The following is a 57671-nucleotide window of genomic DNA, read 5'->3' as shown; positions in this document are numbered from 1 at the left end:
GCCATGCTGATGCCGGCCGGCATCCTGGCCGTGTATGAGAGCCCGCGCCAGTACACGGACGACGTGTTCAAGTCCTTCAAGGTCACGCCCGCGCGCAACGAAGCCGCGCCGCTGGTCCCGCTGGCGCCGCTGGTGGAGCAGGCCCAGCAGCATTGGCAAGGCAGGGTGGGGCGCGTCACCGTCAACCATCCCGGCGACGCTGGCGCGACCGTGACCCTGGTGCGCGATGCCGCCGACGGCGTGTCGTACGGCAAGCTGGCGCCATACATGCGCTTTGACGGCGCCACGGGCGCGCTGCAGGAAAGCGAGGACGAGATGAGCGCCACCGCGCGCACCGCCGGCGTCATCGTCGGCCTGCACCTGGGGCTGTTCGCCGAGCCGCTGCTGCGCTGGCTCTATTTCCTGGTCAGCCTGGCGGGCACGGGCATGGTGGGCTCGGGCCTGGTGTTGTGGATCGCCAAGCGGCGCCAGAAGGCGCGGCCGGGCGCGCGCGAGGCGTTTTCGTTGCGCCTGGTGGACGGGCTCAATGCCGGCACCGTGGCGGGGCTGTTCATCGCGGTGGCCGCCTTCTTCTGGGCCAACCGCCTCTTGCCCATCGACCTGGACGGCAGGCAGTTCTGGGAATCGCGCGCTTTCTTCGCCGCCTGGGGCCTGTCGCTGGTCTACGCCTTTGTCTTCCAGCACCGCAAGTGGCGCGACCTGCTGGCCGCAGCCGCAGCCTCCCTGGCCTTGGTTCCGGTGGTCAATGCGCTGACGACCTCGCGCCATCTGGGCGTGTCGCTGCCGGCGGGCGACTGGGTCATGGCCGGCTTCGACCTGACCTGCCTGGCCGGGGCGCTGCTGCTGGCCTGGATGGCCCGCAAGGCGGCCCGCGCTGGCAAGAAGTCGGCCAAGGCGCCAATCAAGGCGCCAGCCCAGGGCCGCGCCGCAGCCAAGCCCGCGGCCCCGCCACCGACCGCGCCGGTCCAGCCCGTCTACGAATCCAGAGGGAATACGCCATGACGCTAGCCGCCTTCTGCCTTGCCTACGCCGGCTTTTCCGCCTTGTGCCTGGGCATGGACCGCCACTACGAAGACCTGTTCGATCGCGCCTTGCCCCGGCGCCACCGCTTGCCGTTGCGCCTGTTCGGCTGGGCCGCGCTGGCCTTGTCGCTGTGCGCCTCGGCGGCGGTCTGGGGCTGGAGCTACGGCACGGTCGAATGGATAGGCATACTCAGCATCGCCGGATTGCTGCTGATCTGGTTCCTGACGTTCCGGCCCCGCGCCGCGCTGACCGCCGGCGGCCTGTGCGCGTTGGCGGCGCCGGTGCTGGCCGTCCTGTAGCGGCGCGCCCGGCACGTTACACTGGGCGTTTCCCTAGCAAACGCCTCTTCGCCTCATGAATACCCGCGTCCTCACCGGCATCACCACCTCTGGAACTCCCCACCTCGGCAACTACGCGGGCGCTATCCGTCCCGCCGTCCAGGCCAGCGCGCAGCCCGGCGTGGACGCATTCTTCTTCATGGCGGATTACCACGCGTTGATCAAGTGCGACGATCCGGCGCGCGTGGCGCGGTCGCGCCTTGAAATCGCCGCGACCTGGCTGGCGGTGGGCCTGGACCACGAGCGCGTGACCTTCTACCGCCAGTCGGACATCCCCGAGATTCCCGAGCTGACCTGGCTGCTGAACTGCGTCACGGCCAAGGGCCTGATGAACCGCGCGCATGCGTACAAGGCGTCGGTGGACCAGAACACCGAGAAGGGCCTGGAGCCGGACGACGGCGTCACGATGGGCCTGTTCTCGTATCCGGTGCTGATGGCCGCGGACATCGTCATGTTCAACGCCAACAAGGTGCCGGTGGGCCGCGACCAGATCCAGCATCTGGAAATGGCGCGCGACATCGCCCAGCGCTTCAACCACCTGTATGGCCGCGACTACTTCACGCTGCCGGAAGTCGTGATCGAGGAAGACGTGGCGACCCTGCCGGGCCTGGACGGGCGCAAGATGTCCAAGAGCTACAACAACACGATTCCGCTGTTCGAGGGCGGCGCCAGCGCGCTGCGCGCGGCGGTGATGCGCATCGTGACCGATTCGCGCGCGCCGGGCGAAGCCAAGGACGCCGAGAACTCGCACCTGTACACGATCTACCGCGCCTTCGCCACGCACGAGCAGGCCGCCGCGCTGCGCAAGCAGCTCGAAGAAGGCATGGGCTGGGGCGACGCCAAGCAGGCGCTGTACGACCACCTGGAGAACCTGCTGGCGCCCATGCGCGAAAAGTACTTCGACCTGATGGCCAACCCCGGCCGCATCGAAGACATCCTGCAGGCCGGCGCCGCCAAGGCGCGCAAGCTGGCCACGCCGTTCATGCAGGAACTGCGCCAGGCCGTGGGCCTGCGCAACCTGGACACCTCCGCTGCCGGCGGCAAGGCCGCGCAGCCCAAGAAGGAAAAAGGCAAGGGCGCGCGCTTCGTCAGTTTCCGCGACGAGGACGGCGGCTTCCGCTTCCGCCTGCTGGCCGCCGATGGCGAGGAACTGCTGCTGTCGCAGCGCTTTGCCGATCCCAAGGAGGCCGGCGCCCTGATGCGGCGCTTGCAGTCGGAGCCGGCGGATACGCTGCTGCAGGCCGATGGCCAGGGCTATGCCGCGATGATCGACGGCGTGGCCGTGGCGACGGCGCCTGCGGGCGCGCAGGACGAATCCGGCGCCTTGCTGGCGCGCGTGCGCGCAGCGCTGGCCTCGCTGTCGCAGGAGTAAGCGGAGGGCCGGTTAGGTACGGCCGGTCAGGTATGACCGGCCGCAAGAGTCAGGCCGCCCGGGCGCTCGCCACGATGCGCCCCTCGCGCACCTGGAAGCGCTGGGCGCTGCCCTGGCCGGCGATTTCGAGTATGTCGCCTTCCGTGTAGCCCGTGACGTTGGGGCAGTCCAGCCATTCCGGGTTGATGAACGGAAAGTACTTCAGGGCGCCGCTGCCCTGGCTGGCGAAATCGAAGGTCGTGCTGGCGACTACTTCCGGATCCCATTGGCTGGCGTCGAAGACCAGCGCGCAACCCGCGCCGATGCGGTAGACGATGCTGGCGCCCATGCTGGCGAAGCCCAGCGCGCCGACATGCAGCTGCGCGCCGTTGCGCAGTTCGATGATGCGGCTGCCCAGCCGTTCCAGCGTGATGTGCTTGAAGGTCACTTCGGCGCCGTCGACGATCAGGTGGGAATACTGGCCCAGGGTGACTTCGCTGTAGACGCCGCTGGCGTTGGCTTCCTTGGCCGTGATGGACGCCGTTTCGTTGGCGGCAAGCGTGATGGTGTTGGGCATGGCGGGGCGGATCTCCGGTCGTTCGGGGCGGGGCGCAGTGGTTCTTGTGCTGCTCCCCTGACAGGCGTCGGGCGCCGTGGCGGGCCTGCTCAGGAGGGCTTGTGCCACCTTGCGAGCTGGTGCCGCCGGTTTTATTATTTGGACACAATTAGATATTTTCTATTATTTTTGTGCGCCCCGGATTGAGAGATCGCAAGGAAGCGTACTTTTTACGGGAAAGCCCTAGGCAAAAAAAAGCCCGGCACACCAGGTGTGCCGGGTTTTTTTTACAGCGGGCGGGACGCGCTCAGCGCTTGAGCTTGGCGAAAGCGTCCGCCATGGCGCTGTTCATGCCGGAGCCGCCGTTGCCGCGGCCGGCATCGCCTTGCGGACGGCGGTTGCGGTCGCCGCCCTTGGGCGCGTCGCCGCTGCGGCGGGCGGGGGCCGCGGTGTCGTTCAGGCGCATGGTCAGGGCGACGCGCTTGCGCGCGACGTCCACTTCCAGCACCTTCACGCTGACCGTCTGGCCCACGCGCACGACGTCGCGCGGATCCTTCACGAACTTCTCGGCCAGGGCCGAAATGTGGACCAGGCCGTCCTGGTGCACGCCGATGTCCACGAACGCGCCGAAGTTGGCGACGTTGGTCACCACGCCTTCCAGCACCATGCCGGGGTACAGGTCGTTGAGGGTCTCGACGCCTTCCTTGAACTGCGCCGTCTTGAATTCCGGGCGCGGGTCGCGGCCGGGCTTTTCCAGTTCGGCGAAGATGTCGCGCACCGTCGGCAGGCCGAAGCGCTCGTCGGTGAAGTCGGACGGCGACACGCCCTTGAGGGCTTCGCGCTGGCCGATGATCTGCTTCACTTCGGCCTTGATCTTGGCGACGATGCGCTCGACCACCGGATAGGCTTCGGGGTGGACCGAGGACGCGTCCAGCGGGTTGTCGCCGTTGGGGATGCGCAGGAAGCCGGCGGCCTGCTCGAAGGCCTTGTCGCCGAAGCGCGGCACCTTGCGCAGGAACTCGCGGGTCGGGAAGGCGCCGTTCTCGTCGCGCCAGGAAACGATGTTCTTGGCCAGCAGCGAGTTCAGGCCGGACACGCGGGCCAGCAGGGCGGCGGACGCGGTGTTCACGTCCACGCCCACGGCGTTCACGCAATCCTCGACCACGGCGTCCAGCGAACGCGCCAGCTCGCGCTGGTTGACGTCGTGCTGGTACTGGCCCACGCCGATGGCCTTGGGATCGATCTTGACCAGTTCGGCCAGCGGGTCCTGCAGGCGGCGGGCAATGGACACGGCGCCGCGCAGCGTCACGTCCAGGTCGGGGAATTCCTGCGCCGCGGCTTCGGAAGCCGAATAGACGGAAGCGCCGGCTTCGGAGACCACCACGCGGGTGACCTTGAGGTCCGGGAAGCGTTCCATCATGTCGCCCACCAGCTTTTCGCTTTCGCGCGAGGCGGTGCCGTTGCCGATGGCGATCAGGTCGACCTTGTGGCGCGCCACCAGGGCGGCCAGCGTGTTGATGGTGCCGTCGCGGTCGCGGCGCGGCTCGAACGGGTAGACCGTGGTGGTGTCCACGACCTTGCCGGTCTGGTCGATCACGGCGACCTTGCAGCCGGTGCGGATGCCGGGGTCCAGGCCCAGCACGGCCTTGGGGCCGGCGGGCGCGGCCAGCAGCAGGTCCTTGAGGTTGGCGGCGAACACGCGGATGGCTTCGGCTTCGCCGCTTTCGCGCAGGCGGCCGATCAGTTCGCTTTCGAACGCCGTCAGCAGCTTGACGCGCCAGGTCCAGCGGCAGACTTCGCCAAGCCAGCGCGCGCGCGGCGTGGCGTCCAGCGCGAACAGGCCGTTGCCCAGCTTCAGGAAGCTTGCGATGCGGGCCACGCAGGGATGCGGCGTCTGCGCTTCGAGTTCGGCTTCCAGGCCCAGGCGCAGTTCCAGCACGCCTTGCTGGCGGCCGCGCAGCAGCGCCAGGATGCGGTGCGAGGGCAGGGTGCGCAGCGGCTCGTTGAAGTCGAACCAGTCGCGGAAATTCGCGCCCTCGGTTTCCTTGCCGTCGACCATCTTGGAATAGATCAGGCCGGTGGACCACAGGTGCTCGCGCATGTCGGCCAGCAGGTCCGCGTTTTCCGCGTAGCGCTCGGCCAGGATGTCGCGCGCGCCGTCGAGCGCGGCCTTGGCGTCGTTGATGGACGCTTCGGGATTCAGGTATTGCGCGGCCAGCGCGGCCGGGTCGCAGGCGGGATCGGCCAGGATGCCGTCGGCCAGCGGCTCCAGGCCCGCTTCGCGGGCGATCTGGGCGCGGGTGCGGCGCTTGGGCTTGTACGGCGCGTACAAGTCTTCCAGGCGCTGCTTGGTGTCGGCGGAGCCGATTTCCTGCTGCAGTTCCGGCGTGAGCTTGCCCTGCTGCGAGATGGATTCAAGAATGGCTCCGCGCCGCTCTTCGAGCTCGCGCAGATAGCCCAGGCGCACTTCGAGATTGCGCAGCACGGTATCGTCCAGGCCGCCGGTGGCTTCCTTGCGATAGCGGGCGATGAAGGGCACGGTGGCGCCATCGTCCAGCAGTTCCACCGCCGAGGCGATCTGGGAGGCGCGCGTGCCCAGCTCGGTGGCGAGCTGCGCGACGATGCGGGCGTTGTCGACGCCGGCGGCGACGTACGTGATAGCGGAAGTTTCAGACATCTCGATACGACGACAAAAAGGAAAAACAAGGGGCGGATTGTGCCATAAGCCGTTGTTACCAAACGTGCCAGGGTGGGCGGATACGTCCCTCATGAGACGTAATCGCGCACTGTCCGACGCGGGGGCGGGGGCCGGCAGCGGGTATCATTTGGTCCTTTCCCACACAAGTGTCTGGCGCCCGAACCGTTACCGGCACCGGTTCACCGTTGACTCGCTATGCTGGACCTGGATATCTCCGAATTCTTCGACGCCGATGGGCCTTTGGCCACGGCCATGCCTGGCTACAAGCCGCGCCCCTCGCAGGTGGAACTGTCGCAGGCCATAGGGCAGGCCATCCAGGACCGCGCCACCTTGGTGGCCGAGGCGGGCACCGGCATCGGCAAGACCTGGGCCTATCTTGTACCCGCCTTCATCCAGGGCGGCAAGGTGCTGATCTCGACCGGCACCCGCACCCTGCAGGACCAGCTTTACGCCCGCGATCTGCCGCGCGTGCGCGCGGCGCTGGCGGCGCCGGTGACGGCCGCGCTGCTCAAGGGCCGCGGCAACTATGTCTGCCATTACCACCTGGACCGCCTGCAGGGCGACGAGCGCGCCCTGAAGTCGCGCACCGAGATCCAGCAGTTGCGCCAGATCCAGGTGTTCGCCGGCATCTCCAAGACGGGCGACCGCGGCGATCTGGCGCAGGTGCCGGAAGACGCCGACATCTGGCAGCGCGTGACGTCCACGCGCGAAAACTGCCTGGGCCAGGAATGCCCGCGCATCCGCGACTGCTTCGTGGTGAAGGCCCGCCGCCAGGCCCAGGAGGCCGACGTGGTGGTGGTCAACCACGCCCTGTTCATGGCCGACCTGATGCTGCGCGAAGAAGGCGTGACCGATCTGCTGCCGGAAGCGGACACGGTGATCTTCGACGAAGCGCACCAGCTGCCGGACACCGCCACCCGCTTCCTGGGCAGCAGCGTGTCCACCCATCAGTTGCTGGACTTCGGCCGCGCCATGGAAGCGGCCGGCCTGGCCTACGCCCGCGAGGCCGCCAAATGGAGCGACGTCAGCCGCCACGTGGAAACCGCCGCGCGCGAACTGCGCCTGGTGTGCGCGCCGCTGGAGCGGATGCCGGGCCGCAAGGCCACCTTCGAGGCCATACCCAATCCCGAGGAATTCGACGCGGCGCTGCTGGCGCTGCGCGAGGCCGTGGACAGCGCGGCCAAGGCGCTGGGCGCGGTGGCCGAAAAACATCCGGACCTGATGGCGGCGGCGCGCAGCGGCGCCGAGATTTCGGTGCGGCTCAAGCGCTGGGCCACGCCGGGACGCTCGGGCGCGGACTACGCCGATGAAGGCTGGGGCCGCGATGACCAGGCGGCCGAGCCCGCGCTGCAAGCGGCGCTGGGCGATGGCCTGTCTACGCCCGCCGCCATCCTGGAAGGCGCCGCCGCCGCGGAGCAATGGACCGGCCCGGCGGTGCGCTGGGTCGAGCACGGCCAGCATCATGTGCGCCTGCATTCGGCGCCGCTATCCGTGGCCCAGGCCTTTTCCAAGTACCGCAAGCCGGGACAGGCCTGGATCATGACGTCGGCCACGCTGTCCGTGAACGGCGAGTTCACGCACTTCACCAGCCAGCTGGGGCTGGAGAAGGCGCGCACGGGCAAATGGGAGTCGCCCTTCGACTATCCCGAACAGGCCTTGCTGTTCGTGCCCCGCGGCATGCCCGAGCCGCAATCGCCGCAGTTCCTCGACCGCTTCGTGGAGACGCTGTTGCCGCTGCTGGAAGCCAGCCCGGGCGGCACGCTGGTGCTGTGCACGACCTTGCGCGCCGTGGACAAGGTGGCCAATTTGCTGGCCGATGCCTTCGACGACGCCGGACACGAGTGGCCCTTGCTCAAGCAGGGCGAAGGCACGCGCCGCGACCTGCTGGACCGCTTCTGCAAACTTGAACATCCGGTGCTGGTGGGCAGCGCCAGCTTCTGGGAAGGCATCGACCTGCCCGGCGACGTGCTGACGCTGGTGGCGATCGACAAGTTGCCGTTCGCGCCGCCCGATGATCCCGTCATCGAGGCGCGCTTGCGCGCCTGTCGCGCGCAGGGCGGCAATCCCTTCGCGGAGTACCAGCTGCCGGAAGCCGCGATCTCGCTCAAGCAGGGCGCGGGCCGGCTGATCCGCACCGAATCGGACTGGGGCGTGCTGATGGTGGGCGACGCGCGCCTGGTCGAAAAGCCTTATGGCAAGCGCCTGTGGCGCGGGCTGCCGCCGTTCGCGCGGACCCGGGAACTGGAAGAGGTGCTGGCGTTCTACCGGCGCAAACAGGAACCGCAGGACTGACAGCCGCCAGTGCTAGGCGGCGACCTGTCCGGTCCTGCGCGACAGCGCCCACCATCCCGTCATGACCGCGGCCAGGCCCACGATCGGCAGCATGGCCGTATTCAGGGTTTCCCAACCCATCCGCTGCAAGGCGGGACCCGCGGCCAGCGTGGCCAGCGCCGTGGTGGCGTAGCGCAGCATTTCGGCCGCCCCTTGCACCCGCGCCCGTTCGGCGGGCCGATAGGACTGGGCCAGCAGCGTGGTGCCGCCGACGAACATGAAGTTCCAGCCCACGCCCAGGCAGAACAGCGCCGCATGGAACGCGGCCAGCGAAGTCGATTGCATGGCGATCAGCGAGCAAGCCGCGTTCAGCGCCATGCCCATGCCCAGCACGCGGGGCAGGCCGAGGCGGTTGATCAGCGCGCCGGCGAAGAAGGCCGGGGCGTACATGCCGACCAGATGCCACTGCATGATGCTGGCGCCATCGGCGATGCTGTGCTGGCACGCCACGGCGGCCAGCGGCGCGGCCGTCATGACGAACATCATCGAGACCGAGCCCACCACGTTGTTGGCCAGCGCCGCCACGAAAATGGGCTGGCGCATCACGATGCCCAGGGGGCGGGCCGGCAGGCCGCTGGCCTGGGCTTCGGCCGCCGGGGCGCCGTCCTGGTCGCGGTAGGCAATGAGCAGCAGCGCGCTGGCCACGCCCAGCAAGGCCACCATGAGATAGGCGCCGGCGAAGGTCGCGGCGGGAAACAGGTCCTTGGCCCAGGCCGCCAGCGCCGGTCCCGCGATCGCGGCAATGACGCCGCCGGTCAGGACCACGGAGATGGCGCGGCTCTTGGCCTCGGCCGGCACCGCATCCGCGGCCGCCAGCCGGTAGTACTGCGCGAATGCCTGGAACACGCCGACCAGCGCCGTGCCCAGGCAGAACAGCCAGAAGTCGCTGGTGTACACCGCGGCCACCGATATCAATCCGCCGGCCGCGCCGGCCAGCGAACCGAGCACGAAGCCCGCGCGGCGGCCGATGCGCTGCATCAGCAGCGAGGCATACCAGGTGACCGCGGCGCCGGCCACCGTGATCAGGGCGAAGGGCAGGGTCGCCAGCGCCGGATACGGCGCCAGCATCTGGCCGGTCAGCGCGGTCAGGGTGAGATCGATCGAGATTGCCGCGATGTACAGGCCTTGGCAGATGGCGAGGATGCGGGCGTTGCGCAGGCCGGGCGAGATAGGGGGCATGGTGGCGAAAGGTCCGAAGATTGACGGTGGTTGACAGGCCTCACTCTAGCGTCGGAAACTGTGGCAAGAATGACTAATTTCCCTCGTTTTCAGCCATGACTCACCGGGTCTGCATCCTGCCCGTGCCCGCCTTCCAGTTGCTGGACATGGCCGGGCCGCTGTCGGTCTTCCAGATCGCCGCCGAGCAGGTGCCCGGCGCCTACGAGGTGGTGGTGGCTTCGGCCGAGGGCGGGCTGGTGCGCTGTTCGGCCGGCGTGCCCGTGATGACCCGTTCCTGGCGCGGCCTGCGCGCCGACACCGTGCTGGTGCCGGGAGGGCAGGGCGCGCGCGTGCCCGATGCGGCGCCGGCGCTGCTGGCGTATCTGCGCGCAGCGCACGCGCGCGGGCGGCGCATGGCCAGCGTCTGCACCGGCGCCTTTGTGCTGGCGCAAGCCGGCATCCTGCAGGGGCGCCGCGTCACGACGCATTGGCGCCATGCCGCCGAGCTGCAGCAGCGCCATCCGGCGCTGGCGGTGGAGGCGGACCGCATCTATGTCGAGGATGGCGCCGTCTGGACCTCGGCGGGCATCACGGCGGGCATAGACCTGGCGCTGGCCATGGTGCAGGCCGACCATGGCGAGGCCGTTGCCCGCGCCACGGCGCGCGAGATGGTCGTCTACCACCGGCGCACGGGCGGGCAATCGCAGTTTTCCGCCCTGCAGGACCTGGCGCCGGCCAGCGGCCGCATGCGCGAGGTGCTGGCCCACGTGGGCGAACACCTGGACGAAGTCCTCGACATCGAACGCCTGGCCGGCGTGGCTTGCCTGAGCCCGCGCCAGTTCTGCCGCCAGTTCAAGCTGGAAACCGGCCAGACCCCGGCCAAGGCGGTGGAACGCGTGCGCGCCGAGGCCGCGCGCGAACTGGTGGAGGCGGGCGAGGCCGGCATGGAGGCCATCGCGCGCCGGGTGGGTTTTGGCGACACGGAACGCATGCGCCGCGCCTTCATCCGCATCTACGGGCAGCCGCCGCAGTCCCTGCGACGCGGCGCGCCGGCATGAAAAAAGCCCCTATGAAGGGGCTTTTTTCGGTGCGGCCAATGGCGTGTATCAGTCGAACGGATTCCACCAGCTGCGATCAGCCTTCAGGCCCTTGCTCTTGAAATCGCTGTTGGGGTAGTTCTTGTCGTACACGCGCTGCGAGTCGTTCTTCAGTTCGGTCATGCCGAGCTTGTCGTAGGACTGGATCATCAGGTAGAGCGCTTCTTCGGTGGCGGGGGCGCCCTCGAAGTCGGTGATGACGGTCTGCGCGCGGTTGGCGGCGGCCACGTAGGCGCCACGCTCGTAGTAGTAGCGGGCGACGTGAACCTCGTTCATGGCGATGGTGTTGACCAGCCATGCGACGCGCTTTTCAGCATCCGGCGTGTACTTGCTGTCCGGGTAGCGCTTGATCAGCTCGTTGAATGCATCGTAGGACGCGCGCAGGCCCTTGGGATCGCGTTCGGCGGGATCCTGGCCGGTGATGCTGCTCATGAAGGCGCTGGCCGGCGTGAAGTTGATCAGGCCCTTGAGGTACAGGGCGTAATCAGTGCCGGGGTGGTTGGGGTAGAGCTGCTGGAAGCGGTCGATCGCGGCCAGGGCCTGTTCGTTTTCGCCGTCCTTCCAGTTGACGTAGGCCAGTTCCAGCAGGGCTTGCTGGGCGTAGACGCCGAAGGGGTAGCGGCTTTCGATGGCGGTCAGACGCTCGCGCGCTTCCTTCCAGCCGCCCGACGACATTTCGGCCTTGGCGTCCGCGTAGAGCTGCTCGGCGCTCCAGTTGGTGGTCTTGTCATACTTGCTGTTGGTCGAGCCGCAACCGGCGATGACCATGACGGCAAATAGCGCGATAACCACGCGCAAAACCGCCCCGCTCCGGGAGGCGGGGTTCGAGGGAGCTGCGGAGTGGTGAATCACGAGAATCGTATCCTTGGTGTTAGCATGGCAGGCTGATTATATGATTTGTCTCCATGTCTGATACAGCCTCCGGCGCAGATCTCGTTTCCGACGACGAACTCCTGGGTATTTCCGAAGAAGCCCCCCGGGGGGAGCCACAACTTGTAACCGTGCCCTCCGGCACGCGCGCGGACCGGCTGGACAAGGTATTGGCAGGCCTGTTGACCGAGCATTCCCGCGGCCGGCTGCAGGGCTGGATCGAGGCCGGCAACGTCCACGTCAATGGCAAACCCGGCAAAGTCCGCCAGACGGTCGGCCCCGGCGACGAACTCACCGTCTGGCCCCAGCCCGCGCCCGAGACCCTGGCCTTTGCGCCCGAACCGGTTGAATTCACCGTCGTCGACGAAAGCCCCGATTGGATCGTGGTGAACAAGCCTGCGGGTCTGGTCACGCATCCCGGCGCGGGCAACTGGAGCGGCACCTTGCTCAACGGCCTGCTGTACCGCTATCCCGAACTGACCCAGGTGGCGCGCGCCGGCATCGTGCACCGGCTGGACAAGGACACCTCCGGCCTGATGGTCGTGGCGCGCAACGAGACCGCCCAGACCCATCTGGTGCGCCAGTTGCAGGCGCGCAGCATGGGCCGCGAATACGTGGCGCTGACGCATGGCTGGCTGGCCGCGGCCGGCAAGGTCGACCGGCCCATCGGCCGCGATTCGCGGGTGCCGGTGCGCATGAGCGTGGAGCGCCCGGTGGCGCCCAAGCCGGCCGTCACCCATTACGCGCCCGCCCGCCGCGGCGAGGCGGATCCCGGCGGTCGCGTCACCGAAGTGGTGTGCCGCCTGGAAACCGGCCGCACCCACCAGATCCGGGTGCACATGGCCAGCCTCGGCCATCCGCTGCTGGCCGATACCATCTATGGCGGCAAGAACATCGCGGGCGCGCAGCGGCAGATGCTGCACGCCCGCGCGCTGCATTTCGAAGATCCGGGCGGCCGCGGCGAAGTCGAGTTCGTCGCGGCCGTGCCTCCCGACATGAGCTTGGTCCAGGAACAGATTGCATGGAACGCGTGATGGCAGGCCTGCCGGTCGTGACCGGCCCCGCATGGGCGGGCGTGAACTATTTCTGCACCACCCGGGCAGGGGGCGCGGGCGTTGCCCCGCATGACACCCTGAACCTGGGCCGCCGCGCCGGGGACGATCCTGACACCGTCACGGAAAACCGCCGCCGCGTGCGCGCGGCCCTGCCGGCCGAGCCTCTGTGGCTGCGGCAGGTCCATGGCAGCGAAGTCGTGGATGCCGATCAGCCTGGCTTGCCGGACGAGCCGGCCGTCGACGCCAGCGTGACCTCGCAGCCCGGACGGGTCCTGGCCGTGATGGTGGCCGATTGCCTGCCCGTGGTCATCGCCGATGCACAAGGCACGGTGCTGGGCGCGGCGCATGCCGGCTGGCGGGGCCTGTCGGGCGGCGTGCTGGAACATACCTTGGCGGCCATGCGCGCCAAGGCGCCGCAAGCCTCGGGCTGGCGCGCCTGGGTCGGCCCGGGCATCGGCCCGCAGGCATTCGAGGTCGGCCAGGATGTGGTCGACGCCTTCGCCAACGATGATCAGGCGGCCCTGCGCTACTTCACGCCGCGGCCGGGCATCCCCGGCAAATGGCTGGCGGATCTCGCCGGACTGGCCGATTTCCGCCTGCGCCGGGCCGGGGTACAAGAGGTGTCCTTGAGCGGGCTGTGCACGGTGGCCGAGGCGCAGCGCTTCTTTTCCTACCGGCGCGACGGAGAAACCGGACGGATGGCATTGCTGGCCTGGCTCGGCCCGGTTTGATCTGGCGCAAGGCCGGCTTGCGGCCTTGCGGCATACCCTGTCAGGCCTCCTTGTATACCCGCATTGACAGTCCCGGACCCGGAATGCAACATCAATCGCGTAGTTTCGATAACAAGGTGTCGAAGTGAATGCCAATCTCTCCGCAGGGCCCATTCCGGTGAGCGTGGCACCGGAAGTCCTGGCCGACATTCAGGCCGAATTTTCCCGCGAGTGGCAGCGCCTTTGCGATGACGCCCGCCGCGGCGCGCTTGCGCCGCCGCCAGACCGCCGCTTTTCCGGCCAGGCCTGGGCTGCCAATCACTCGCACCTGTTGCTGGCGCATACCTATCTGCTGTCGGCCCGCGCCATGTCGCGCATGGTCGACGCCGCCCAGGTCAGCGAACCCATGCGCGACCGCCTGCGCTTTTCCATCATGCAATGGGTCGACGCGCTGTCGCCGTCGAATTTCCTGGCGCTGAACCCCGATGCCCAGCAATCCATCGTCGAAAGCGCCGGGCGCGCGCTCAACGAAGGGCTGGCCAATCTGCTGGGCGACGTCAAGAAAGGCCGCATCACGCAGACGGACGAATCGCAGTTCGAGATCGGCCGCAACGTCGCGGTCACGCCCGGCGAAGTGGTATTCGAGAACCGGCTGTTCCAGCTCATCCAGTACGCGCCGTCGACCGCCACCGTGCACGAGCGCCCGCTGGTGATCGTGCCGCCGAACATCAACAAGTTCTACATCCTGGACCTGCAGCCCGAGAATTCCTTCGTGCGGCACGCGGTGGACCAGGGCTTTACGGTGTTCCTGATTTCGTGGCGCAACCCCGTGGCCAGCGATACCGACGGCGTGGACCGCGCGACTTGGTCCGATTATCTGGACGACGCGGTGCTGCAGGCGCTGCGCGTGGCCAGCGACATCACCAAGCAGCCGCAGGTCAATGCGCTGGGTTTCTGCGTGGGCGGCACGATGCTGGCCTCCGCGCTGGCGCTGGCCGAGGCGCGCGGCGAGCATCCCGTGGCGTCCCTGACTCTGCTGACCTCGCTGCTCGATTTCCACGACACCGGGGTGCTGAACGTCTTCGTCGACGAGGCCCATGCGCTGCTGCGCGATCATCAGCTGGGCAACGGCGGGCTGATGCCGGGGCGCGACCTCGCCACCACGTTCTCGTTCCTGCGGCCCAACGAACTGGTCTGGAACTACGTGGTCGGCAACTACCTGAAAGGCCAGAAGCCGCCCGCGTTCGACCTGCTGTTCTGGAATGGCGACAGCACCAATCTGCCGGGGCCGTTCTTTTCCTGGTATTTCCGCAATACCTACCTGGAGAACAACCTCAAGGTGCCGGGCCGCGCGCAGGCCGCGGGCATGCCGCTGGATCTGACGCGCCTGGAGATGCCGGCGTACATCTTCGGGTCACGCGAGGACCATATCGTGCCCTGGGTGTCGGCCTATGCGTCCACCCAGGTGCTGCGCGGACCGCAGCGTTTCGTGCTTGGCGCGTCAGGGCACATCGCCGGCGTGGTGAATCCGCCTGCCAAGAAGCGTCGCAGCTATTGGGCGGCCGACAAGCTGGAGCAGTCCGGGCATCATCTGCCCGGAGACCCGAACGCGTGGTTCGCGCAGGCGGTTGAAACGCCGGGCAGCTGGTGGCCCGACTGGACCAGCTGGCTGTCGGGCCATTCGGGTAAGCAGGTCAAGGCGCGGACAAAGTTGGGCAATGCCAGTTACCGGCCGATCGAGCCGGCGCCTGGCAGGTATGTGAAGGTCCGGGCGGCCTGAAACCGCGTTCAGCGGTTAGGCCCGGTCCAGAAGAAAGTCAATTAACGAGGCGTCCGTCGCACACAGGAGGAAGTCCAATGAGCGGAAAACTGGCTTACGTAACAGGCGGGATGGGCGGTATCGGCACCTCTATTTGCCAGCGCTTGGCCAAGGATGGCTTTCGCGTGGTGGCAGGTTGCGGCCCCAGCCGCAACTACCAGCAATGGCTGGATGAGCAGGCAGCGCAGGGCTATACGTTCTACGCGTCCGTGGGCAACGTGTCCGATTGGGACTCCACGGTAGAGGCCTTCGAACGGGTCACGAAGGATCTGGGTCCGGTCGACGTGCTGGTCAACAACGCGGGCATCACGCGCGATGGCCTGTTCCGCAAGATGAGCGCCGACGATTGGCGCGCGGTCATCGACACCAACCTGAACAGCCTTTTCAATGTGACCAAGCAGGTGATCGACGGCATGGTCGAGCGCCAGTGGGGCCGCATCATCAACATCAGCTCGGTGAACGGGCAGAAAGGGCAGTTCGGCCAGACCAACTATTCGACGGCGAAGGCTGGCATCCATGGCTTCACCATGGCGCTGGCCCAGGAAGTGGCCAGCAAGGGCGTCACGGTCAATACGATCTCGCCCGGCTACATCGGCACCGACATGGTTCGCGCCATCCGCCCCGATGTGCTGGAAAAGATCGTCGCCACCATCCCGGTGCGCCGCCTGGGCACGCCGGAGGAAATCGCGTCCATCACGTCGTGGCTGGCCTCGGATGAGTCCGGCTTTTCGACGGGCGCCGACTTCTCGCTCAACGGCGGCCTGCACATGGGCTGATGCATCGCGGGCCGCCTGCTGGCGGCCCGTCGGCGCCGGAGGGCCTCGGGGAGAGGGCCCTCCGGATTACACTAACCTTATTCCAAGCCTTAGAGATCGCCCGATCCGGGGACAACCATGACGCAAGCACAAACCGGCGCCAGCCTGCGCCTGATTAAAAAGTACCCCAACCGTCGTCTGTACGACACCCGGACCAGCACCTACATCACCCTGGCAGATGTCAAGCAACTGGTCCTGGGCAATGAAGAATTCCAGGTGGTCGACGCCAAGAGCGGCGAAGACCTGACGCGCAGTATCCTCCTGCAGATCATTCTTGAAGAGGAAAGCGGCGGCATGCCCATGTTCTCGTCGAACATGCTGTCGCAGATCATCCGTTTCTACGGCCATGCCATGCAGGGCATCATGGGTTCCTACCTGGAAAAGAACATCCAGGCCTTCATGGAAATCCAGCAGCGCATGGCCGAGCAGTCCAAGGGCCTGTACGGCAGCCAGTTCGGCCCCGAAGCCTGGGCGCAATTCATGAACGTGCAGACGCCGATGCTGCAGAACATGATGAACAACTACATCGACCAGAGCAAGAATCTGTTCGTGCAGATGCAGGACCAGATGCAGGACCAGACGCGAGCCATGTTCTCGACCTTCCCGTTCACGCCCGGCGGCAACCAAGGCCCAGGACGCAAGTAACGACGCGGCGCAGACGCGCCGGACACCGCACCCCAAAGATCGGATATCAATCCGATCTTTGGGGTGTTTTTTCATCGCCGGGGGGCTTGCGTGAGGATCCTGCCGCGCCCGGCGCCAGAAGGAACGAAACTCCGGGAGTGCAAGCATGAGACTGAACAAGGCTTTTTCCCGTCTGGCCTGCGTGGCGCTGGCCGGCTTGACGGGCTTGGCCGCGCCTGCCGCCTGGCCCTGCACCCGGGCGGTGTTCCATGGCGCCAACGGCCAGGTGGTCACCGCGCGTTCGATGGATTGGAAGAACGACATCACCAGCAATCTGTGGGTGCTGCCGCGCGGCATGGCGCGCAGCGGCGAGGCCGGCCCGAATTCGCTGCGCTGGACCTCGCGCTACGGCAGCGTCGTCACCTCGGGCTATGACGTGTCCACCACCGATGGCGTGAACGAGGCCGGCCTGAGCGCCAACCTGCTGTGGCTGGCTGAATCGCAGTATCCGAAGTTCGATGCGCGGAGCAAGCCAGGACTGACGATCGCCGCCTGGGCGCAATACGTTCTGGACAACTACGCCACTGTCGAGGAGGCGGTGGCGGCGCTGGAGCAGGAGCCCTTTACCATCGTCAGCGACAACGTGCCGGGCGAGGACCGCCTGACGACCTTGCATCTGTCGATCTCGGACGCCAGCGGTGACAGCGCCATCGTCGAATATATTGGCGGCCGCCAGGTGATCCACCACAGCCGCGCCTACCAGGTGATGACCAATTCGCCCCAGTTCGAGCAACAGCTGGCGCTGGACGCCTATTGGCAGCAGATTGGCGGCACCACCATGTTGCCGGGCACCAACCGCGCGGCCGATCGCTTCGTGCGGGCGTCCTTCTACATCAACGCCATTCCCAAGGACCCGGATCCGAACAAGGCGCTGGCCAGCGTCTTCAGCGTGATCCGCAACGTCTCGGTGCCTTACGGCATCAGCACGCCGGGGCAGCCCAACATCTCGTCCACCCGCTGGCGCACGGTCTTCGACCACCAGCGCAAGTTGTACTTTTTCGAGTCGGCGCTCACGCCCAATACCTTCTGGGTCGATCTCAAGGCGGTCGATTTCAGTCCGGAAACCGGCAAGGTGCTCAAGCTGGACCTGGGGCCCGACCAGCGCCACACCTTTGCGGGCGACGCCACGCGCGCCTTCCAGCCGTCCGCGCCGTTCAAGTTCCTGGGCCTGTGACAGGTCGCTCGATTGGCTTGATCGGGCGCAAGGGACTGCAGGGTTTTACGGGCTGAGGTTCAGGGATCTGTCAGTTGATTTGGTTACATTAATGAAAACGGTTCTTGTTTGTATTTTTGGAGCCGTCGTCTCAATGTGACTCAAGGATTATGCACATGATCAAGAAAGCCTTGGCCCTGGCCATTGTCGCCCTGAGCGTTTCCGCCGCGAACGCGGCCGAATACCCCATCGGCAAGCCGGTGGAAAAGGGCGGAATGGAAATCGGCGCGGTGTACCTGCAGCCGATCGAAATGGACCCGCCCGGGATGATGCGCCCGGCCAAGGATTCGGATGTGCACCTCGAGGCCGACATCCATGCCACCGCCGGCAACAAGACCGGCTTCCCGGAAGGCGAATGGGTGCCTTACCTGGTGGTGAAGTACGAAATCCAGAAGGTCGGCAGCCAGAATGTGCAGAAGGGCACCTTCATGCCCATGGTCGCCAATGACGGCCCGCACTACGGCGAGAACATCAAGCTGGAAGGCCCGGGCAAGTACAAGCTGAAGTACACCATCCTGCCGCCGACCGAAGACAAGATGAGCCATTTCGGTCGCCACATCGACAAGGAAACCGGCGTGGGCCCGTGGTTCGAGCCCTTCGACCTGGAATATGAATTCGTCTACGCCGGCACCGGCAAGAAGGGCGGTTACTGATCGTGCGCAGCCTGCTTCGCGTCGCCGCGGCAATCCTGATCGGCCTGGCAGGCCTGGCCGGCGCGGCGACCGCGCAGGCGGACGAGCTGCCCACGTTCACGCTGACCTTCAAGCCGAACGGCACGTTCGAGCCCGCCACGCTGGAAGTGCCGGCGGGCCGTTTCAAGATCGAGCTCATCAACGAAAGCAACGAGCCGGTGGAGTTCGAAAGCATTCCGCTGCGCAAGGAAAAGGTCTTGGGACCGGGCGTGAAGTCCTTCGTCGTGATCACCATTTCCCGTCCGGGCGAGTATCCCTTCTTCGACGATTTTCACCAGAACGTGAAAGGCACCTTGGTCGTCAAGCCCAAGGAATGACGCGGTAGCTATATATGGAACAGGTACTTTTCATCGTCTGGCGCGAAAGCGTCGAAGCCATGCTGGTGGTGGGCATTCTGTACACCTGGCTGCGCTCCACGCCCGAGGGCAAGCGCGGACTGAACTACCTGTGGGGCGGCGTCGCGGCGGGCCTGGCGCTGGCCGTGGCCCTGGCGCTGGTGCTGCTGGGCGTGTCCAACTGGCTCAGCGACGAGGGCCAGGAATGGTTCCAGGCCATCATGTCGCTGGCCGCGTGCGCGCTGGTGGTGCAGATGGTCGTGTGGATGAAGAAGCACGGCCGCACGCTCAAGGGCGAACTTGAAGGTGGGGCCCGCGCTTCCGTCGCCAACGACAACTGGTGGGGCCTGTTCCTGCTGGTGGCCATCGCCGTGGCGCGCGAAGGCAGCGAGACCGTCGTGTTCCTGTACGGCACCGTGTCGGCGGGCGAGGGCGGCAGCGACATGCTGATGCTGGCGCTGGCCGGTGCCGCGGGTTTCGTGGTGGCGCTGCTGACGTTCTGGCTGCTGCAGCTGGGCGGCAAGCTCATCACCTGGCGCCGCTTTTTCCGCGTGACTGAAATCCTGTTGCTGCTGCTGGCCGGCTCGCTGCTGGTGGGCGGCCTGGACCATCTGATTTCGCTGGACGTCCTGCCGACCATCGTGGACCCGGTCTGGGACAGCTCTTGGCTCTTGAGCGACAGCACGGGCATAGGCAAGATCCTGGCGGACTTCGCCGGCTACCGCGCCTTGCCTGCATTGATTTCGGTGTTGTTGTGGGTGGCTTACTGGATTGTTGTCTGGGCGCTGTTGCGCTGGGTGGGCGGCAAGCCCGCGAGGGCTTCTTCCGCCGCAGCCCGCAGCGCATCCTGAACCCGATTGTTGCCGGACTGAATATTTGAAGGTTTGACCATGGCAGCTGCACTCGGGAGGGCAACCTCCCGTATCGCCGACTTTCTCCGTGACCATGCCCCGCTGTTGCGCAAGCTGCAGTGGGGCATTGTTGCGATATACGCGTTCCTTTTGATCGTGCCCGCGATCCTGCCCTTGCCGGACAATGCGGCCTCGGTCTTCAACAACCTGACCATCGTCGCGCAGTTCGCGTTCTGGGGCGTGTGGTGGCCGTTTGTGCTCATCTCCATGCCCATCCTGGGCCGGGCCTGGTGCGGCTGGCTCTGTCCCGAGGGCATGCTGACCGAATGGGCCAGCGAGCGCGGCCAGGGGCGCGCCATTCCGAAGTGGATGCGCTGGGGCGGCTGGCCCTTCGTCGCGTTCGCGCTGACCACGGTCTACGGGCAACTGGTCAGCGTGTACCAGTATCCGCTGGCGGTGCTGGCGGTGCTGGGCGGCTCCACGGTGGCGGCCATGATCGTCGGCTGGCGCTACGGCCGCAGCAAGCGCGTGTGGTGCAAGTACCTGTGCCCGGTCAATGGCGTCTTCAATCTGCTGGCCAAGCTTGCGCCCTGGCACTTCAAGGTCGACGAGGAAAAGTGGCGCCATCCGGTCATCCGCATCGAGCCCATCAACTGTGCGCCGCTGGTGCCGCTGCGCCACATGAAGGGCGCCGGCGATTGCCATGTCTGCGGCCGTTGCAGCGGCTACCGCGGCGCGATCGAGCTGACGCCGCGCTCGCCCGAAGAAGAGATCGTGCACGTCACCCAGGGCGACCCCTGGCAGACGGCGCTGCTGTGCTTCGGGTTGATGGGCATCGCAATCGGCGCCTTCCTCTGGAGCGCCAGCCCCTGGTACGTGACCGCCAAACAGTGGGCCGCGACCTGGCTGGTCGAGCACGACATCATGTGGCCGCTGCTGGACAACGCGCCCTGGTTCATCCTCACCCACTATCCGGAGGTCAACGACAGCTTCTCCTGGCTGGACGGCGCGGGCATCCTGATGTTCGTCGTCGGCGCCACGATCTGCGTTGGCGGGGCGAGCTTCCTGTCGCTGTGGATCGCCGACCGCCTGGCGCCTGCCGCGCCCGTGCCCGACGAGCCCGCCACGCGCTGGGGGCGTCCGGGCCTGCACAAGCTGGCGCAGGCGCTGATTCCGTCCGCCGGCATCGGCGTGTTCCTGGGCTTGTCCGCCACCACCGTCAATCTGCTCAAGCACGAAGGGATGCAAGCCGCCTGGGCCGCGCCCGTGCGCTTCACGCTGCTGAGCCTGGCGGTGCTGTGGACCTTGCGCCTGTACGCGCGCCTGCTGAAGCCACGCCTGGCCAGCGCATGGCGCAAGGGTCTTGCATGGCTGGTGCTGGCCGCCGGCCTGGTTCCGTTCTGCCTTGCCTGGGTGCTTTTCTTCGCGGTCTGGTAGCAGGCGCTGGAGGCTTGCGATAAAGTGGGAACTGCGCCGGCGCTCGCCGGCGCTGTTTTTTCAACTCCCGCTACCGCCATGGCCTCCTACGCATTCCGCCTGCTAAACGTATTCGCTTCCTCCACCTTCAGCGGCAACCAGCTCTGCGTGTTCGAGGACGCGCGCGGCATGGATGACGCCACCATGCTGAACCTGGCGGCGCAATTCAACCTGTCCGAGACGACCTTCATCCTGCCTTCGGACAAGGCGGCCGCGCGGGTGCGCATCTTTACGCCGGGCTTCGAAATGAAGTTCGCGGGCCATCCCACCATAGGCACCTCGCAGGTCGTGCGCGACCTGCGGCACACCGGCGACGCGTTGACGCTGGAGTTCGCCGCCGGCGTGGTGCCGGTGACGGCGCGCGGCGATGCCTGGACCTTTACCGCGCCGTGCCCGGACGGCGTGCGCACCGCGGCCCCTGCGCTCGATCGCGCCGGCATCGCCGGCTTGCTGGGCCTGGACGCTGGCGACCTGCTGGGCGATCCGGTCTGGGTCGATACGGGCGCCGATCAGCTGCTGGTGCCGCTCGCCAGCGTAGCGGCCGTGCGCCGCATCGCGCCCGATGCCTCGCGGCTGGACCGCTGGCAGGCCAACAGCATCGGCCGCAGGGTCATGTACGCCTTTGCCTTCGACGACAGCCGCCAGCAGGACGGGCGGCAGGTGGTGGTGGCGCGCTACTTCTATGCCAAGGCGGGCGGCGGCGTGAACGAGGACGCCGGCACGGGTTCCGCCTGCGCCAACCTGGGCGGCTGGCTGCGGTATCAAGACCGTCCCTTGCCCGCCAGCATCCTGGTGGAGCAGGGCGACCAGATGGGCAGGCCGTGCCGGCTGTTGCTGGACGTCCAGGCCGACGGCCGGATCCAGGTGGGCGGGCGGGCGCTGGAGATCGGCCGGGGCACGGTTGATGTCTGAGCCTTGAGCCGGCCGCCCAGAAGCGCGGCCGCAGAAACAATGCGGCGCCTGTGTCGAACACAGGCGCCGCATTGTCTTTCAGGATAGGGCCCGAGGGCCCCAAGGGTCTACTTCTTGTTCTTGGCCGGGTCGACCTTGATGTTGTTCATCACTTGCTTGACGCCTTCGACGCCGCGCGTCACGGTGGCGGCGTGATCGGCTTCAGCCGCGGTGCCCACGGTACCCGTCAGCTTGGTGACGCCGCCGTTGGTTTCCACGGCGATGTCCAGCGCGCTCAGCTGCTTGTCGGCCACGATGGCGGCCTTGACCTTGGTGGTCACGGTGGCGTCGGACGCATATTCACCCACGGACTGTTTCGGCTTGCCGTCGTCGGCGGCAAAAGCCATGGAAGTGAAGACGGCGCCCGTGCCCAGTGCAGCGGCGGCGATCAGCTTGCGGAATTCCATAGTCATGCTCCTTGTTGGTGATGGTTCAGCGCGTCGGAACGCGGGGGATGGCAGGATGCCTGCGTGGCAGCTCCTATTTCTTGCGGAATGCGCCGCCAAGAATGGACAGCAGCGCCAGTACCAGGAAGACGAAGAACAGGATCTTGGCGATGCCCGCAGCGCCGGCGGCGATGCCGCCGAAGCCCAGGACAGCCGCGATGATGGCGATGACGAAGAAAACTACGGCGTAGTGCAGCATGTCAGCTTCTCCTGGTGGTTGGACGGATCAGGGATTGCGGTCGAAGAAATCCCGGACTTCCTTTTCAGCCTGCTCCTTGGTCTTGCCGTAGCGCTCCTGGATCAAACCGGCCAAGCGTTCGGCATTGCCTTCCGTGCGGGTCAGTTCGTCGTCGGTGAGCTCACCCCAGGCGGCCTTGGCCTTGCCTGCCAGTTGCTTCCACTTGCCAGCGATGATGTCGTTATTCATGTGACCTCTCCTGTAGCTTGCGGCATCCGGTTCGCGTCTTCCGAACCTTGCAGCCGTGGTTGAGTGGGACGTCTTCACCGTAAGGGTCGCCACCGAGGCCTGTCAAACCTGGCTGTGGGTAAATGTAACGACGCGCCCGCGCGGAAATCGCGCGATTTCGGACGGGGAGGGGTTGCAGGCGCACTAGGACCGACAGTTACATTTCCGCAATGTCTTGTCCTCTTTTGAGGGAGGCAGGTAACCGGATCTGCGGCATCCGGACAGGACATTCCCAACTGGCTTGCAGGGAGGGGCAACGGTATAGTCATGGCGGAACCCGCAGGCAGGTTCGGCCTCAGAAAACGGAGAAACACACGCATGACGCAACGACTTTGCAGCGCGATCTTGCTGGCGCTGGCCGCGGTGACGGCCATGGGATGCACCCACGTGACGGATAGGTACCAGGCCGCCGCGCCGGTGGCCGCGCCGTCCAGCAGTTGAGCAGCCGCTCGCTGCCACGCAACGCAAACGGGGCGCCCAAGGGCGCCCCGTTTTCACATCAGGAACCGCGCAGGGTTCAGGCCTGGGCGATGCGGCGCGCGATGTGCTCCAGCGCCTCTTCGACCTGGTCGACCAGGATCAGGCACAGGTCGCCGGGATTCAGGCGCGCCAGCGCCTTATCGATTGCGAGGAACTCGCCGTGGATCGCTTCGATGTGCTTGCTGCGGGTGGCGTTGGCCAGGCCCTGCTGCAGCAGGGCCAGCACTTCGCCGTCAGCGCGGCCGCGTTGGCACTGGTCCTCATAGAGCAGCACGTCGTCGAAGGCCTCGCCGAGGATCTCGGTCTGCATCCGGATGTCTTCGTCGCGGCGGTCGCCCGCGCCGCTGATGACCACGGAGCGGCGTTTGGCGGGCATTGCGTCCACCGCGCGCACCAGGGCGAGGATGGCATCGGGGTTGTGGCCGTAGTCGGCGATCACCGTGGCGCCGCGATAGTCGAACACGTTGAAGCGTCCGGGCGCGGTCTGGGCGTCGTTGACGAAGGTGGCCAGGCCGCGGCGGATGATGTCCGTGTCCAGGCCCAGGGCCCAGGCGGCGGCGATCGAGGCCATGGCGTTTTCGACCTGGAAGGTGATCGTGCCATTGCGCGTGAGCGGAATCGAGGCCAGCGGATAGCGGGTCTCTTCGGCGCCGTGCGCGGTCACGATGGCGTCGCCGTCGCGGTACACGCAGCGCAGGCCCTGCGCGCGGTGCGTGGCCAGCACGGGATGATTGCGGTCCTCGGCGAAGTAGGTGATCGAGCCGGGGCAGCTCGCGGCCATTTCGGCCACGATGGGATCGGCGGCGTTCAGCACCGCGGTGCCCGCGGGGTGCACGTGCTGCACGATCACGCGCTTGACCACCGCCAGGTCCTCGACCGTGCTGATGTAGCCCAGGCCCAGGTGGTCGCCCATGCCGATGTTGGTGACGATGGCCACGTTGCAGCGGTCGAAGGCCAGGCCTTCGCGCAGGATGCCGCCGCGCGCGGTTTCGAACACGGCCGCGTCCACGTCCGGGTGCATGAGCACGCTGCGGGCGCTGCGCGGGCCGCTGCAATCGCCAGTGTCGATGCGCAGGTTGTCGACGTAGACGCCGTCGGAGTTGGTCATGCCGACGCGGTTGCCGGCGACGCCCAGGATGTGCGCCGTCAGGCGCACGGTGGTGGTCTTGCCGTTGGTGCCGGCGATGGCCACCACCGGGATGCGGCCGTCGTCGCCGTCCGCGTACATGTTGGCGATGATGGCCTCGCCCACGGCGCGGCCCTTGCCGAACGAGGGATTCAGGTGCATGCGCAGGCCGGGCGCGGCGTTCACTTCCACCACGCCGCCATGCTGGTCTTCCAGCGGGTAGAGCACGCTTTCGGCCACCACGTCCACGCCGCAGATGTCCAGGCCGATCATGCGCGCCGCCGATACCGCGCGCGCAGCCATTTCGGGGTGCACTTCGTCGGTCACGTCGGTGGCCGAGCCGCCGGTGCTCAGGTTGGCGTTGTTGCGCAGGAAGATCAGCGTGCCGGAGGGCGGCACGGAGTCGGCGTCGAAGCCTTGCTTCTTGAGCGTGGCCAGGGCGATGTCGTCGAAGCGGATCTTGGTCAGCGAGGTGGCGTGGCCGTCGCCGCGTAGCGGGTCGGCGTTGACCTGGTCCACCAGCTGGCGGATGGTCTGCACGCCGTCGCCCGTGACTTGCGGCGGATCGCGGCGCGAGGCCGCGACCAGCGCGCCGCCCACCACCAGCAGGCGGAAATCGTGGCCCGGGATATAGCGTTCGACGATGACTTCGGAGCTGATTTCCTCGGCCACTTCAAAGGCCTGGATCACGCGCTCGCGCGTTTCGATGTTGACGGCGACGCCGCGCCCCTGGCTGCCGTCGCGCGGCTTGACCACGACCGGGCCGCCCAGTTCCTCGGCCGCGGCCCAGGCTTCCTCGGCGGTGGTCACCGAGCGTCCCATGGGCACCGGCACGCCGGCGGCGTCCAGCAGCATCTTGGTCAGGTCCTTGTCCTGCGCGATGGATTCGGAGATGGCGCTGGTCAGGTCGGTTTCGGCAGCCTGGATGCGGCGCTGCTTGCTGCCCCAGCCGAACTGCACCATGCTGCCCTGGGTCAGGCGGCGGTACGGGATGTTGCGGGCGGTGGCGGCGTTGACGATGGAGCCGGTGCTGGGGCCGAGGCGCACGTCTTCGTCCAGTTCGCGCAGGCGCTTCAAGGCGTCGGCGAGATCGAAGGGCGTGTCGTCCAGCGCGGCGCGCACCAGCACTTGAGCCAGTTCCATTGCCAGCCTGCCGACTTCTTCCTCGCTGTACTCGACCACCACCTGGAACACGCCGGGTTCGATGGTGGACGCGGTGCGGCCGAACGTGACCGGGCAGCCGGCGTGCGCCTGCATCGTCAGCGCGACGATTTGCAGCACGTGGGCGATGGAGACCGCGCCCTGATGCCCTTCGGGACGCAGCAGGCCGGTCTGGGGCAGACGCGCGCGCAGGCGCGCTTCGAAATCAGGCAGGTTGTCGATGGAGCATTCGGCGTCGGCGCAGGAAACGATGGCCTCGATCGCGGTGTTCTTGCTCCACAGATTGGGGCCGCGCAGTGCTCGGATACGGGAAACTTCCATGGCAGGGATTCCTGTCTAGCTCACGCGCGCCCCGCCTGGGCGAGGGCGCGCGCAGATATTGTCAGTATTGCTGGATCCAGCGGCGGACCAGATCGATGGTGGGGCCGGAGAAGGCTTCGTCGGATTGCAGCAGGACGAAGTCGCCGGCGGCGATGCTGTCGAGCTGGCTCTGGATGGCCTTGCCGTGGTCGGGCTCGTCCTGGATGTCCTTGACGCGGGAGCCTTGCGCCAGGCCCTGGCGCAGCAGCGCGCGCGCCTCGCCTTCGGGGCGCTTGCTGCGCACGGTCAGGTCGTCGTAGAGCACCACGCGGTCGAAGGCGTCGCCCAGCAGCTTGCCCTGTTCGATCAGGTCCGCGTCGCGGCGGTCGGCGCCGGCCGAGTAGACGGCGGCGCGCGTGGTCGACGGGAACTGGTCGATGGCGGCGATCAGGGGGCGCAGCGCCGAGGCGTTGTGCACGTCGTCCACCACCACGGTGCTGCCGTTGCGCTCGAACAGCGTGAACTGCCAGGGCGCGTCGGCCTGGTCGATGTCGAAGGTCTCGATGCCGGCGCGGATCAGCTCCACGGGGATGTCCAGCGCCCAGGCGGAGCCCACCGCGGCCAGCACGTTCTCGACCTGGAAGGCCACGCGTCCGCCGTGCGTCAGCGGGATCGCGGCCACGGCGGCCAGGCGTTCCTCGCGGGCGCCTTGCGCCAGCACGATGCTGCCGTCGCGCACGAACACGGCGCGGCCGTCCTGCTGCAGATGCGCGGTGATCGCGGGCAGGGCCGGATCGATGCCGAAGAAGATGACCGCGCCGTCGCACAGCTCGGCCATTTCCACCACGCGCGGGTCGCGCGCGTTCAGCACGGCGGCGCCGCTGGGCAGCACCACGTCCACCTGCGTGCGGAACACGTTGAACATGCGTTCCGTTTCGTTGATGTCGAAGTCGCCGAGATGGTCGGCGTCGTCGATGTTGGTGACCACGCCAACCTGGCAGCGGTCGTAGGCCAGGCCTTGGCCCAGGATCACGCCGCTGTCGTTCTCGATGACGGCTGCGTCCAGGTTGCGGTTCATCAGCAGGCGCGTGCCCGAGGCGAAGTCGGCGCGGTCGCCCTTTTGCACCTGGCGGCGGTCCAGGTAGAGGCCTTCGCTGCAGGCCAGGCCGGTACGCTTGCCGGACAGGCTCAGCAAGCGGGCCACCAGGCGCGCGACCACGGTCTTGCCGTTGGTGCCGGTGACGCCCACGATGGGGATGCGGCCCGCGTCGCCTTCGGGGAACAGGTGGTCAACGATGGCGCGGCCTACCGGGCGCGGGGTGCCGTCGGCCGGCTTCAGGTGCATCAGCAGGCCGGGGCCGGCATTGACTTCGACGATGGCGCCGCGCTGCTCTTCCAGCGGGCGGGAAATGTCCTCGGCCACCAGGTCCACGCCGGCGATGTCCAGGCCCACGATGCGCGCGGCCAGGGTCACGGTGGCGGCGATGCTGGGATGCACGCGGTCGGTCACGTCGAAGGCGACGTTGCCGCTGCGTTGCACCAGCACGCGCTGGCCTTCGGGCGGCACGCTGTCTTCCGACAGGCCCTGGCGCGCGATTTCCAGCCGCGCGGCGGAATCCAGGCGCACCGGATTCAGCGGATGGTTTTCGGTGCGGCCGCGGCGCGGGTCGGTGTTGATCTGGTTGTCGATCAGTTCGGTGATGGTGGACTTGCCGTCGCCCGTCACCCAGGCCGGCTCGCCAGCGGCGGCGGCCACCATGCGGTCGCCGACGACGAGCAAGCGGTGCTCGTTGCCCAGCACGAAGCGCTCGACGATCACGCCGCTGCCTTCGTCCACGGCCACGCGATAGGCCGACACGACTTCCTCGCGGGTCGTCAGGTTGGTGAACACGCCGCGGCCGTGGTTGCCGTCATAGGGTTTCACGACCACCGGCAGGCCGATGTCCTCGGCCGCTTCCCAGGCGTCGTCCTCGCTGCGTACCAGGCGGCCTTCCGGCACGGGCACGCCGCAGGTCGAAAGCAGCTCCTTGGTCAGGTCCTTGTCGCGCGAAATGCCTTCGGCGATGGCGCTGGTGCGGTCGGTTTCGGCGGTCCAGATGCGGCGCTGGGCCGAACCGTAGCCGAACTGCACGAGGTTGCCCTCGAACAGGCGGATGTAGGGGATGTCGCGGTCGTCGGCGGCATCCACGATGCAGGCGGTGCTGGGGCCGAGGCAATGCTTGTCAATCAGGCTGCGCAGCTTGGCGATGGCGGCGGGCACGTCGAACGGACGGTCCTCGATGGCGGCCATGACCAGGTCGCGGGCCTCGTTCAGGGCGGCGCGGGTGACCTGCTCCTGCCAGGCGCGCACGACGACCTTGTAGACGCCGCGCGTCGACGTTTCCCGGGCCTTGCCGAAACCGCCGCGCAAGCCGGCCAGGTTCTGCAATTCCAGGGTGACATGTTCAAGAATGTGGCCGGGCCAGGTGCCTTCCTTCACGCGCGACAGGAAGCCGCCGCGAACCCCCGGGCTGCAGCGGTGCTCGATCAGCGAGGGCAGCCATTCGGTCAGGCGTTCGTAGAAGCCGGGAATGGTATTGGAAGGGTAGTCCTCCAGTTCGCCAATATCCACCCACGCTTCGAGTACCGGGCGATACGTCCAAATGTTCGGGCCGCGCAAAGCCACGACATCGAGAAATTCAATGTCTTTCTTTTTCATGTTTTAATTTACGAGAGAAGCAGGTTGGCACGCGCGGACGCCCCTATGCAAGACCGCGAATTTATTGGGGTTGCGCCTTTAGAATAATGCCAACGAGTGGGGGATCCCAGATATTCCTAATTAGAAAAATCGGCTGCTACTATACGACGCCTTCAAGGCGTGAAATCGTTATGTTGTAAGGAAGGGACACGTTTGCCGCCAGTCCAGGCAGCGAACCGGTTGCCGCCTAGTAGGGCAGAGTTCTGGCCCGGTATGCGTTCCAATGAAAAAACCAAACCTGCTTTCCGGCCTTGCCGAAGCCTTTCCTGCCCGCTGGCGTGATGCAATCAGCGCCGAACTGGCGGACGGCGAAACCTTATTGGCCTGGGTTGAAATAGACCTGGATCAGCGCTTGAAGTTCCGTCCGGGGCTGATCGCCGCCACCGACCGACGGCTGCTGGCCCGCCACCCCGACGAGCCGCGCTGGGAATCCTGGGCATATGGCCCCCAATTAAAGCTGAACCTTGCCGACCACGCGGGCGCCGCGGTGCTGGAACTGCACGACGACACGGCCCGCCTGGGAATCTGGCGCTTCACGCTGGCCCGCAATCCGGCCGCGCTGCGGCTGCTGGCGCAGTTCGAGACCCAGCAGGCCATCCGTTTGTCCGGCCATCAGAACGAGGAACTGGCGGAGCGCACCTGCACCGTCTGTAATAACGTCATTCCGGCGGGCGAGGAAGAATGCCCGACCTGCAACCAGGAACAGGCGGCGCCATCCACCACTTGGGCGCTGCTGCGCCTGTGGCGCTTCGCCCGGCCCTACCGCGGGCCGCTGCTGGCGGGTTTCGTATTGACCCTGCTGGGTACGGCTGCCACCCTGGTGCCGCCGTATCTGACCATGCCGCTGATGGACGACGTGCTGATTCCGTTCCAGAACGGCGCGCCCATCGATTACGACAAGGTCCGCCTTTATCTGGGCGGACTGCTGGCCTCTGCCTTCCTGGCCTGGGGCCTGGGCTGGGCCCGGACCTACATCCTGGCCTGGGTCAGCGAGCGCATCGGCGCGGACCTGCGCACCACCACCTATGAGCACCTGCAGCAGCTGTCGCTGGAATATTTCGGCGGCAAGCGCACGGGCGACCTGATCTCGCGCATCGGCAGCGAAACCGACCGCATCTGTGTGTTCCTGTCGCTGCACTTGCTGGACTTTGCCAACGACATCCTGATGATCTGCATGACCGCGGTCATCCTGGTGTCCATCAACCCGTGGCTGGCGCTGGTCACGCTGGTGCCGCTGCCGTTCATCATCTGGATGATCCATGCCGTGCGCGACCGCCTGCGCCATGGCTTCGAAAAGGTCGACCGCATCTGGTCGGAAATCACCAACGTCCTGGCCGACACCATCCCGGGCATCCGCGTGGTCAAGGCTTTCGCGCAGGAAAAGCGCGAAGTGGCGCGTTTCCGCGAAGCCAACAACCGCAACCTGGAAGTCAACGACCGCGTCAATACCACCTGGTCGCTGTTTTCGCCCACCGTCACGCTGCTGACCGAGGTCGGCCTGCTGGTGGTGTGGATCTTCGGCATCTGGCAGGTGTCGCAGAAGCAGATCACCGTGGGCGTGCTGGCCGCCTTCCTGGCGTACATCGGGCGCTTCTACATGCGCCTGGATTCGATGAGCCGTATCGTGTCGGTGACGCAAAAAGCGGCCGCCGGCGCCAAGCGCATCTTCGACATCCTGGACCATGTGTCCAGCGTGCCGGAGCCGCAGAATCCGGTCAAGCTGCCGCACATCAACGGCCGCATCGAATTGCGCGACGTGGGCTTCCGCTACGGCAACCGGCAGGTCATCCGCGGGCTGAACCTGACCATCGCCCCGGGAGAAATGATCGGGCTGGTGGGCCACAGCGGTTCGGGCAAGAGCACGCTGATCAACTTGATCTGTCGCTTCTACGATGTGTCCGAGGGCGCGGTGCTGGTGGACGGCGCCGACATCCGCTCGGTGCGCGTGGCGGACTACCGGCGCAACATCGGCCTGGTGCTGCAGGAGCCGTTCCTGTTCTTTGGCACCATCGCCGAGAACATTGCCTACGGCAAGCCGGACGCCACCCGCGACGAGATCGTGGCCGCCGCGCGCGCCGCGCATGCGCACGAATTCATCCTGCGGCTGCCGCACGGCTATGACTCCCTGGTCGGCGAACGTGGCCAGGCATTGTCCGGCGGCGAACGCCAGCGCATCTCGATCGCGCGCGCGCTGCTGATCGATCCGCGCATCCTGATCCTGGACGAGGCCACCTCGTCGGTGGACACCACCACTGAAAAGGAAATCCAGAAGGCGCTGGACAATCTGGTGCGCGGCCGCACCACGATCGCCATCGCCCACCGCCTGAGCACCTTGCGCAAGGCGGACCGCCTGGTGGTGCTGGACCGCGGCCAGATCGTGGAGCAGGGGCCGCACGAGGAACTGATGGCCCGGGAAGGCGCCTACTACCGCCTGTACCAGGCGCAGGCGCGCCAGGCCGAGGCCGACGCGCAGGCGTCGGGCAGCGAAGACATGGCCGCCGTGGCCTGACGCGGAACCGGAATTATCGTCATGACCTTGCCGTCTTTTCAGCTGCGCCGCAACGCCTTCGGGCGTCTGGAGTTCCAATCCGCCGATGGCGCAACGCACGAAGGGGTGCTGCCCGTGCGCGCCTTTCCCATCAGCGAGCCGGGCCGGGGCCTGTCGCTGGTGACGGTCGACGGCCACGAACTGGTCTGGATCGAACATCTGGCCGATGTGCCTGCTCCGCAGCGCGCCCTGATCGAGGAAGAACTGGCGAGCCGGGAATTCATGCCCGAGATCCGCAAGCTGGCCAGCGTCTCGACCTTCGCCACGCCCAGCACCTGGCAGGTCGAGACCGACCGCGGCCCCACCTCGTTCACGCTGCGCGGCGAAGAGGACATCCGCCGCCTCAGCCCGCAGACGCTGCTGATCGCCGACAGCCACGGCATCTTCTACCTGGTGCGCGACATCCAGGCGCTGGACAAGCACAGCCGCAAGCTGCTGGACCGCTTCCTCTAACACCTGCACCCGCAAGCCTGTTCCTGCGCGGACAGGCTGTGGGCCTCAGTCTTCCCGCGGCCGCTTGAACGGCGAGTGCGTTTCCAGCTCTCCCAGGTAGTCCGTCACCGCCGCCGTTTCCTCGTCCAGGAAGTTCTGGATCGCGTCCGCGAAGCCGGGGTGCGCGACCCAGTGCGCCGACCAGGTAGGCGTGGGCAGCAGCCCGCGCGCCATCTTGTGTTCGCCTTGCGCGCCACCCTCGAAGCGGGCGATGCCGTGGGCGATGCAATAGGCGATGGACTGCATGTAGCAGGTTTCGAAGTGCAGCCCCGGCACGTATTCCGTGGCGCCCCAATAGCGGCCGTAGAGTGCGTCGCCGCCCGCCAGGTTGAGCGCGGCCGCGACTGGCCGGCCGTCGCGCTCAGCCAGGATCAGCACGAAGGCTTCGGGCTGTTCGCGGTACGCGCGCTGGAAGAATTCGCGGTTCAGGTAGGGCGGATTGCCGTGGCTGAAATAGGTGTGGCAATAGCATTCATGGAAGAAATCCAGTTCGGCCGCGCCGATCTCGGCGCCGCGTAGCCAGCGGTAGCTCAACCCCGCGGCGGCGACCTTCTTGCGGTCCTGGCGGATCTTCTTGCGCTTGTCGTGGCTCATCGTGGCCAGAAAGGCGTCGAAGTCCGCGTAGCCCGCATTGGTCCAGTGGAACTGCACGCTTTCACGGATCATGAAGCCGGCCTCGCGCAGCGCGCGCATGTCGGCGTCAGAGGGGAACAGCAGATGCAGAGACGAGACTTGAATCTCTTCGGCGAATGCGACCAGGCCGCGCACCAGGGTGGCGCGGTCCTCGTCGTTGCCGGCCAGCAGCCTGGGGCCGGTCACGGGCGTGAAAGGGATGGCCGACAGCAGCTTGGGGTAGTAACGCATCCCATGGCGCTGAAAGGCGTCGGCCCAGGCGTAATCGAACACGTACTCGCCGCGCGAATGCGATTTCAGGTAGAGCGGCGTGGCGGCAGTCAGCGCGCCGTCGCGCCATAGCGCCAGGTAATGCGGCGACCATCCGGTCGCCGGCGCGGCGCAACCCGTTTCATGCAGCGCGCGCAGGAAGGCGTGGCGTAGAAAAGGCTGGTCGCCCGCCAACGCATCCCATTGCTGGGCATCGATGCGGGACAGGTCGGTCTCTATGGTGAGGCGCAGGGAATCCATGGGTGAATGATAAAGTCTCCGTGTGCGCGCGGAGCCTGTGGCCGCTGCGCCTTCAAGGGATTTCGGGGCGGCGGGTCCGCCCCGCATAGAGATGAGTATGGACAGCAACACGATCCCCGCCGCGGCCGGGCAAGGCCAGGATTGCCTGCGTGGACAGGCGCTGGCAGCCTTGGCCGCGACCGCCTGGCAGGACAAGCTGACCGCGGTGCGCGCCATCGCGGATGACGCAGCGCTGGATTGCGGCAGGGTGTATGCGCCGGTGGCCGAGCTGCCGGGCCGCCCGCCGCTGCCGCCGCTGGTGGCGCCCGACCAGGTCAAGCACCGCTCCATGGCCACGCAGGAAGGGCGCGCGGCGCTGCTGCACGCGCTGGCGCACATCGAATTCAATGCGATCAACCTGGCGCTGGACATCATCTGGCGCTTTGCCGGCATGCCGGAAGCCTTCTACCGCGACTGGCTGCGCGTGGCGCGCGAAGAAGCCTACCACTTCGACCTGCTGAGGCAGCGCCTGGCGGCCATGGGCCATGCCTACGGCGACTTTCCCGCCCACAACGGCCTGTGGGACATGGCGCAGCGCACGCAGCAGGATCTGCTGGCGCGCCTGGCGCTGGTGCCGCGCACGCTGGAGGCGCGCGGCCTCGATGCATCTCCCGCGATCCGCGCCAAGCTGGCGGGGGCAGGGGACGCGGAAAGCGCCGCCATCGTCGACATCATCCTGGCCGATGAAATCGGCCACGTGGCCATCGGCAACCATTGGTACAAGCATCTGTGCGCGCAGGCGGGCAAGGATCCCGTGGCCTGCTATGCCGAACTGGCGCAGCGCCACGATGCGCCCCGCCTGCGCGGTCCTTTCAACCTGGAGGCGCGCCGCGCCGCCGGATTCGACGACGCCGAGCTTGCCGCGCTGCAGGCCGGGTAGACGGAAAACATGAGCATCGACATTTTCACCCACTCGCCGCGGCCCCGCCGCTTGCCGCTGCTGGCGGCCGCATGCGCGGGCGCCGCGCTCTTTGCATTGGCGCCCGCGGCCTCGGCCGCCGACGCGTTCGCCGCCTGCCTTGCGCAGCTGCGCGCGCCGGCCACCAAGGCCGGCGTGTCGGGCGCCACCTTCGACACCCACACCGCCGGGCTGGCGCCGGACATGGCCGTGATCGGCCTGCTGGACGCGCAGCCCGAATTCAAGACGCCCATCTGGGATTACATGGCGGGCCTGGTCGATGACGAGCGCGTGGCGGACGGCCAGGCGGGGATGGCGCGCTGGCAGTCCGACCTGGAGCGGGCGGCGTCGCGCTACGGCGTGGACCCGGCCACCATCGCCGCGGTCTGGGGCGTGGAAAGCAACTACGGCCGTACGCTGGGCGGCAGGCCCTTGCTGACGTCGCTGTCCACGCTGTCCTGCTTTGGACGCCGCCAGGCTTATTTTCGCGGCGAACTCTTCTCCACCCTGAAGATCATCCAGGACGAGCACATCGCGCCCGAACGCCTGGTCGGCTCCTGGGCCGGCGCCTTCGGCCAGACGCAGTTCATGCCATCGACTTATCTGCGGCTGGCGGTGGATTTCGACGGCGATGGCCGCCGCGACCTGGTCGACAGCGTGCCGGACGCGCTGGCTTCCACCGCCAACTTCCTCAAGCGCGCGGGTTGGAACAGCGCGCTGCACTGGGGCTACGAGGTCCGCCTGCCCGCCGGCCTGGATACCTCGGGTGCGGGCCGCAAGAACAAGCGCCCGATGTCGTACTGGGCCGGACGCGGCGTGACGCGCGCCGACGGGCAGCCCTTGCCTGCGGGCGACACGCCGGCCGGCCTGCTGCTGCCGGCGGGCCGCGGCGGCCCCGCTTTCCTGATCACGCGCAATTTCGACGCGCTGTACTCCTATAACGCGGCGGAAAGCTATGCGCTGGCCATTGCCCACCTGTCCGACCGGCTGCGCGGCGGCGGTCCGCTGGCGCAAGCCTGGCCGACCGATGACCCGGGCTTGTCGCGGGCGCAGCGGCGCGAATTGCAGCGCCTGCTGATTGCTCGCGGCTATGAGGTCGGGGAACCCGATGGCATGATCGGTACGCGCACCCGGCAGGCCCTGCAATCGGCGCAGCGCGAGCTGGGCTTGCCGCCGGATGGCCGCGCCGGCCTGAAGTCGCTGCAGGCCCTGCAGGCGGCCAAACCCGCCAACTGACTGGGCCGGATAGACAAGTTTTGCAAAGATCGGGGTGTCATCCTTCAGATGACACACAGGGCGGCGGGCATGGGCCTATACTGGATTTCCGATTTTTCAGGAGCACGATGATGAGCCTATTGGATACCTTGGCCTCGATGGCCGGCGGCGGTCAGCAAGGAGGTTCGGCTTCGATGCTGCCCGCGCTGATCGAGCAACTCAACAAGTACCCGGGCGGCCTGACCGGCCTGATCGCCAGCTTCCAGAAGGGCGGCCTGAGCGAGATCGTGGCTTCGTGGGTGGGCACGGGCCAGAACATGCCCGTCAGCGCCGACCAGCTCGGTTCCGTGCTGGATCCCGGCGTCGTCAATGAACTGGCCGCCAAGACCGGCCAGGACACGGATTCCGTGCTGGGTTCGCTGTCCTCGCTGCTGCCGCAGCTGGTGGACAAGGCCACGCCCAACGGCGAAGTGCAGGGCGGCCAGCAGTTCAACCCGGCCGAATTGCTGGCGTCGCTGTCGGGCATCTTCGGCAACCGCGCAGGGTAATCCGTATCGCCCGGCAGTCCATGCAGGCGCTTGCGCCTGCTTCCCCCAGCCGGCGGCGCCTGTTGCGCGGCCTGGGCGTGGCGGCGCTGGCCGCCAGCCTGCCCGCCTGTGCGCCGGCCTGGTCGCTGCAAAGCACCTTCTGGCAATTGTGGCCCAGCCATCTGGAGCTGAGCCCGCAAGCCTGGCGCGAGCGCATGGCCGCCATGCATGGGCTGGGCTTTCGCGAGATCATCATCCAGTGGGTGGGCGCCAGCGGCGGCGCTCAGCCGTGGCAGCTGCCGGCGGCCACGCTGGCGCTGCTGTTCGATGAAGCCCAGCGCCTGGGCATGGACCTGCAACTGGGCCTGCCTTACGACGAGCGCTGGTGGCGGCAACTGGGCAATCCGGATGACGCCGCGCTGGCGGCCTTTCTGCAGGCCGCGCAGGAGCAGGCGCTGGCCTACGCGCGGGCATCGGACGTGACCGGGCTGGCGGCCTTCCGCGGCTGGTACATCCCGTACGAAATAGAGCAGCACAGCTGGGCCACGCCCGAACGGCGGGAGCGCCTGGCGCAATGGCTGCGTGGATTGGCGGAGCCGCTCGCGCAGCAGGTCGGGCGCATGCCGACCATCTCCACCTATCACAGCAAGTTGCCCGGGCCGCTGAGCCTGGCTGACCTGTGGAGCGGACTGCTGGATGCCGTGAAGCTGCGGCCCATGTTGCAGGACGGAGCGGGCGTGTCGGGCATGGCGGCCTATGAGGCGCTGGAGCCCTTGCACCGCCTGCTGCTGGCGCGCCGCGCGCCGTTCGACCTGATCGTCGAACTATTCGAAGAACTGCCGTCCGAACGCCAGGACGGCACCACATTCAATGCCCGTTCCGCCTCAGCCTCGCGCATCCGCCAGCAGCTGCGCATCGCGCGGCGCTACCGCGCGCAAAGCGTCGTGGCCTTCGCGGCCGACCCCTGGCTGATCGGGCCGACGCCCGAGGCCGAGCGTCTCAGACGGGAATGGCCGCTGTAGGCTGGGGCCGTCCTAGTAAGACAAGGTCATGTTCATGAACCAGCCCTTGGCGCGGTCGCTTTCGCCGCCGCCAATGCTGGTGCGGTACTGGACGCCAAAATCCAGATATGAGCGCGGCGCATTGTAGTGGTCTTCGCGGAACCAGTAGCGCACGTTGAAGCCGGGGCCGACGCCCAGCGACCACGAGGTGCCGTGGTCGGACAGCACCACGGACTGGCTGCCGTAGCCGGGCAGGCCGTCCAGGCTGGCCACGCTTTTCTGCCATAGCCAGTCGGCGCCGACCACGGCGTAGGGAAACAGCACCAGCTTGTCGCTGATGCTGGTGGCGCGGAAACTGCGGCCCACTCGCAATTCGCCGGACAGGAATGCCTGGTCGCGCTTGAGGCGGCCCGGCGCGCTGCCCAGGTCCTGCTGCCGCTGTCCCTTGGAGTCCACGGAGTACGCGGTGTAGCGGGCGCTGTTGTCGTCCCAGAGGTAGCCGCCTTGCGCGTAGCCTTCGATGGTGAGCCAGCTGGGCACGTCCACCCGCAGCTCGCGGCCCTGGTAGTAGCCGTAGGTGAGGTAGGTCATCCACCCGCCCGCATCGCCGTTGAGCTTGTAGCGCGCCACCGCGCTCTGGTCCTGCAGGTTGGGGTAGGCGCTGTGGAAGGCCTGCTGCGCCGCGCACTGCACCGCGCTGGATTCCGGATAGGCATAGCCCTGGCGGGTGGCCGATCCCAGGAACTGGCGGCGCTCGATGCCGAAGGTCAGGCCGGTATCCGCCAGCAGGTAGCGCACGCCCAGCGCGCCGATGGTGCTGGGGATGCCCGAGGCCGAGCTGCTATTGCGCAGGCGCTCGTCGGCGGAGCGGTTGTCCGGCGTGCTTTCTCCGGTGCAGGGATCCACGTTCCTGCGCGATTCGTAGGTGCTGCCGCCGTCGTACAAGGTGTTGGAGCTGCGCGCATAGGCTTCCAGCATGCCCCAGCGGTTGTTCAGCTGCGGCGGGCGCCAGAAGATTTCCGCGGTGCTGAACACCACGTCGCCCGGCGTGTTGATGGCGGCGCCGCCCATGCTGGAATTGGCGGGGCGCGCGCCGCGGTAGGACGCGGAGAACGATGCGCCCCATTCGCGCGACAGGTCGGCGACGCCGCGGCGTGTGTTGTAGCGTTCCAGCGGCGTCAGGCCCAGCTGGCCGGCGTCGTCCATGTCGATGGCCTGCTTGAGCGAGTCGGTGGCGGCGCGGTTGTCGCCCATTGCCGATTGCGCGTAGGCCTGATCCAGGATCAGCCGCGGTGGCGCCTTGCCGGTGGCGCGCGCGGCCTCGAAGTCGGACACCGCGCCCGCGGGCTGGCCCAGGCGTTGGCGGGCGTAGCCGCGTTGCGCCAGCAATTCGGCCGAATCCGGCTGGCGGGCCAGCTCGTCGGTGAGACGGGTCTCCGCCTCGGCGGCCTGCGCGGTGGTGCCGGCGGCCAGTGTGGTCGTCAAGAGATGGGCATAGCTGGCGTTGTCCGGCGCTTCCGCCACGGCCTGGCGGGCCAGGACGATGGCTTCCTGGTAGGCGCCTTTGTCGTAGGCGGCATACGCGCCGGTGGCGGCCACGCTGCCGGGGGCGGGCGTGGCGGGCGCCTGGCTGGCGGTTAGCTGGCGCTGAAAGGCCTGCCGCCGGGCTTGCAGCGCAGCCTTGTTGGGCGCGCCCAATGCCAGCGCCTGGTCGACCGCGGCGCTGGCGGCCTCGTAGCGCTGCTGCGCGCCCAGCGATTCCACCCACAGCAAGGCCCATTCGCCCTGCTTGGGCACGGCGCGGAAGGCGCGTTCGGCGCCGGCGGCGGCCGCGGCGTAGTCCTGGCGCGCATAGTCCGCGTAGGCGCGGGTCGCCACGGGATAGGCCCGTTGATAGGCGGTCTGTGGCGCGGGCTTGCGGGTTTGCGCGGGCGGCTGCGCGGCGGGCTGCGCCGCCGTGGCGGTCTGCCCCGCGGCCGGTGCCGGGGTAGCGGCCGGGATAGTGCTCGGAGTGGCGGCCGGGGTCGCGGCCGTGGCCGTCGGACGTTGCAGATTGGCCTTGGCCTGGCGCAATTCGGGCGTACCCAGTCCGTCGGCGATCGCGGCATCGGCAGCGCGCATCGCTTCCTGGCGCTTGCCCTGTTTTTCCAGGGCGTACACCAGCAGCAGCCGCAGGCGGGCCACGTCGGGACGCAGCCGGATGGCGTTCTCCGCCATGACCTGGGCGGTTTCGTAGTGTCCGGCGTCGTATCGCTTGTAGGCCTGGTCGGCCAGTTGGTAAGCGTCGCCTTCCAGAGGACGTTCGGCGGTCGGCGCGGCCTGCGCGGCGGCTTCGGGCGCCGCCGCCGCGCACATCAGCAGGGCGGTGAGGGCCAGCGAGCGGGAAAGGACGGTCATGGAGCGGATGGCCTGTGCGATAGCGGGTCGTCGGGGGGCGGGTGGTCGGTGGGATTGCCTTGCTGGAAGGACAGGGCTTCGTGCAGCGTCTTTTCGTCCAGCACGCCTTGCTCCATCAGGATTTCGCCCAGCGGCCGCTTTTCGCGCGCCTGGGTTTCCAGCGCCCGCTCCAGCATTTCATGGTCGATCGCCTGCCAGGACAGCAGCAGGTCGCCCAGGCGCTGGCGCTGCTGCGAGAGCTGGTCGGTGGACGGGAAGTCGTGCATGGTCTTGTCCCAGGCCAGCCGCTTGCCCGTGATCAGGTGGCCGATGAACAGGCGCCAGGCCCGCGCCGCCGCCATGGCATTGATGAAGTTGCCGACGATCATGCGCGGCATGGACAGCAGGGCGTGCTCCCAGCCATACATGCGGCCGACGAAGTAGGCGCGCTGCACCACGCGCAGCAGCAGCGCGATCGCATTCAACCACATCAGCGTCACCAGCCAGCTGCCGGGGCGGAAGTAGGACGGGTAATAGACCTGCCACCAGCCGTAGCGGTCGGCCAGGTAGAAGACGAAGAAGTTGGCCAGCAGCAGATAGGCCAGTATTGCGATGAAGGAGGTGAACAGCCCCTTGCGGTCGCGGAACAGCAGGTAACGGGTGGCCAGCGATCCGGTCCATCCCACCTGCTGCCAGCCTTGCAGGCCGATGCCCAGGGTCCAGCGCGCCTTCTGCCGGTAGGCGGTGCGGAAGGTGTTGGGGAAGTACTCGCGCACGCCCAGCGGCATGCGGATGGCGGAGACCTTCTCCCGTCCCAGCCCGAACCACGAGCGGCGGCGCGTCACGTATTCCACTTCGAACTTGCCGAAGATCTGGCGCATGCCGCGCTGGGCCAGCCGCGCGCCGACGTCGTAGTCCTCGGTCAGCGTGTCGGTGTTGAAAGGCTGGTTGTTGGTTTCCGCCGCCAGTTCCTCCAGGGCGTGGCGCGAGAAGCAGGTGCCCACGCCAGCGGACGGCACCATCTTGGACAGGCTTTCGCGCACCACCAGGTCCTTGGTGTGCCATTCCGCGAACTCGTCCATGTAGGTGCCGGCGACCAGCTCGTGCCATTCCCGTTCCAGCGAGGTCACCGGCAGCTGGATGAAGTCGATGCGCGGCAGCAGGTAGTTGTAGTACTTCAGCTCCAGCGGGTGCAGCACGTCCTCGCTGTCGTGCAGGATCACGCCGGCGAAGGGCTCGGGCTGTTTGGCGTTCTGCGCGAAGATGGCCAGCACGATCCAGTTCAGGCAATCGGCCTTGCAGGTCGGCCCGTCGTGCGGCACCTCCACGCGTATCAGTTGCCGGTAGCGGCGCCGCATGCGCTCGACTTCCTTGATCGTGCGTTCGTCGTTCTGGTACGTGCCGGCGAAGATCATGTAGTTCTTGTATTCCAGCGTCGACACCATGCTTTCGAGCATGGGCGCGATCACGTCGTATTCCAGCCAGGCCGGCACCATGATCGCCAGCGGCTGTTCGCGCTTGGCGCGCAGCTGTTCGGCGCTCAGCGCCGCATACTGGCGCTTGACCGTCAGGCCGCGGCGCAGCTCGCGCAGCCAGAACCAGCCGTCGATGAACAGGTCATCGAGGCTGGACAGCAGGATGATGACGCCGACCACCGCCGTCACGATCTCCAGGCCGCGGTAGTAGTCGGCGATCAGGTAGGGCCAGTAAAGCGAGGACATGGCGCTTCCGGGTTACTTGTTGTCCTTGTTCTTCCTGCGGCTGACCCGCAAGGCGGCGATCAGGATCAGGAGCAGGACCAGCAGGCCCACGCTCAGCGCCGGCACGCTCCACGACAGGTAGTGGCGCCATTCGAAGAAGGCACTTGCGCCTGCGCCCGGCGGCTGGCCGGCGGCGGGATTGGCGCTGTCGATCCAGGCCAGCGGCCCCGCCGCGCCGATGATGGCGATGTTGCCGCGGTTCAGCACGAAGGGCGTTTCCGGAATGACGGGCTGCTGGCCCAGCGTGTGCCACAGCAGGCCGTCCTGCCCGCCCGCGCGCACGACCTCGGCGGTGCTCAGCTTGTCCAGGCCGGAGATATCCAGCCAGGGCGCGCTTTTGCCGTTCACCGTCAGCTGCTTGCGGTCGGTGACCTTGACCATGGGCTTGGCGCCGTCCAGCGCCACTTCCATCGCCACGAAGGGACTGCCGGGCGTGGCCGCCTGGCCTGCCGGGGTGAGCGACAGCGTGGCGCGGGTGGCCGACAGGCCGCTGGCCGCGGCGATGCCGATCACACGCTGCAGATTGGCCGGTGCATCGGCGAGGTAGGTGTCGGGGATGAGCAGCTGGGGCTTGCCCGCCAGCAGCGGCAGCAGCCCGACGAAGGTGCCGTCCGGCTCCGCGCGGCCGGGCTTGACGTAGCTGGTGGGCAGCACGTTCACCGGATAGCCCTGTGGGATCTCGTTGCAGTCCACCGATACCGGCTGGCGCTGGAACGTGACGCGCACCGCGTTGTTCAGGCCCAGGGCATAGCCGGGCACGCGCGCCGTCAGGCGTTCGGGTTGGCCGTTGGCGTCCATCTGCTTGGCCGCCAGCAGGATGCCGTTCCAGAACACCGAGGCGACCGGGCGGGTGGCCGAGGCGCCGGGCGCGGCGGCCAGGTCCATGACCAGCTCGTCCGGCATGTTGCCGTCCGAGGACACGGCGGCCAGCGCGAAGTTGGCGTTCCAGTCGCCGCGCGCGACCACGTCGAAGCTGGCGGATGAACCGCCCAGCGCCGTCAGCCGCAAGCCGCCGTCGGCCAGCGGCTGCGGCGGCTCGGCCGCCTTGACCTGCGCCTGGCGCGTGACCAGGATGCGGCGCCAGGCGGCGTCGAAGGCGCCCGCGCCCTGCGCGCCGGCATCGGCGGCCACCGCGATCACGGCTTGGCGGCCCAGCGGCGCCAGGCGGATTTCCTTGGATTGCAGGTCCTGGCCCGCCAACGGCATGCGCCGCTGGCGCCAGGTCTTGAAGGCGTCGGCGGCGTCGGCGTCCTGCGCCAGCTGCGCCTGCAAGGCGTCCAGCGCTTCGTTGTAGCGGGCGCGCAGCGCGGCGTCCGCGATCACCACGTCGCCGCTGACGGCCGGGGCGCCCATGACCAGCAGGGCGCCGATCTCGGCGGGGCTGGCCAGCTTGTGCTTGTCGCCGCCCGCCAGCGCCGCGAACGCGGGCACCTGGCCGAGTCCGTTGGGCGCTTGCAGACCGCGGGTGTCGATCTCGTCGCCCACCGCTGGGAAGGACTTGACCGTGACCCGCTTGCCGTTGCGTTCCATCGCCACGCCCATGCGCCAGGCGCTGTCGAACGCCTGCTGGTCGAGCTTGGCGCCCGCCACCATCAGCACCGGCTTGCCGGGCAGCGTGCTCCAGGCCTCGTCCAGGCTGTTGATGGCCGACGCGTCGTAGCGGTAGCTCAGCCGCGTTTGCGGCGAGATCATCAAGGCATTGGCGGTGGCGCGGTTGCTCTCGCACTGGCGCAGCGCGATCTCCGATTGCCAGTCCACCGCCAGGCGCAGGAAGCCGGTCTCGCGGATGCGGGGCTCCACGTTCAGCTTGCGCGTCGCGGAGCCCTCGCCGTCGGCGATGCGCTGCGCGGTCTGTGGCACGCCGTCCACCCACAGCACCATGCTGGCGCGGCCCGGCTCGCCCTTGATGTAGCGGGCGTCGAAATTCAGGGTGGCGTCGGCTATCGGCACGCCGCGCGGCACCGGCAGGTAGAACTCCTGGCGCGCATCGCTATTGCTCAGCACGACGGGTTCGCGGATGCCCAGGTCTTCCAGGCTGGTGTCGCGCGTGACCCAGTCGTCGCCCAGCAAGCGCCGCAGGCCGTCGCCCGCGGGACTGGCCATCGCTCCCAGGGGGAGCAGCAGCCCGGCGGCCATCAAGGCACGGCAAAGGGCGCGGGCGGCGGAGGTGTGCGGGGCATGGGGCATGGATACTCCGGGGGGATGCATGGGGCGGCTTAGCGGGCCGCTCCCGGTACTTGGGGGGAAAACTCGGATACGGGCCGGCCGCAGAGGGCATCGACGATGCGCTGGCTGGCCAGGCCGTCGCCATAGGGATTGATGCGCCGCGAGAACGAGGCGTGCAGTTCGGGCTGGTCGAGCAGGCGGTTCACTTCGGCCAGGATGCGCTGCGTATCGGTGCCGACCAGCGTCACGGTGCCAGCCTGCACGGCCTCCGGCCGTTCGGTGACGTCGCGCATCACCAGCACCGGCTTGCCCAGGTAGGGCGCCTCTTCCTGCACCCCGCCGGAATCGGTCAGGATCAGATAAGCGCGCTGCATGAACCAGACGAAGTCCAAGTAGTCCAGCGGGGCGATCAGGTGCACGCGCGACAGGCCGTCCAGTTGCGTCATGACCACGTTGCGCACTTGCGGATTCAGGTGCACGGGATAGACGATCTGCAGGTCCTCGCGCCGCGCCAGTTCGGCCAGCGCCGCGCAGATATTCCTGAAGCCGTCGCCGAAGCTCTCGCGCCGGTGCCCGGTGACCAGCAGCAGCCGGCGCTGCGGGTCCAGCCAGTCATAGCGTGCAGCCAGCTGCTGCGCGAGCGCGCCGTCGGGGGCGAGTTTGGAGCAGGTCATGGCCAGCGCATCGATCACGGTATTGCCTGTGACCGTGATTCGCCCCTGAAGGTTCTCGCGCAGCAGATTGCCGCGTGATTCCGCCGTGGGCGCGAAAGCCAGTCGCCCACCGCGTCGACCACGCGCCGGTTCATTTCCTCGGGGAAGGGCTGGGCCAGGTTGCCGGTGCGCAGGCCGGCTTCGACATGGCCGATGCGCACGCGGCGGTGGAACGAGGCCAGCGCGCAGGCCGACGCGGTGCTGGTATCGCCATGGACCAGCACGCAATCGGGCTGCTCCGCCTCCAGCACGCTGTCCACCCGGCTGATCAGCCGGGCATACAGGCCGTTGAGCGTCTGGTTGGGGACCATGATGTCCAGGTCGTGCTGCGCCTGCAAACCGAACAGGGCCATCACCTGGTCCAGCATCTCGCGGTGCTGGCCTGTCACGCAGACGACGCTTTGGACCAGCGGTTCGTTCTGCAGCGCAGCCACCAGGGGCGCCATCTTGATCGCTTCGGGACGGGTCCCGAATATGGAGAGAATCTTCATCGCAAGAACGGGCCCCCTACGCCGGTGGTGGCATTTTCTTGCGTAGATTATGTATTGAAAGTAATCGTAATATGCGACAAATTATGTCGCACATGCGGCATTTTTGGAAAACAAGGGACGTTTTGTTGCTTTCGGGCGAAGCCCCGGCCTACTTGCCCAGGGTCATGCCTCCGTCGATGGTGACGACCGAGCCGGTCATGAAAAGGAAGGGCGGCCGGGTGAGCGCGATGATCGCGGCCGCGATTTCCTGGGTGGTGGCCAGCCGGTTCATGGGGTGCATGGCGGCCAGCCGCGCCTCGTCCAGTTCGCCGGCGTCGATGGAGCGCTGGATCAGCGGCGTCTTGACGTAGCCCGGCGCCACCGCGATGACGCGGATGCCGTCTTCCGCCCATTCGTTGGCAAGGGAGCGCGTCAGCGTCGCCACGCCGGCTTTCGACACCGCATAGTGCGCGCGGCCCTTCATCATGACCATGCCGGCCACCGAGGCGATGTTGACGATGACGCCGCCGCGGGCGCGCAGGCCCGGGTAAAGCGCATGCGCGCAATGGAAAGTGCCGTTGAGATTGACGGCCAGGACCTGCGACCATTCCGCCGGGTCCTTTTCCGCGACCGGGGCGCGGCTGCCGGCGATGCCGGCGGCGTTGATCAGCAGGTCGACGCCGTCCAGCCGGGCTGCCGCGCCGGCCACGCTGGCGTAGTCGGAGACGTCGACGGCCACGGCGCCATCGGCCGCCGTGCGATCCCACACCACGACCTGCCAGCCTTCGGCGCGCAGTTGCCGCGCGCATTCCTGGCCGATTCCGCTTGCGCCGCCGGTGACGACGGCGACCTTGGTTTGAGTATTCGTGTTCATGTCTGGCTCGCTAGGGTGATTGATCCGGATTCAGGTGTTCGATGCCGCGACGCGCGGCGCGGGCTCCTGGCGGCGGTTGCGTACGCACAGCACCGCGAGGACCGCGCTTGCCAGCGTCGCGCCGCCGAACACCTGGGCCGCAAGCTGCCATTCGCCGCCGCTGGCCTGCATGACGGCGCCCGTCAGGGTCGGGCCGAAGAAGCCGCCCAGCGAGCCTATGGTCGTAACCAGCGCCAGCGGGCCGGCGTTGGCGCCAATGTAGTTCTGCACCGCGGCATTGAGCGGACCGTAATAGGCGATGGTGTAGCCGGTGATGATGGAAACCACCGCCAGGAACGCCGCCAGGGACACCGTCGCCGCGCCGTGCAGCAGCAGGAATCCGCAGGCTCCCGTCAGGCAGACGGCGGCCAGGTGCCAGCGGATGTCGCCCGTGCGTTCGCTGCTGCGCCCGATCACGTAGCTGAACACCAGCGCCACCACGTTGGGAATCATCAGCAGGGCGCCGATCTCCAGCGGCGTGATGCCGTAGAGCTTCTTGAGGATGGTGGGCAGGAAGTAGGCCAGCGCGAAAGTTGCGGCGTAGGCGGCCAGCAGGATCAGCAGGATGCCCCACAGCATGGGCTGGCGGAACACGGCGAAGCCATGCGTCCAGGAGCCTTTTGCGTCCGCCGGGCGGGGCGGGGCTTCGCTCTGCATGACGGCGCGCAGGGCCTGGCGCTGGTCATCGTTGAGCCAGCGCGCCTCTTCCGGCGTGCCGGGCAGGTAGCGCAGGATCAGCAGGCCGAGCAGCATGGTGGGCAGGCCTTCGATCAGGAACAGCCAGCGCCAGCCCGGCATGCCGGCATCGATCTTGAGCAGCGCGCCGGCCAGCGGGCCGCCGAAGATCATGGCCAGCGGCAGCGCCATGATGAAGATCGAGTTGATCCGGCTGCGATAGCGCGGCGGAATCCAGGACGCGATGTAGAAGTTGACGGCGGGGATGAAGCCGCCCTCCGTCACGCCCAGCAGGAAGCGCAGCACGTAGAACGATTTTTCGCCATGCAGCGCGGCCATCAGGCATGAGACCAGGCCCCAGGCCAGGAACATGCAGGCCAGCCAGCGCCTGATGCCAAAGCGCTGCAGTGCCAGGTTGGCGGGCACGCACACGCTGGCATAGCCGATGAAGAACAGGCCCGCGCCGAAGCCGTAGGCGGCCAGGGAAATGCCCAGGTCGGCGCCCATCTGCAACTGCGCATAGCTGATGTTGGTGCGGTCGAGGAAGTTGAGCAGGTATCCGGCGAACAGCAAAGGCAGTACGCGGTTGCGAAAGCCGGCGACGGCCTGTTCGGCGTGCGTCGGGTCAGGGCTGCGTGTCATGGTAGGTCTCCCGTCGTCCGCCTTGCTGGCGGATCTCTCTGGATTTGAATCGGAATGGCGCCTTGCCGCGCGCCGTCGTTGCTGGTTTCAATGGCAGCTGGTTTCAATGCCGGCTGGTTTCAATGGCGCCCGGCCACCCGGGCGTACAACTTGGCGTCCGGCGCGGCGCTGCCGCGCCAGGCCACGTGCTGATCCGGCCGGATCAGGGTGTAGGGGGCGGGGTAGAGGTTGGCCACTCCGCCTTCGGCTGGCTGGATCAGCGTCAGCGGCACGCCCGCGGTCCGGGCCGCGGACAGGGCCGCCTTGGCATCCGCGCCAGCCGCCGCCGGCGAAACCAGCAGCGTGTAGCCCTGGCCGAAATGGTCATAGAGCGAACTGCCGTCGTGCAGCCAGGCGTGCGGCGCCAGCGCGCCGGGACGCGACGACGGCGTGTAGTTGATGAAGTCCCTGGCGGGTTCGGGGCTGCCGTCCGGCACGACGATGGGCGAGTCGTCGTAGCGATAGCCCAGCACCACGCCCAGGGTCGAGAACTCGCGCATCTTGGCGGCGCGGATGCGCGCGCCCGTCTCCCGGCGCGCCTGCTCGCCCGCGGCGCCGGCGTCTTCCAGATGCTCGGCCAGCAGATGGTTGCCGAGTATCGAATGATTGTGCTCAGCCTCGTCCAGCACCCACTGGTGCACCGGCCGGCGTTCCTGCTCGTAGCTGTCCAGCAGGGCGGGACCGCCCCAGCCCTGCAGCACGGCGGCCAGTTTCCATCCCAGGTCGACGCTGTCGGCCACGCCCATGTTCATGCCGTAACCGCCGAAGGGCGGGTGCAGATGGCAGGCGTCGCCCGCCAGGAAGACTCGGCCCTCCCGGTAGCGGTTGCCCAGCAGCTTGCTGGCGGTCCATTCGTCGCTGCTGAGCACCTCATAAGGCAGGTCTATGCCGGTGGCGCGGGCGATCAGGGCGCGCGCATCGATCTCGCCCGCGCGCAGATTCGGATCCACATGGGTGGGCATGAAGAACCAGGTGTCGCCGCTGTCCATCGGCCCGATCAGGCTGGGCGCGTCGCCGTTGACCTGCCAGTACATGATGGCGGGCCCATGCCGGTGGGCCTGGGCCAGGCCGGGGGCGCGGAACACGATGTTGTAGTTGCGGGACAGGCCATGCTTGCCTTCCATGCGCGTGCCTATCAGGTCCCGCACCAGGCTGCGCGCGCCGTCGGCGCCGACCAGGTAGTCCACCGCGATTTCGGTGTCGCGGCCCGACTCCAGGTCCCGCAGCCGGGCGCGCACGCCGTTTGCGTCCTGCGCCAGGTCCAGCAGTTCGGTGCGGAAGCGGATCTCCACGCCGGGCAGGGAGACCGCGTGCGAGCGCAGCACTTCTTCCACCGTGTACTGGGGTATCCATTGCGCATGCTCGGAATAGAGCGGATTCCTGCCGGGCGCGCAATACATGGCGTTTTCGTGGCGCCCGAGTTCAAAGCCGGCAAGGCGAGTGCAGAACACCACGTTGGAGGGGTAGTAGGCGCCCAGCGGCGAGGCGGCGCGCAGGCGGTCCGCGATGCCCCAGCGGCGCAGGTGTTCGCGCGTGCGCACATTGGTCGTCTTGGCGCGGGGCGCGTAGCCCACGCGGTCATTGCGTTCGATGAGCAGGCACGGAATCTTCCTGTGCCCCAGTTCGATCGCCAGGCTCAGCCCTGCCGGTCCGGCGCCCACGATCAGCACGCGGGGCGATGCTCGCTTGTCCACCTTCGGTCTCCTCGTCCGCCCGCTATCGATGCAGGCTCTGGACGCATCCTAGGCCGATGTCGCTGATGCCGAAAGATGGCAAAATTAGCTTACTGATACCAGAATTGAATCGCTACTTCCATGAAGCTGAACACCTTGCGGGATTTCCTGGCGGTGGCGGAGCGCGGCGGCGTCAGGGCGGCCGCGCGCCACCTGGACGTGCCCCAGCCGGCGATTTCCCGCAGCATCCGCGAACTGGAAAAGGAACTGGGCTGCGTGCTGCTGGAACGGCACGCCCGCGGCGTGCGCCTGACGCCCATGGGCGCCGTGTTCCTCAGGCGGGCCAATGCCATACGCCATGAATTGCAGCGCGCGCGCGACGAGATCGGCCAACTGAACGGCGAGTCCCGCGGACGGGTCACGCTCTGCATGTCCACGGCGCCGCACCTGGGCCTGTTCGCCGAGGTCCTGCAGGCGTTCCGGGCGCGCTATCCGGACACCCACCTGGAGATCATCGATGGGGTGTATCCGCTGGTGGAGGCATCGCTGCTGGATGGCACCGTGGACTTCTACATCGGGCCGGTGCCCGCCCGCACGCCGGGGGAGCTGCAGGTGGAAAAGCTCTTCGACAACACGAGGGTGATCATCGGCCGCAAGGGCCATCCGCTGGCGCGCGCCCGTTCGCTGCGCGACCTGGCCGATGCGCAATGGATCACGACGTCCATCACGCACAAGGCCGAAGAGGAGCTAGGCCCCCTGTTCGAGAAGCACGGCTTGCCGCCGCCGCATCTGGCCCTGAAGGCCCAGTCCGCGCTGACCTTCATCACCGCCTTGAGCAATTCCGACCTGCTGATGATGCTGCCGGTGCAGTGGCTGCGGTATCCCTTGCTGCAAGGCGTATTCCAGGAGATCCGCGTCAAGGAACCCCTGCCGGCGCCGCCGGTCTGCATCGTGCAGCGGGCCGGCCTGCCGCTGACGCCGGCCGCCGACTACTACTGCACGCTGGCGCGGCGGGCCAGCGTCCGCGCCCAGGGCTAGCGGCTGGCGCGGCCCTACACGCGCCGGTCGCGGCCCGCCCAATAGGGTTCGCGCAGTTGCTGCTTCAGGACCTTGCCCACCTGGCTGCGCGGCAGTTCATCGCGGAACTCCACCGACTTGGGCGTCTTCATGCCGTCCAGCCGCGAGCGGCAATAGGCGATGGCCTGTTCCTCGCTCCATGCGGCGCCGGGCTTCAGTTCGACGATGGCCTTGACGGCCTCGCCCCAGTCTTCGTCGGGCACGCCGATCACGGCGCAATCGTTGACCAGCGGATGCGCCCACAGCACCTGCTCGATTTTGCCCGGCGATATGTTGAAGCCGCCCGAGATGATCAGGTCCTTCATGCGGTCGACGATGTAGAAAAAGCCGTCCACGTCGCGGTAGCCCACGTCTCCGGTGTGCAGCCAGCCATCGCGCAGGGCCTGGGCCGTGCCCTCGGGATTGTTGTAGTAGCCGGGCATGACCAGGTCGCCCCGCACCACGATTTCGCCGCGCTCGTCCGCGCCGAGCAGCCGGCCCTGCGGATCCATGACCTCGACGCGCGCGAAGGGCGCGGCGCGCCCGCAGCTGGCCAGCCGGTGCCCGGCGCCCGGTTGCATGGCGGCGATATGGTCTTCGGCCGTCATGCTGGTGCAGGTGAAGGGCGCTTCCGCCTGGCCGTAGCACTGCACCATGACCGGGCCGAACACTTCCAGCGCTAGTTCCAGCTTCGCTGCCGACATGGGCGCGGCGGAATAGACGAAGTAGCGCAGCGAGTCGTAGCGCCGGCGGCGCGCGTCGGAGTGGGCCAGCAGGCGGTAGATGACGGTCGGCGGGCAGAACAGCTGGGTCACGCGATGCCGTTCGATGGCTTCCAGGATCGCTTCCGGCCGCGCCGATGGCAGGACGATGTTGACGCCGCCGTAGGCCAGGGTGGCGAAGGCCACCATGCCGGCCGCGTGGGTCAGCGGCGCCACCACCAGGTGCACGGGCGTTTCGCGCACCGGCATGGCGGCGAACCAGTTGGCGAGCAGGGTGGCGTACATGCGGTGCGTGACGAGCACGCCCTTGGGCAGGCCAGTGGTGCCGCCGGTGCCGCGGATCGCCACCACCTCGTCGGCGCTTGCCTCCGATTCGACCGGCGCGGCGCTTTGGATGGCGGCCCATTCCTCCAGTCCCGGCGCCTGCTCCTGCGGTCCGTCGATGAAGACCAGGCCCTTCAGGTCCGGCAGCGCCGCGCGGATCTGGTCCAGGTCGCCGGCGAAGCTGCCGTGCAGGAACAGGAAGGCGCAATGTCCGCGCGCCAGCACGTGCAGGTTTTCCTCGATGCTGTTGCGCGCGTTGACGGGCAGCCAGACGCCGCGGGACCGGACGATGCCCAGCACCGCCACGAAGGTCAGCAGATGATTGGGGCTGAGCAGGCCCACCTTATCGCCGGGGCCAATGCCGGCGGCATGCAGGCCGTTGGCGATGCGGTGCGAGATGTCGGCCACCGTGCCGTAGTCCAGCACCCGGCCGCCGGGTTCGGCGAAGCAGGGCGCTTCTGCCGACATCCGCAGGCCGCGCTCGAAGAAATCGATCAGGCGGGCCATGGGCTATCTGGCATCCGCTGGCCATTGGAAGCGCTGCGCCGCCTTGTCGAGAAAGCGTCCGGCGGCCTCGCGGTGGTAGTCGGAAGAACGGGCCACGCCCTGGCCCGCTGCCTCCAGGTCCAGCATGGCGTTCAGGTCGCTGTTCAGCGAGGCGTTGAAACCGCGCTTGGTGATCGCCAGCGCCGCCATGGGCAGTTCGGCCATGGATAGCGCGATCTGGCGGGCCCGCTCGTGGATCAGCTCCTGCGGCTGGATCTCGAACACGATGCCCATGTCCAGGGCTTCCTGCGCCTGGAATTCGCGGGTGGAGAAGGCCAGCTCCTTGGCGCGCTGCAGGCCGACCATGCGCGGCAGGGTGTACATCGTGGCGCAGTCGGGGATGGCCCCCAGCCGCAGGAACGACAGGCAGAAGCGCGCGCGCGGCGAGGCCAGGATCAGGTCTGCGGTCAGCGCCAGGCCCAGCCCGGCGCCATAGGCCGCGCCGTCGACCGCCGCGATGACCGGGCGGTCCAGCGTGATCAGGCCCTCGATCGTCAGGAGCAGGCTGGCCATGCGCTCGCGCGCTTCCTCGGCCGAGCCGCCGGAGCCCATGGTGGAGATGTCGCCGCCGGAGCAGAAGGCGCCGCCGGCGCCCGCCAGGATCACCACGCGCACGCCGCGGTCGCGCCGGATCTCGCCCACCAGATGCGCCAGTTCCTCGCGCATGACCATATCCAGCGCGTTGCGCTGGGCGGGACGGTTGAGGGTGATGGTGGCGACGCCGCCTTCCACGGCATACAGCAGGGTCTTGAACTCGCTAGAGATGACTTGCATCGGATCGGTCTCCATGTCTGCCTTCCAGGGATGGCCGGGGCGCGGAAGTCCCGGCCCGGCCGCAAGCTGCCGCGGCGTGTCAGGCGATGGCGCCGTGTTCGCGCAAGGCCTGGATCTCGGCCTGCGCCAAGCCCAGTTCCGCCAGCAGGGCCTCGGTGTGCTCGCCGGGCGCGGGTACGGGGCGGGCCTGCCCGGGCGTGCGCGAAAAGCGCGGCGCGGGCGCCGGGTGCACGGTGCCGCCGGTCTCGATGAAGCTGCCGCGCGCCTGATGGTGCGGATGGCGCGGGGCCTCCTCGAAGTCCAGCACCGGCGCGAAGCAGGCGTCCGTGCCTTCGAGCAGCGCGCACCATTGGTCGCGGGTCTTGCCGGCGATGATGCCCGCCAGCTTGGCGCGCAGCTGGGGCCATTGCGCGCGCTCCCATTGTTGCTGGAAGTCCGGGTCGTCGATGCCGCAGCGCTCCAGCAGCAAGCGGTAGAACTGCGGTTCGATCGCGCCGATGGAAACGTACTTGCCGTCCGCGCAGGCATAGCAGCCGTAGAAGTGGGCGCCGCCGTCCAGCATGTTGGACTGGCGCCGGTTGACCCAGTCGCCGCTTTGCAGCTTGCCGTGATAGGCGCTGGCCAGCATGGAGGCGCCGTCGCAGATGGCGGCGTCGACGACCTGGCCCTGACCCGTGCGGCCGGCTTCGAGCAGGCCGCAAAGCACGCCGAAGGCCAGCATCATGGCGCCGCCGCCCATGTCGCCGACCAGGTGCAGCGGCGGCGCGGGCGGCAGCTCGGCGTGTCCCATGGCGTGCAAGGCACCGGTGATGGCGATGTAGTTCAGGTCGTGGCCGGCCGCCTGGGCCAGCGGGCCGTCCTGGCCCCAGCCCGTCATGCGGCCATACACCAGCCGCGGATTGCGCGCGAGGCAGGCGTCGGGCCCCAGGCCCAGCCGTTCCATCACGCCCGGGCGGAACCCTTCGAGCAGGGCGTCCGCCTTGTCCAGCAGCCGCAGCACGACGTCGGTCGCCCCTGGCTTCTTGAGGTCCAGCGCGATCGTGCGCCGGCCCCGGTCGATGATGGTGCCGCCTCCGCCCAGAAAGCCCGGGGTTAGCCTGTCGATGCGGATCACGTCCGCGCCCATGTCCGCCAACATCATGGCGCAGAAGGGACCGGGTCCTATCCCGGCCATCTCCACCACCGTCAATCCGCTCAGAGGACCAGCCATGTCTATCGTCACTCCATGATTGCGTTGCTTCAGGAATCGAAGAATTCGGCGCGCGCGTCCAGGATGATCTGGACATACTTTTCCATGTTGGCGTCCATGCGGTGGGTCGGGCCGACGATGGACAGGGCCGTCAGCTGGCCTCCCACGCGTCCCGCGATGCCGACCGCCGACACGCCTTCGTTGCCTTCGTCGCGGCTGTTGAAATAGTGCTTGGCCAGCTGCGATTCGATCTGCGAGCGCAAGGTGGCGGGGTCGGTAATGCTGCTGGCCGTGACGTGCTCGTACGGCAGCGAGTCGATCAGCGCGTTGCGTTCCGCCGCGTCCATTTCGCCCAGCAGGGCCTTGCCCAGCGCCGCGACCTGCAGGTCGAAGGTGGTGCCGGGCTGCACCACGTAGCGCAAGGCGCGCGGACTCTCCTGGCTGGCGTAGATCTTCACCTTGTTGCCGTCCAGCAGGCCGCACATCGAGGACTCGCCGGACTGGCGCGTCAGGATTTCCAGCGCTTCGGACGCGAAGGCCTGCAGCGGGTCGGCCGCCGAGATGCCCTGGGCCACGTCGAGCAGCCGGCCGGTCGGATGGAAGTAGCGCGACTTCGGCGTGCGCAACAGGTAGCCCGCCTGGCGCAGCGTGTAGAGCAGGTCGGAGCAGCTGCTGTCGGCCAAGTCTAGAAAGCGCGCCATTTCCGAGTTCGTCAGGGGACGGCGTTCCCGCGCATAGACTTCGAAGACTTGCAGCACGCGTTGCGCGGTAGGGAGAATTTGCGGCATAGGATGTCGGAGTGGGGTGGTGAGCCGGCCCGGGCCTTGGCGTAGTCGGTCATTTCAACGCGGATATGCCTAGTACGCTTTGCGCCATGAGTAGGGCCTGGATCTGGTTGGTGCCTTCGGCAATGCTCAGGTGGCGGGCGTCGCGGTAGTGACGCTCAACCGGGAACAGCGTGGTGTAGCCGGCGCCGCCATGCACCTGCATGGACATCTCGGCCACGCGCAGCACGGCGTCGGTGGCATGGCGCTTGGCCATCGAACATAGCATCTGGCTGTCGGCGGCGTTGCGGTCCAGCGCGTCGGCGGCGCGCCAGCACAGCAGGCGCGAGGTTTCGACCAGCGTCATCATGTCGGCGATCATATGCTGGACCAGCTGGAAACCGCCGATGGGCCGGCCGAACTGGACCCGGTCGCCGGCGTATTTTACCGCCGCCTCATAGGCCGCCTCGGCGATGCCCAGGGCCGAGAACGCGACCACGCAGCGGCCGATGTTGAGGTATTTCTTGGCCAGCGCGAAGCCCTTGCCTTCGGTGCCGATCAGGTTGGCTGCGGGGATGTCCACGTCCTCGAACAGCAGCTCGCCCAACGGGCAGCTCAGCATGCCCATCTTGTGGATCGGGCTGGACGAGAAGCCCGGCATGGCGCGCTCGAACAGCAGGCACGAAACGCCGCGCTCGCCGCTCTGGCGCTGGGTCTGCACGAACACCACGCCCAGCTCGCACACCGTGCCCAGGCTGATGTAGAGCTTGCGGCCGTTGACGCGCCAGCCGCCAGCGGTTTCGACCGCGCGGGTTTCCACGTTGGCGGCGTCGGAGCCGATATTGGGTTCGCTCAGCGCAAAGCTGGCGATCGCGTCGCCCGACAGGACGCGCGGCAGGTACTTTTCCTTGAGGTAGGGCGAGCCGCCGTCGCTCAGCACCGAGGCCGAGAGATTGCTGGTGCTGACGATGCTGCGCAGCGAAGGCCAGACCCGCGCCAGTTCGGCTATCAGCATGCCGTAGGTCGTCATCGGCAGGCCGTAGCCGCCGTCCTTTTCCTGCAGCATGCCGCCCAGCAGGCCGAAGTCGCGCATGGCGCGGACCATGTCCTGCGGCACTACGAGGCCTTCGGCTTCGTAGCGGTTGACGATGGGCGCGACTTCGGCCGTCAGGTAGCGGCGCAGCGAATCGCGCAATTCGGTCTGGGTGGAGTCCAGTGAGAAGTCCATGCGGGTCCTAGGCGGGTAGGGTCGAAGAGAGGTGTCCGGCGGCGTTCATGACGGGCGCCGTTCCGAGGCGGAATCGGCGTCGGCGCGCAGGCCTATCAGCGCGTCCAGCGGCATCGCGCCCTGTCCTTCGGCGCCGACCCAGACCGGGTTGAGCTCGATTTCCTGCAAGGTGTCGCGATGGTTCCAGGCGTAGTCCGAGACCTTGAGGATCAGGTCCTCCAGGGCCGCCAGGTCGGCGGGCGCCTGGCCGCGCACGCCGTCCAGCACCTCGGCGTAGCGGATCTCGCGCAGCAGCGCGCGGGCGTCGTCGCGCGACAGCGGAATCATGCGGTGGGCCACGTCGCGGATGGTCTCCACGAAAATGCCGCCCAGGCCGAAGGTCAGCACCAGGCCGAAGGCCGCGTCGCTGTGCACGCCGACCAGCACCTCGCGGCCGCCCGGCGGCAGCATGCGCTCCACCAGGATGCCGTCGATCACGGCGTCCGGATTGTGGCGCGCCACGGCTTCATGGATGGCTGCGTAGGCCTCGCGCGCCGCACCGGCGCTGGCGATGCCCAGCCTGACTCCGCCGGCTTCGGTCTTGTGCGCGATCTGCGCGCTGACCACCTTCATCACCACGGGGAAGCCCAGGCGCTCGGCCGCTACGGCTGCCTGTGCGGCGCTGGTGACGACCGTCCCCTGCGGAATCGGCAGTCCGGCTTCCCGCAGCAGCTGCTTGGCCGCGGCTTCGCTCAGCATGCGGGCGTCACCGCCGGCGGCTTCCGCATGGGGCGCGGCGGCCGCGGGCTGGCGCGGGGAACGTTGCCAGGGCACGGCCTTGGCCAGGGCCGCGATCGCGTCCGACAGCGACAGGAAGGGCAGCAGTCCGGCGCTTTCCAGCAGCTGGAAGCCGCCGCCCAGGCGCCGGCTCATCCAGACCGGCACGATCAGGGTCTCGGTTTCGGCCGCCACCGTGGCGATGGCCTGCGCCATGCCGTCGGTGATGACGCCGTAGTCCATCGGGATCGGGAAGAGAACGGTGCCGACCGAGGGATCGGCGCAGATCGCGCGCAGGCAGTCGGCCGAGGCCGCGGGATTGCGCAGGATGTCGGCGGTGGTGTCGACCGGATTGTCGATGCTGGCGAAATCCGGCAGGCGCTCGCGCAGGGCGGCCTTGGTGGCGGGGGAGAATGCCGCCATCGGCAGGTCGGCGGCGCCGGCGATGTCGGCCGCCAGCGCGGCGGTGCCGCCCGAGAAGGTATAGATGCACAGGCCCTTGCCGCTCTTGGGCGTGATCCGGGTCAACAGGCGCGCCGCCGCCAGCAGCTGGTCCAGGTCGTCGACTTCGATCGCGCCGAACTGCCGGAACACCGCGCTGTTGACGGCGGCCATGCCGGCCACCGACGCGGTGTGCGACTGCGCCGCGCGCACGCCGGCTTCGGAGCGGCCGACCTTCAGCACCACCACCGGCTTGTTGCGGGCGCGCGCCAGCTCCAGCGCGGCCGTCAGGCGCCTGCCGTTCTTGACGCCTTCCATCAGCAGGGCGATCACGCTGATCTGCGGATCGTTCGCCATGTGGGCGATGAAGTCGGGAATCTCCAGGTCGACCTCATTGCCCGCGGAAAACCACAGGCCCACGCCCTGGCCGAAGGACAGGCCCTGCAGCAGGTTGCGCCCCAGGCCGCCGCCCTGCGTCGCCAGGCCGATGGAGCCGGCGTTCAGGTCGTCCTTGAAGGCGGGGGAAAAGGTCATGCCCAGGCGGTCGCGGACATTGACGAAGCCGGGACAGTTCGGGCCGTATACGTGCAGGCCGGTGGCCTCGCACAATTCGGCGATCTCGCGTTCCAGGCGCCGGCCTTCCTCGCCCGCTTCCGAAAAGCCGGAGGTCATGACCACCGCGTAGGGAATGCCGCGCGCCACGCATTGCCGCAAGGCGTCCAGCACCAGCGCGGCGTTGATCATGATCAGGGCCACGTCGATCTCGGCCTCAGGCAAGGCGCTGATGGATGGCCAGCAGGGCCGCCCGCCGATCTCCTGGTAGGCGGGATTGACCGCGTACACCTCGCCCGGCACCGCGGAATGCAGCACCAGGTTGTCGTACAGGCGGCGTCCCTGGCTGGATTCGCGCGCGGAAGCGCCGACCACCGCCACGTTGCGCGGGTTGACGAAGCGGCTCAGGTCTGCAAACGGTTTCATGCCGCGCCCTCCATCGACCGCAGCACCATCGCGAAATCGGCCTGGACCACGACCTCGCCGCGCTGGTTGACGGCCTCGCGCCGGAACACCACCTTGTCCTTGCCGGGCCGGTACTGCTCGGTTTTTTCCGTCACCGTCACCCGCACGGTGATGGTGTCGCCAATGAAGGTGGGCTTGGGAAAGCGGCAGTTGATGTCGATCAGCGCCAGCACGTAGGGCTCCAGCTGGCGGTAGCCGCTGGACTGGGTGGTCAGTCCGGACAGGACGGACAGCACCAGCAGGCCGTGGGCGATGCGCTGGCCGAACGGCGTGGCGCTGGCGTACTCGTGGTCGACGTGCAGGCGGTTGAAGTCGCCGGACAGGCAGGCGAAATTGACGATGTCGCTTTCGGTGATGGTGCGGCCGGCGGATTCGAAGCGGTGGCCGACCCGCAGGGGCTGCTGCGGCGGCATGGGGGGAAGCGGGGACTGGCTGGCTGGGCTTGCGCTTTGCATGGCTGATCGGATTCCGGAAGAGGGGCGCGGAGAGGGCGTTTTACGAAGCGTAGCGGCCGCCGGTCACGTGCAGCAGTTCGCCCGTGATGAAGGAGGCCCGTTCCGAAGCCAGGAAGGCCACGGCGTTGGCGATGTCCTCGACCGCGCCCAGGCGCGGCACGGGCTGGCGCGCCAGCGCATTGGTGCGCAGGGTTTCATAGGTGGACAGGCCGCGCACCAGCGGCGTTTCGATCAGCCCCGGGGCAATGGCGTTGGCGGTGATGTTGAACTTGCCCTGTTCCAGCGCCAGCGCGCGGGTGAAGCCGATCAGGCCTGCCTTGGCGGCGGAATAGTTGGTCTGGCCGGGATTGCCCCAGTGCGCGCGCGAAGC

48 protein-coding genes and 1 pseudogene (2 of these 49 running past the window's edge) are annotated in these 57671 nt (G+C 67.7%); 24 read left to right on the top strand and 25 right to left on the bottom strand.

Translation table 11 applies throughout. The features are described 5' to 3' along the window. The 3 genes in view from HWY37_RS09810 to HWY37_RS09800 are tightly spaced (at most 55 nt apart) and all read left to right on the top strand, a layout consistent with a single transcriptional unit that may run on beyond the window. A protein-coding gene (locus HWY37_RS09810) for a PepSY-associated TM helix domain-containing protein (RefSeq protein WP_176088544.1) crosses the window boundary here: on the top strand, positions 1-1002 show its 3' portion. The gene continues 660 nt to the left of window position 1, outside the view; 1002 of the gene's 1662 nt are visible here — the last part of the coding sequence; the start codon falls outside the window, past its left edge; it ends in the stop codon at positions 1000-1002. Beyond that, on the top strand, positions 999-1322 hold the full coding sequence (locus tag HWY37_RS09805) for a DUF3325 domain-containing protein (protein ID WP_175206346.1): 324 nt from the start codon (positions 999-1001) through the stop codon (positions 1320-1322). The genes HWY37_RS09810 and HWY37_RS09805 overlap by 4 nt, the downstream gene beginning before the upstream one ends. Before the next feature lie 55 nt (positions 1323-1377). Next, positions 1378-2733: a tryptophan--tRNA ligase gene (locus HWY37_RS09800; RefSeq protein WP_176088543.1), complete on the top strand. Its 1356-nt coding sequence runs from the start codon at positions 1378-1380 to the stop codon at positions 2731-2733. Between the two features lie 49 nt (positions 2734-2782). Here the strand turns inward: HWY37_RS09800 and HWY37_RS09795 are convergent, their stop codons facing one another. Together HWY37_RS09795 and tex are read right to left on the bottom strand one after the other, a co-directional pair. Continuing rightward, complete coding sequence (locus HWY37_RS09795) at positions 2783-3289, bottom strand: hypothetical protein (RefSeq protein WP_175206348.1); 507 nt, start codon at positions 3287-3289, stop codon at positions 2783-2785. Between the two features lie 286 nt (positions 3290-3575). Further along, positions 3576-5945: an RNA-binding transcriptional accessory protein Tex gene (gene tex, locus HWY37_RS09790; RefSeq protein ID WP_175206349.1), complete on the bottom strand. Its 2370-nt coding sequence runs from the start codon at positions 5943-5945 to the stop codon at positions 3576-3578. Positions 5946-6161: 216 nt separating this feature from the next. On the opposite strand from tex, the gene yoaA reads away from it, so the two are divergent. Next, positions 6162-8258: a DNA repair helicase YoaA gene (gene yoaA, locus HWY37_RS09785; RefSeq protein ID WP_176088542.1), complete on the top strand. Its 2097-nt coding sequence runs from the start codon at positions 6162-6164 to the stop codon at positions 8256-8258. A gap of 12 nt (positions 8259-8270) precedes the next feature. On the opposite strand, the gene HWY37_RS09780 is transcribed toward yoaA, so the two are convergent. Continuing rightward, entirely contained in the window at positions 8271-9476 is a 1206-nt protein-coding gene (locus HWY37_RS09780; protein ID WP_176088541.1) for an MFS transporter, read from the bottom strand. Positions 9477-9571: 95 nt separating this feature from the next. Between HWY37_RS09780 and HWY37_RS09775 the strand changes: the two genes are divergently transcribed. Continuing rightward, positions 9572-10513: a GlxA family transcriptional regulator gene (locus tag HWY37_RS09775; protein WP_175206352.1), complete on the top strand. Its 942-nt coding sequence runs from the start codon at positions 9572-9574 to the stop codon at positions 10511-10513. A gap of 48 nt (positions 10514-10561) precedes the next feature. On the opposite strand, the gene HWY37_RS09770 is transcribed toward HWY37_RS09775, so the two are convergent. Further along, positions 10562-11320, bottom strand: a complete 759-nt coding sequence (locus HWY37_RS09770; protein WP_246302273.1) for an outer membrane protein assembly factor BamD — start codon at positions 11318-11320, stop codon at positions 10562-10564. A 137-nt stretch (positions 11321-11457) separates the two neighbouring features. On the opposite strand from HWY37_RS09770, the gene HWY37_RS09765 reads away from it, so the two are divergent. From HWY37_RS09765 to HWY37_RS09715, 11 genes are all read left to right on the top strand, one after another. After that, positions 11458-12456 (top strand): RluA family pseudouridine synthase, encoded by a 999-nt coding sequence (locus HWY37_RS09765; RefSeq protein WP_176088540.1) that lies wholly within the window; start codon positions 11458-11460, stop codon positions 12454-12456. Further along, positions 12444-13208, top strand: coding sequence for a peptidoglycan editing factor PgeF (gene pgeF / locus HWY37_RS09760; protein WP_176088539.1), 765 nt, complete (start codon positions 12444-12446; stop codon positions 13206-13208). The genes HWY37_RS09765 and pgeF overlap by 13 nt, the downstream gene beginning before the upstream one ends. Positions 13209-13332: 124 nt before the next feature. Continuing rightward, positions 13333-14967, top strand: a complete 1635-nt coding sequence (locus HWY37_RS09755; protein WP_176088538.1) for a PHA/PHB synthase family protein — start codon at positions 13333-13335, stop codon at positions 14965-14967. 77 nt (positions 14968-15044) lie between these two features. Beyond that, entirely contained in the window at positions 15045-15782 is a 738-nt protein-coding gene (gene phbB / locus HWY37_RS09750) for an acetoacetyl-CoA reductase (RefSeq protein WP_175206357.1), read from the top strand. 117 nt (positions 15783-15899) lie between these two features. After that, positions 15900-16466 carry a polyhydroxyalkanoate synthesis repressor PhaR gene (gene phaR / locus HWY37_RS09745; RefSeq protein WP_175206358.1) on the top strand — a complete coding sequence of 189 codons (567 nt, stop codon included), beginning with the start codon at positions 15900-15902 and terminating at the stop codon, positions 16464-16466. A 145-nt stretch (positions 16467-16611) separates the two neighbouring features. Further along, positions 16612-17679, top strand: coding sequence for a linear amide C-N hydrolase (locus HWY37_RS09740; RefSeq protein ID WP_175206359.1), 1068 nt, complete (start codon positions 16612-16614; stop codon positions 17677-17679). A gap of 155 nt (positions 17680-17834) precedes the next feature. After that, on the top strand, positions 17835-18371 hold the full coding sequence (locus HWY37_RS09735; protein ID WP_059374603.1) for an iron transporter: 537 nt from the start codon (positions 17835-17837) through the stop codon (positions 18369-18371). A gap of 2 nt (positions 18372-18373) precedes the next feature. Continuing rightward, entirely contained in the window at positions 18374-18727 is a 354-nt protein-coding gene (locus tag HWY37_RS09730) for a cupredoxin domain-containing protein (RefSeq protein WP_176088537.1), read from the top strand. Positions 18728-18741: 14 nt separating this feature from the next. Next, positions 18742-19596, top strand: a complete 855-nt coding sequence (locus HWY37_RS09725; RefSeq protein WP_175206361.1) for an FTR1 family iron permease — start codon at positions 18742-18744, stop codon at positions 19594-19596. Positions 19597-19635: 39 nt separating this feature from the next. Then, on the top strand, positions 19636-21033 hold the full coding sequence (locus tag HWY37_RS09720) for a 4Fe-4S binding protein (protein ID WP_175206362.1): 1398 nt from the start codon (positions 19636-19638) through the stop codon (positions 21031-21033). Between the two features lie 78 nt (positions 21034-21111). Then, entirely contained in the window at positions 21112-21984 is an 873-nt protein-coding gene (locus tag HWY37_RS09715; protein WP_175206363.1) for a PhzF family phenazine biosynthesis protein, read from the top strand. Positions 21985-22091: 107 nt separating this feature from the next. Here HWY37_RS09715 and HWY37_RS09710 read toward each other — a convergent pair whose 3' ends face one another. The 3 genes from HWY37_RS09710 to HWY37_RS09700 form a co-directional block, all read right to left on the bottom strand. Then, positions 22092-22430 (bottom strand): BON domain-containing protein, encoded by a 339-nt coding sequence (locus HWY37_RS09710; RefSeq protein WP_175206364.1) that lies wholly within the window; start codon positions 22428-22430, stop codon positions 22092-22094. Positions 22431-22503: 73 nt separating this feature from the next. Beyond that, entirely contained in the window at positions 22504-22668 is a 165-nt protein-coding gene (locus tag HWY37_RS09705) for a DUF1328 domain-containing protein (protein ID WP_006389411.1), read from the bottom strand. Positions 22669-22695: 27 nt separating this feature from the next. Continuing rightward, positions 22696-22896: a CsbD family protein gene (locus HWY37_RS09700; RefSeq protein WP_013392353.1), complete on the bottom strand. Its 201-nt coding sequence runs from the start codon at positions 22894-22896 to the stop codon at positions 22696-22698. 357 nt (positions 22897-23253) lie between these two features. On the opposite strand from HWY37_RS09700, the gene HWY37_RS34770 reads away from it, so the two are divergent. Next, positions 23254-23376: a hypothetical protein gene (locus HWY37_RS34770; protein WP_258129003.1), complete on the top strand. Its 123-nt coding sequence runs from the start codon at positions 23254-23256 to the stop codon at positions 23374-23376. Between the two features lie 76 nt (positions 23377-23452). Here HWY37_RS34770 and cphA (HWY37_RS09695) read toward each other — a convergent pair whose 3' ends face one another. Continuing rightward, on the bottom strand, positions 23453-26023 hold the full coding sequence (cphA, locus tag HWY37_RS09695; RefSeq protein ID WP_176088536.1) for a cyanophycin synthetase: 2571 nt from the start codon (positions 26021-26023) through the stop codon (positions 23453-23455). Between the two features lie 61 nt (positions 26024-26084). Next, the gene (cphA, locus tag HWY37_RS09690; protein WP_176088535.1) at positions 26085-28700 is read right to left on the bottom strand and encodes a cyanophycin synthetase; all 2616 of its coding nucleotides are present in this window, start codon (positions 28698-28700) and stop codon (positions 26085-26087) included. Between the two features lie 262 nt (positions 28701-28962). On the opposite strand from cphA (HWY37_RS09690), the gene HWY37_RS09685 reads away from it, so the two are divergent. Next, positions 28963-31248 carry a cyanophycin metabolism-associated ABC transporter gene (locus tag HWY37_RS09685; RefSeq protein WP_176088534.1) on the top strand — a complete coding sequence of 762 codons (2286 nt, stop codon included), beginning with the start codon at positions 28963-28965 and terminating at the stop codon, positions 31246-31248. Between the two features lie 21 nt (positions 31249-31269). Further along, positions 31270-31740 carry a cyanophycin metabolism-associated DUF1854 family protein gene (locus tag HWY37_RS09680; protein WP_175206368.1) on the top strand — a complete coding sequence of 157 codons (471 nt, stop codon included), beginning with the start codon at positions 31270-31272 and terminating at the stop codon, positions 31738-31740. A 45-nt stretch (positions 31741-31785) separates the two neighbouring features. Here the strand turns inward: HWY37_RS09680 and HWY37_RS09675 are convergent, their stop codons facing one another. Continuing rightward, positions 31786-32922, bottom strand: coding sequence for a GNAT family N-acetyltransferase (locus tag HWY37_RS09675; protein WP_175206369.1), 1137 nt, complete (start codon positions 32920-32922; stop codon positions 31786-31788). A 97-nt stretch (positions 32923-33019) separates the two neighbouring features. On the opposite strand from HWY37_RS09675, the gene HWY37_RS09670 reads away from it, so the two are divergent. Genes HWY37_RS09670 through HWY37_RS09655 form a run of 4 tightly spaced genes read left to right on the top strand, consistent with a single transcriptional unit; the run spans position 33020 to position 36623 of the window. Then, on the top strand, positions 33020-33841 hold the full coding sequence (locus tag HWY37_RS09670) for a ferritin-like domain-containing protein (RefSeq protein ID WP_175206370.1): 822 nt from the start codon (positions 33020-33022) through the stop codon (positions 33839-33841). A 9-nt stretch (positions 33842-33850) separates the two neighbouring features. After that, positions 33851-35095, top strand: coding sequence for a lytic murein transglycosylase (locus HWY37_RS09665; RefSeq protein ID WP_176088533.1), 1245 nt, complete (start codon positions 33851-33853; stop codon positions 35093-35095). 20 nt (positions 35096-35115) lie between these two features. Further along, a complete protein-coding gene (locus tag HWY37_RS09660; protein WP_258129010.1) occupies positions 35116-35622 on the top strand; it encodes a YidB family protein in 507 nt (168 codons plus the stop codon). Between the two features lie 20 nt (positions 35623-35642). Beyond that, on the top strand, positions 35643-36623 hold the full coding sequence (locus tag HWY37_RS09655; RefSeq protein ID WP_176088532.1) for a DUF4434 domain-containing protein: 981 nt from the start codon (positions 35643-35645) through the stop codon (positions 36621-36623). Between the two features lie 12 nt (positions 36624-36635). Here the strand turns inward: HWY37_RS09655 and HWY37_RS09650 are convergent, their stop codons facing one another. From HWY37_RS09650 to HWY37_RS09620, 7 genes and pseudogenes are all read right to left on the bottom strand, one after another. Next, positions 36636-38999, bottom strand: coding sequence for an NfrA family protein (locus HWY37_RS09650; RefSeq protein ID WP_176088531.1), 2364 nt, complete (start codon positions 38997-38999; stop codon positions 36636-36638). Beyond that, positions 38996-40699 (bottom strand): glycosyl transferase family protein, encoded by a 1704-nt coding sequence (locus HWY37_RS09645; protein ID WP_176088530.1) that lies wholly within the window; start codon positions 40697-40699, stop codon positions 38996-38998. Before HWY37_RS09645 ends, HWY37_RS09650 begins: the two co-directional genes overlap by 4 nt. Before the next feature lie 12 nt (positions 40700-40711). Next, positions 40712-42925, bottom strand: coding sequence for a cellulose biosynthesis cyclic di-GMP-binding regulatory protein BcsB (locus HWY37_RS09640; RefSeq protein WP_176088529.1), 2214 nt, complete (start codon positions 42923-42925; stop codon positions 40712-40714). A 29-nt stretch (positions 42926-42954) separates the two neighbouring features. Beyond that, positions 42955-44108, bottom strand: a pseudogene (wecB, locus tag HWY37_RS09635) (non-hydrolyzing UDP-N-acetylglucosamine 2-epimerase). A gap of 148 nt (positions 44109-44256) precedes the next feature. After that, the gene (locus tag HWY37_RS09630) at positions 44257-44961 is read right to left on the bottom strand and encodes an SDR family NAD(P)-dependent oxidoreductase (RefSeq protein ID WP_176088528.1); all 705 of its coding nucleotides are present in this window, start codon (positions 44959-44961) and stop codon (positions 44257-44259) included. A gap of 30 nt (positions 44962-44991) precedes the next feature. Further along, on the bottom strand, positions 44992-46317 hold the full coding sequence (locus HWY37_RS09625) for an MFS transporter (protein WP_176088527.1): 1326 nt from the start codon (positions 46315-46317) through the stop codon (positions 44992-44994). Between the two features lie 119 nt (positions 46318-46436). Continuing rightward, positions 46437-48050 (bottom strand): FAD-dependent monooxygenase, encoded by a 1614-nt coding sequence (locus tag HWY37_RS09620; protein WP_246302250.1) that lies wholly within the window; start codon positions 48048-48050, stop codon positions 46437-46439. A 120-nt stretch (positions 48051-48170) separates the two neighbouring features. Here HWY37_RS09620 and HWY37_RS09615 point away from each other — a divergent pair, with 120 nt between their 5' ends. After that, on the top strand, positions 48171-49067 hold the full coding sequence (locus HWY37_RS09615; RefSeq protein WP_176088526.1) for a LysR family transcriptional regulator: 897 nt from the start codon (positions 48171-48173) through the stop codon (positions 49065-49067). A gap of 14 nt (positions 49068-49081) precedes the next feature. Here HWY37_RS09615 and HWY37_RS09610 read toward each other — a convergent pair whose 3' ends face one another. The 8 genes from HWY37_RS09610 to fabG form a co-directional block, all read right to left on the bottom strand. Beyond that, positions 49082-50638: a class I adenylate-forming enzyme family protein gene (locus HWY37_RS09610; RefSeq protein WP_176088525.1), complete on the bottom strand. Its 1557-nt coding sequence runs from the start codon at positions 50636-50638 to the stop codon at positions 49082-49084. A 3-nt stretch (positions 50639-50641) separates the two neighbouring features. Further along, entirely contained in the window at positions 50642-51466 is an 825-nt protein-coding gene (locus HWY37_RS09605; protein ID WP_175206381.1) for an enoyl-CoA hydratase/isomerase family protein, read from the bottom strand. 64 nt (positions 51467-51530) lie between these two features. Continuing rightward, positions 51531-52661, bottom strand: a complete 1131-nt coding sequence (locus HWY37_RS09600) for a CaiB/BaiF CoA transferase family protein (RefSeq protein WP_175206382.1) — start codon at positions 52659-52661, stop codon at positions 51531-51533. Positions 52662-52690: 29 nt separating this feature from the next. Beyond that, positions 52691-53428, bottom strand: coding sequence for an IclR family transcriptional regulator (locus HWY37_RS09595; protein WP_175206383.1), 738 nt, complete (start codon positions 53426-53428; stop codon positions 52691-52693). 49 nt (positions 53429-53477) lie between these two features. Continuing rightward, a complete protein-coding gene (locus tag HWY37_RS09590) occupies positions 53478-54632 on the bottom strand; it encodes an acyl-CoA dehydrogenase family protein (RefSeq protein ID WP_175206384.1) in 1155 nt (384 codons plus the stop codon). Between the two features lie 45 nt (positions 54633-54677). After that, complete coding sequence (locus HWY37_RS09585; RefSeq protein WP_176088524.1) at positions 54678-56807, bottom strand: acetate--CoA ligase family protein; 2130 nt, start codon at positions 56805-56807, stop codon at positions 54678-54680. Next, positions 56804-57301, bottom strand: a complete 498-nt coding sequence (locus HWY37_RS09580; RefSeq protein ID WP_176088523.1) for a MaoC/PaaZ C-terminal domain-containing protein — start codon at positions 57299-57301, stop codon at positions 56804-56806. Before HWY37_RS09580 ends, HWY37_RS09585 begins: the two co-directional genes overlap by 4 nt. A gap of 40 nt (positions 57302-57341) precedes the next feature. Continuing rightward, positions 57342-57671 carry the 3' end of a 3-oxoacyl-ACP reductase FabG gene (gene fabG / locus HWY37_RS09575; RefSeq protein ID WP_176088522.1) on the bottom strand. Its footprint extends 423 nt past the window's final position, so only the last 330 of its 753 coding nucleotides appear in the window; its start codon lies off the right edge, out of view; it ends in the stop codon at positions 57342-57344.

It is taken from the genome of Achromobacter anxifer (assembly GCF_903652925.1).
GTDB lineage: Bacteria > Pseudomonadota > Gammaproteobacteria > Burkholderiales > Burkholderiaceae_B > Achromobacter > Achromobacter anxifer.
Note: the sequence above shows the minus strand (reverse complement) of the source record. Positions and strands in the feature narration are given on the sequence as shown.

Bases quoted from the DNA above. Each gene is read 5' to 3' on its own strand.
- HWY37_RS09805 (WP_175206346.1), top strand. From the start codon at position 999: ATGACGCTAGCCGCCTTCTGCCTTGCCTACGCCGGCTTTTCCGCCTTG.
- HWY37_RS09800 (WP_176088543.1), top strand. From the start codon at position 1,378: ATGAATACCCGCGTCCTCACCGGCATCACCACCTCTGGAACTCCCCAC.
- HWY37_RS09795 (WP_175206348.1), bottom strand. From the start codon at position 3,289: ATGCCCAACACCATCACGCTTGCCGCCAACGAAACGGCGTCCATCACG.
- tex (WP_175206349.1), bottom strand. From the start codon at position 5,945: ATGTCTGAAACTTCCGCTATCACGTACGTCGCCGCCGGCGTCGACAAC.
- yoaA (WP_176088542.1), top strand. From the start codon at position 6,162: ATGCTGGACCTGGATATCTCCGAATTCTTCGACGCCGATGGGCCTTTG.
- HWY37_RS09780 (WP_176088541.1), bottom strand. From the start codon at position 9,476: ATGCCCCCTATCTCGCCCGGCCTGCGCAACGCCCGCATCCTCGCCATC.
- HWY37_RS09775 (WP_175206352.1), top strand. From the start codon at position 9,572: ATGACTCACCGGGTCTGCATCCTGCCCGTGCCCGCCTTCCAGTTGCTG.
- HWY37_RS09770 (WP_246302273.1), bottom strand. From the start codon at position 11,320: ATGGTCATCGCCGGTTGCGGCTCGACCAACAGCAAGTATGACAAGACC.
- HWY37_RS09765 (WP_176088540.1), top strand. From the start codon at position 11,458: ATGTCTGATACAGCCTCCGGCGCAGATCTCGTTTCCGACGACGAACTC.
- pgeF (WP_176088539.1), top strand. From the start codon at position 12,444: ATGGAACGCGTGATGGCAGGCCTGCCGGTCGTGACCGGCCCCGCATGG.
- phbB (WP_175206357.1), top strand. From the start codon at position 15,045: ATGAGCGGAAAACTGGCTTACGTAACAGGCGGGATGGGCGGTATCGGC.
- phaR (WP_175206358.1), top strand. From the start codon at position 15,900: ATGACGCAAGCACAAACCGGCGCCAGCCTGCGCCTGATTAAAAAGTAC.
- HWY37_RS09740 (WP_175206359.1), top strand. From the start codon at position 16,612: ATGAGACTGAACAAGGCTTTTTCCCGTCTGGCCTGCGTGGCGCTGGCC.
- HWY37_RS09735 (WP_059374603.1), top strand. From the start codon at position 17,835: ATGATCAAGAAAGCCTTGGCCCTGGCCATTGTCGCCCTGAGCGTTTCC.
- HWY37_RS09725 (WP_175206361.1), top strand. From the start codon at position 18,742: ATGGAACAGGTACTTTTCATCGTCTGGCGCGAAAGCGTCGAAGCCATG.
- HWY37_RS09720 (WP_175206362.1), top strand. From the start codon at position 19,636: ATGGCAGCTGCACTCGGGAGGGCAACCTCCCGTATCGCCGACTTTCTC.
- HWY37_RS09715 (WP_175206363.1), top strand. From the start codon at position 21,112: ATGGCCTCCTACGCATTCCGCCTGCTAAACGTATTCGCTTCCTCCACC.
- HWY37_RS09710 (WP_175206364.1), bottom strand. From the start codon at position 22,430: ATGGAATTCCGCAAGCTGATCGCCGCCGCTGCACTGGGCACGGGCGCC.
- HWY37_RS09705 (WP_006389411.1), bottom strand. From the start codon at position 22,668: ATGCTGCACTACGCCGTAGTTTTCTTCGTCATCGCCATCATCGCGGCT.
- HWY37_RS09700 (WP_013392353.1), bottom strand. From the start codon at position 22,896: ATGAATAACGACATCATCGCTGGCAAGTGGAAGCAACTGGCAGGCAAG.
- HWY37_RS34770 (WP_258129003.1), top strand. From the start codon at position 23,254: ATGACGCAACGACTTTGCAGCGCGATCTTGCTGGCGCTGGCCGCGGTG.
- cphA (WP_176088536.1), bottom strand. From the start codon at position 26,023: ATGGAAGTTTCCCGTATCCGAGCACTGCGCGGCCCCAATCTGTGGAGC.
- cphA (WP_176088535.1), bottom strand. From the start codon at position 28,700: ATGAAAAAGAAAGACATTGAATTTCTCGATGTCGTGGCTTTGCGCGGC.
- HWY37_RS09685 (WP_176088534.1), top strand. From the start codon at position 28,963: ATGAAAAAACCAAACCTGCTTTCCGGCCTTGCCGAAGCCTTTCCTGCC.
- HWY37_RS09680 (WP_175206368.1), top strand. From the start codon at position 31,270: ATGACCTTGCCGTCTTTTCAGCTGCGCCGCAACGCCTTCGGGCGTCTG.
- HWY37_RS09675 (WP_175206369.1), bottom strand. From the start codon at position 32,922: ATGGATTCCCTGCGCCTCACCATAGAGACCGACCTGTCCCGCATCGAT.
- HWY37_RS09670 (WP_175206370.1), top strand. From the start codon at position 33,020: ATGGACAGCAACACGATCCCCGCCGCGGCCGGGCAAGGCCAGGATTGC.
- HWY37_RS09665 (WP_176088533.1), top strand. From the start codon at position 33,851: ATGAGCATCGACATTTTCACCCACTCGCCGCGGCCCCGCCGCTTGCCG.
- HWY37_RS09655 (WP_176088532.1), top strand. From the start codon at position 35,643: ATGCAGGCGCTTGCGCCTGCTTCCCCCAGCCGGCGGCGCCTGTTGCGC.
- HWY37_RS09650 (WP_176088531.1), bottom strand. From the start codon at position 38,999: ATGACCGTCCTTTCCCGCTCGCTGGCCCTCACCGCCCTGCTGATGTGC.
- HWY37_RS09645 (WP_176088530.1), bottom strand. From the start codon at position 40,699: ATGTCCTCGCTTTACTGGCCCTACCTGATCGCCGACTACTACCGCGGC.
- HWY37_RS09640 (WP_176088529.1), bottom strand. From the start codon at position 42,925: ATGCCCCATGCCCCGCACACCTCCGCCGCCCGCGCCCTTTGCCGTGCC.
- HWY37_RS09630 (WP_176088528.1), bottom strand. From the start codon at position 44,961: ATGAACACGAATACTCAAACCAAGGTCGCCGTCGTCACCGGCGGCGCA.
- HWY37_RS09625 (WP_176088527.1), bottom strand. From the start codon at position 46,317: ATGACACGCAGCCCTGACCCGACGCACGCCGAACAGGCCGTCGCCGGC.
- HWY37_RS09615 (WP_176088526.1), top strand. From the start codon at position 48,171: ATGAAGCTGAACACCTTGCGGGATTTCCTGGCGGTGGCGGAGCGCGGC.
- HWY37_RS09610 (WP_176088525.1), bottom strand. From the start codon at position 50,638: ATGGCCCGCCTGATCGATTTCTTCGAGCGCGGCCTGCGGATGTCGGCA.
- HWY37_RS09605 (WP_175206381.1), bottom strand. From the start codon at position 51,466: ATGGAGACCGATCCGATGCAAGTCATCTCTAGCGAGTTCAAGACCCTG.
- HWY37_RS09600 (WP_175206382.1), bottom strand. From the start codon at position 52,661: ATGGCTGGTCCTCTGAGCGGATTGACGGTGGTGGAGATGGCCGGGATA.
- HWY37_RS09595 (WP_175206383.1), bottom strand. From the start codon at position 53,428: ATGCCGCAAATTCTCCCTACCGCGCAACGCGTGCTGCAAGTCTTCGAA.
- HWY37_RS09590 (WP_175206384.1), bottom strand. From the start codon at position 54,632: ATGGACTTCTCACTGGACTCCACCCAGACCGAATTGCGCGATTCGCTG.
- HWY37_RS09585 (WP_176088524.1), bottom strand. From the start codon at position 56,807: ATGAAACCGTTTGCAGACCTGAGCCGCTTCGTCAACCCGCGCAACGTG.
- HWY37_RS09580 (WP_176088523.1), bottom strand. From the start codon at position 57,301: ATGCAAAGCGCAAGCCCAGCCAGCCAGTCCCCGCTTCCCCCCATGCCG.